Below are 56467 nucleotides of genomic sequence, written 5' to 3' on the forward strand. Positions count from 1 at the left end.
TGGGAGGCCGAACCGACCGAGGCCGAGGCAGCCTTTGCCGCCCGTCTTCTGGCCGAGCGCAGCCCCGAGACGATCGCGGCCGCCTGCCTGAGGCTCTACCGCGCCGGGCTTTCCGCGCCCGAGGAGCTGAACGCCCCCGCCGCGCCCGGTGCGCGCCCCGAGCGTCCGCCTTTCGGGCCCTCGGTCTGGTTCGAGCTGTCGGTCGGGCGCGACCGCCGGGCCGAGCCGCGCTGGCTGTTGCCGCTGGTCTGCCGGGCCGGAAATCTCGAACGGTCGCAGATCGGCCGCATTCAGCTCCAGGCCAGGACCTCGCTGGTCGAGATCGCCGAGGCCGCGGTGCCGGGTTTTGTCGCGCGGATCGGTCCGGACGGGCTGCTCGAGGACGATATCACCGCCAAACGCTTCGACGGCCCGGTCGAGGATACCCGCGGGTCCCGCCCGAAATCGGATCGTCCGAAATCCGACCGCCCGAAATCTGACCGTCCGCGTTCCGAGCGGCCCCGGCCGGAAGTCCGGTCCGAGCGCGCGCCGTGCCCGCAGCCTGCCGAATCAGCCGTGCCCGAAGCTTCGGCGCCCCGCCCCGAGGCTGCCGGGGCGCCCCGGGTCAAACCCGATTTCGAGGCCCGGCCGACGCCCCGCCCAGAGCGGCGTGAGGACCGTCCCGCCAAAGCGGATGCGCCGAAGCCCAAGGCGCCCCGGCGCGAAGCCGATGCCGCACCGGTCGAGCGGCCGCGCAAGCCGCGCCATGACGCCGAACGTTCCGCCCCACGCAGCGAGGCCAGCGGCCCGCGTGCGAAAGAGGGGCGGAAGGACGGCTGGAAGGATGCCCGCAAGGACGAGCGGAAGGATAATCGCAAGGACAGCCGCAAGGACGGACGGAAAGACGGCTGGAAGGACGGGCCCGCGCGCGGCCCGAAAACCGGTCCGAAAACCGGCCCGAAAGGCGCCTCGAGGGACTGGCCGAAGGACAAGCGTCCTGCGGCGGGCGATACGGCTCCGGCCGAGCGGCGCCGGCCCGATGCCTCCGACCCCTCGAAGCGGGTCGAGCGTCCGGGCGCGCCGAAGGGCAAGGGGGCGAGGCCCGCTGGCGGGGCCAAGCGCGGTGCTCCGAAGCCCGGTCGCGGCGGCAACGTGCCGCCCCGGCGTCCGCGCTGAGCCGATTGCGCTGAAAAACTCCGGCAGCGGCCGAGAGGTCGCCTGGGTTTGGAATGGCGTTCCTCACAGGGGCAAAACGGATCTGCTCATGAGGCAGGGGCGCGAAAAATCTGAACCATGTCCTGTGACCTGGTGCGCGGTGGCCCCGCAGGCGCGTTTTTCAACAGAAACAGCCGGGCCCGCTCTCAGGGCACGATAAGACGGCTGCCAGGCCGGATCCGGCCCGCGATCCAGTGCAGGTCGCGGCGGCGGAAGGCGATGCAGCCCGCTGTCGGATAGCGTGGCCGCCGCCATTGATGCAGGAAGATGGCCGAGCCCTTGCCGGGCCGGGCATCGGGCCAGTTCCAGTCGGTCAGCAGCACCAGATCGTAGAGCGGATCGGCCCGGCGCAGCCGCTCATGGCTGAAGCCATGCGGGGCGCGGACGAGCCGGTTATAGGCCGGATCGTCCGGATCGTCCGACCACAGATCGGCGGGCCCGATGGCGCGGGCCCAGGGCGCGGGCGGCAACAGCCGGTCGGGCCGGTAGAGCATGCCCACGATCCGGTGCAGGCCGCGCGGCGTCGCGCCATCGCCCTCCCGCTTGTCGGAGGTGAGCCCGCCCCGGCCGATACTGCAGGCAAAGCGGCGCCCGGCAAAGCGCAGATGGGTCGGGGTCAGGACAAGATCGTCGGTATGGGGCATCGGCCCAGACTGCCCCGGGCCGGGGCGCGGCAAAAGCCCTCTGACGCGGCGTCGCGCGATTCCGGCCGGAATGTGCTAGTCTGGCGACAGGCGCCCGCGACCCGGACGGCGTCGGTTGTAACGGAGGAGCAACAGATGGAAACGGCCAAGGTGATGGACTATGCCCGTTCGCTGCTTGCGGCACGCGGCGACAAGGCCCAGGCGGAGGCGGCGCAGAAGGCCGCCGCGCTCGAGAAGGATGGCAGGGCCGAGGATGCGCGGACCTGGCGCGCCATCGAATCCGCGCTGCGCGAAATGCGGGCACCGCATCAGGGCTGAGCCCTTCCTGCCTTACAGAAGATGCCCGGATTTCTGCGCCTTGACGGCCAGATAGCGGGCATTCTCGGGCGTGTGCCCCACCTTGAGGGGCACGCGCTCGGTGACCTCGACGCCCCGGGCGCGCATCATCTCGATCTTGGCCGGGTTGTTGGTCATCAGCCGCACCGCAGAGAAGCCCATCTCGCGCAGGATCGCCGCGCCGATGCGGAAATCGCGCTCGTCATCCTCGAAGCCCAGCCGGTGATTGGCCTCGACCGTGTCGAAGCCCTGATCCTGCAGCGAATAGGCCCGCATCTTGTTGGCCAGCCCGATGCCGCGCCCCTCCTGGTTGAGATAGAGCAGCACGCCTGCGCCCTCGGCCCCCATCTGGGTCAGCGCGGCCCGCAGCTGCGCGCCGCAATCGCATTTCAGGCTGCCGATCAGATCGCCGGTGAAACAGGCCGAATGCAGCCGGGCCAGAACCGGTTCGCCACGGGGCGGGCTGCCGATCTCGACGGCGTAATGCTCCTCGCTGCCATCGGCCGGGCGGAAGACATGCAGCCGCCCCGCCTTCGAGACCTCGAGCGGCACCCGTGCCGAGACCACCTCGGCCAGCGTCGTGCCCTCGGCCCGGGCCAGCGCCGCCTCCTTGAGGGTGACGCGGGTCAGCCCCTCGGCCCCGGCCAGCGCCTCGGGCGCGTCCGGCGCGAGGGCCAGGACCGCGGGCAGCAGCCGCGCCGACTTGGCCAGCGCGATGGCCGCGCGATGGGCCTCGGCCGCTCCGCCCCGGGCCGAGGTGAAGGGGCCGAGCAGCGGCTTGTCGAGATCGTCGGCCGGGTCGGCCACGGCGCGCACCCAGTCGGTGCCGACCTCGCCGGGCAGCAGAAGCCGCGCGATATCGCCGTCATAGGGCCGTGCCTTCAGGGTTTCGGCCCGCCTTGCGGTGATCGCCAGCACCGGCGTGCCCCCCAGCGCGCGCAGCGCCGCCAGCCGTTCGGGCGTCAGGGTCTCTGCCGCGACGACGACCAGCGGCCCCACCACCACGGGAACCCCCATCCTGAGATCGCCGCGGGCGCGGGCCAGTCTTTCGGTGCTGCCGGGGCCAAGACGCATGAGCCAATCCTCTTTCTTCGGGAGGGGTTAAGCCACAATTCCCGGATATTTGAAACAATTCCCTGTTCCGGCACACGCTTGCGTGAAGACCATGTCGCAAATCTTGAGCGCACCCTGCGGGGCGACATCTGAGCGGCAGAGATAAAGGAGGACGCCATGAGCACCCTGAAGAAGATCCTTCTGGTGGACGATGATACCGACCTGCGCGAAGCCCTGAGCGAGCAGCTGGTGATGACAGAGGATTTCGACGTGTTCGAGGCCGGAAGCGGCGTCGAGGCGATGGAGAAGGCGCGCTCGGCGATCTACGAGCTGGTGATTCTCGATGTGGGCCTGCCCGATACCGACGGGCGCGAGCTGTGCCGGCTGATGCGCAAGCAGGGGGTCAAATGCCCGATCCTGATGCTGACCGGGCATGACAGCGATGCCGATACCATCCTCGGGCTCGATTCGGGGGCCAATGACTATGTGGTGAAACCGTTCAAGTTTCCGGTGCTTCTGGCCCGGATCCGCGCCCAGCTGCGTCAGCATGAACAATCCGAGGATGCGGTGTTCCAGCTCGGACCTTACACCTTCAAGCCCGCGATGAAGATGCTGATCACCGAAGACGACCGCAAGATCCGGCTGACCGAGAAGGAAACCAACATCCTGAAGTTCCTCTATCGCGCCTCGGAAGGGGTGGTGGCGCGCGACGTGCTGCTGCACGAGGTCTGGGGCTATAATGCCGGGGTGACGACGCATACGCTCGAAACCCATATCTACCGGCTGCGCCAGAAGATCGAGCCCGATCCGTCCAATGCCCGGCTTCTGGTCACCGAATCCGGCGGCTACCGTCTGGTCGCCTGAGAGCGTCGGCGCAGGCGCGGCGTGTTGCATCCATGACGGTTGCTTTTGGCCTTGTAGCCGCGCTCCGGTTGCGCAATTCTTGCGTCATGTCGGGGCGATGGACCTGTTTTTTAGGCATTTTATGTGCCCTCTGCCAGATCGGTGCGGCCGCAAGGGCCGCGACCGACATTCCCGGCTATTGGTCGGTTCTTCCCGGCTGGCAGTCCTGGCAGATGACCAGCGCCTATCAGGTCGGGTTCGAGGGCTCTGCCGAACTGGCGGTGGCCTGCGGCCCTGACGGTCAGCCTGTGATGGGGGTTCTGACCGACGGGGCCGAGCCGCCCGATGGCGCTTTCGAACGTCCCGCCAAGATCGGCGCGCGGCATTTCCTGATTGCCTGGACGGGGCGCTCGGGCGTTGCGCTGGCCCGGCCGGATGCCGAGTTCCTGACCGCGATGCGCAGAGAGACGACACTTGTCCTTTACGACTATCTGGGCGCGCCGGTCGATTTCCGGCTGAGCGGCGCGGCCGAGGCGCTCGATGCCGCGCTGTCTGGATGCCCGCCGCCGCTGGCAGTGCGGCCCGACCCGGCCGAGATGCGACGCGCCTTCGACGAGACGCTGAAGGCGCGCACCGACCGCGAATGCCGGGCGCTGGGCCGCTCGGGGGCCGAGATCGGCGCGGGAGCGGTACGCGAACGTCTGCTGCCCGGCTCGGCCTATCCCGAGATCACGGTCGATTTCAGCCATGTTTCCTGCCGCACGGGGCCGCGGCTGCATCGCGATTTCTGTACCGGGGCGGGCTGCGCCCATCAGCGCTATCTGCCCGGTGCCTCGGCCTATGTCCTGATCGAGGATGGCGACCCGGAATAGGCGCAGGCTTCGGCTTGAGCCCCGGGGCGTCGCCGTCTAGGGTCGCGCGCAGCCGCCCGCCGGCGGCCCGGACAAGGAGACCCCGATGCCCTTCACCCTTGCCACCTGGAACATCAATTCGGTCCGCCTGCGTGCCCCGCTGGTCGCCCGTCTGATGGAGGAGGAGGCGCCCGACATCCTTTGTTTGCAGGAATGCAAATGCCCGGTCGACAAGCTGCCGCTCGAGGCCTTCGCGCCGCTCGGCTATACCCATGTCGTGGCGCGCGGGCAAAAGGGCTATAACGGCGTCGCGATCCTTTCGAAGCTGCCGCTCGAGGATGCCGGTTCGGTCGATTTCGCCGGGCTCGACCAGGCCCGGCATGTGGCCGCTCGGCTGGAAAACGGCGTGCTGCTGCACAATTTCTACGTTCCCGCGGGCGGCGATGTGCCCGACCGCGAGGTGAACGTCAAATTCGGCCAGAAGCTCGATTTTCTCTCAGAGATGCGCGATTTCTTCCGCGACAGCCGCCCCGAGCGCGCGATCCTGGTCGGCGATCTCAACATCGCGCCCGGCGAGGAGGATGTCTGGTCGCACAAGCAGCTTCTCAAGATCGTGAGCCATACGCCCGTCGAGGTCGATCACCTCGGCGCGGCGCAGGAGGCGGGCGGCTGGGTCGACGTGACCCGGGCGCATATTCCCGAAGGCAAGCTCTATTCCTGGTGGTCCTACCGCGCGCGCGACTGGGATGCCGCCGACAAGGGGCGCCGGCTCGACCATCTCTGGGCGACGCCCGACATTGCCGGGGCGGCTGCTGACAGCCGGATCCTGAGGCCGGTGCGCGGCTGGGACAAGCCCTCTGACCATGTGCCGGTTTTCGCGCGCTTCGACCTGTAGGACTCTATGGGCCTTCGCCCTTGGGTTTTGCCGCGAACGCCTCATATATTGCACAACTCCCTGACGGACGGAGATGGAGAACATGCTGGAACTGGGTGGCAAGACCACGGAGACGGGCGGGGCCGGGGAGGCCCTGATCAAGGAGGTCACCGAAGCGAGCTTCATGGCCGATGTGATCGAGGCCTCGCAGGAGGTGCCGGTGATCGTCGATTTCTGGGCGACCTGGTGCGGCCCCTGCAAGACGTTGGGCCCGATGCTGGAACAGGCGGTGACCGCGGCGGGCGGCAAGGTGCGGATGGCCAAGGTCGATGTCGACCGCAACCAGACCATCGCGGCGCAGCTCAGGATCCAGTCGATCCCGACGGTCTATGCCTTCTATCAGGGTCAGCCGGTCGACGGCTTCCAGGGCGCGCTGCCCGCCTCCGAGGTCCAGGCCTTTGTCGAGCGCGTGGCGGCGATGGGCGGCGATGGCGGGCTTGCCGAGGCGGTGGCCGCCGCCGAGGAGCTTCTGGCCGAGGGCGCCGCGGTCGAGGCCGCGCAGACCTTCGCCGCGATCCTCGGCGAGGATCCGAAGAATGCCGCCGCCTATGGCGGGCTCGCGCGCGCGCATCTGGCGCTGGGCGAAGTCGATCAGGCCGAACAATTCCTGGCGGCGGTGCTGCCCGAGATCGCCGGGGCACCCGAGGTCGAGGCGGCCCGGGCCCAGGTCGCGCTGGCGCGCCAGGCCGCCGAGGCCGGGCCCGTGGCCGAGCTGCGCGCCGCGGTCGATCACGATCCCGACGATCACGCGGCGCGCTTCGAGCTTGCCAAGGCGCTCCATGCCGGAGGTGAGGTCGAGGCCGCGGTCGACGAATTGCTGGAGCTGTTCCGCCGCGACCGCGAGTGGAATGACGGGGCCGCGAAAGCCCAGCTCTTCACCATTTTCGAGGCGCTCCGGCCGCAGGATCCCATCGTGCTGAAAGGCCGCCGGAAACTGTCCTCGATGATATTTGCCTGACGGATGGTCCGGCCTAGCTTCTCGGGCATGTTCTCAGCGGTCGACCTGCCCGATACCCTCCCCCTGTTCCCGCTGCCCGGGGCGCTGTTGCTGCCCCGTGCGCGGTTGCCCCTGCACATCTTCGAGCCGCGCTATCTGGCGATGCTCGACGACACCCTGAAGACCCCGCACCGGCTGATCGGCATGGTGCAGCCGCGCGAAGTGCCCGGCTCGGACGAGCAGAAGCTGCATGCGATCGGCTGTGCCGGCCGCGTGACGGCGTTTTCGGAAACCGAGGACGGGCGCTACATGCTGACGCTCTCGGGGATCTCGCGCTTCCGCATCACCCGCGATCAGGCCGGGTTCATGCCCTATATCCGGGCCGATGTCGTCTGGGACGGCTTCGACCGCGACCTCGGTCCGGGTGAGGACGATCATGGTTTCGACCGCGACGCCTTTCTCAGGCTGCTCGGGCGGTTCTTTGCAAGCCGGGGCCTGTCGACCGACTGGGACAGCCTGCGCGAGGCCGAGGATGAGCTTCTGATCAACTCGCTGTCGATGCTCTGCCCCTTTGCTCCCGAGGACAAACAGGCGCTTCTCGAGGCGCCCTCGCTGTCGACGCGGCGCGAAACGCTTGTGACCCTCATCGAATTTGCCCTACGAAGCGGCGATGATGAGGAGAAGATGCAATGACCGATGCCGTTCAGGCCGACCGCAAGATGCTCGAATCGCTGGTTTGTCCGATGACCCAGGGGCCCCTCGCCTATGATGCCGACCGCCAGGAGCTGGTCTCGAAGGCGGCCGGGCTGGCCTTCCCGATCCGCGGCGGCATTCCGATCATGCTGGTCGACGAGGCGCGGCGGCTCGATTGAGCGGCCGCGCCGGTCGCGGTCCCCGATTTTTCGTCGAAAAATCGTGCCCGGCCCCTAGGTTGGAAATCTCCATCCCGGCTTGCGCGGAACCTTGACCGCCAGCATCGGCTTGATCAGCGGACTGGCGAAGCGGTCGAGGTCGAGCGCTTCATGCACGCCCACGACCTCTTCGCCGAATATCCTGGTGCGGACCGCCGAGCGGCAGTAGAAGGGCGCATCCAGCATGTCATGCACCTGCCGTGGCCTGTAGCCGGGATCGGCCCGCGTTTCGCGCCGGACCAGCCATTTCGACCGGGAGAAACGCGTCCGCGGCGGAGCCTCCACCACCTCGGCCCGGCCGTCCGCGTCGAAATGCACGCCCACTGCCAGCTCCGAGCCGTCCCTCACCGAGGCATCGTAGAAGCACCAGGCGCCGTTCGCCTTGGTCGGGAAGCGCCCCCAGGTCCAGTAGCTGAAATCGTCCTCGAGCGCGGCGGTGCCGAAATTGGCGTCGAAATAGCCGTGGCCTTTCCATTGCCAGCCGGGCTGGTTCAGGTCGACCTCGATCTCCGAGGACGGTGCGAAGGGGCGCCAGACATGGCTGCCATCGGCCTTGAGCGGCAGTTCGACCCCGGTCACGGCCGAGGGTGTGACCGTCACCCGGCCCTTCAGCCGGCTCATATGCGGCCAGCTCATCTCGTCGATATCGAAAACCAGCTTGCCACCGGCCCAGGTCAGCTTGGAGGGCCCGACCTCGAACGTGTCGCGGGTCTGGCGCAGTGCGTCGCGACCGCGATCGGTCATCGTCCAGCGCCCGCCCGGCCCGTAGGTCGCGACGTTGATGCAGCAGTGGTTTTCCGGGCTCTTCCGGCCCGACCAGCGATACCAGGGCGAGAATACCGAGCCGATGAAGGAGATGATCGAGATCGACCGCTCGCCGTCATGGCTTATGCCGTCGATATACCACCAGGCATAGCCGTTCGCGGGGACATCGAGAGCGAAGCACGGTCCGTCAAGATCGCCTCGGCCGCGTGCCGTCCGGAGAGGGTTGCCATCGGGATGCCCGCGCCGGGATGCGTCCCGCCCCCCGCCAGATAGAGCCCCGCGACTTTCGTCCGTGCCGTCGGCCGCTTCAGCGCCGCCGTCAGCCCGTGCGGGCTCCGCCCGTAAAGGGATCCGTCCGAGGCCGGAAACAGTTTCGCGAACTGGCGTGGCGTCGTCAGCGCCTGACTCCCTGGCCGCGGATCGAAGGTCAGCCCGAACCGGGCCAGCGTCTGGAAGGTGCGTGTCCGGCACGTCTCTTGCTCCTCGTCGGTCGGGTCTGCCCCGTCATCGACGGGCGGCCCGTTCATGATGATCTCGAACCGTTCCAGCCCTTCGGGGCTGCGGCCCGTGCCGCGGTCCTGAGCGCAGATGTAAAGCGTCGGATCCTCGGGCATCTGCCCGGCCGCGATGGGGTCGAATTCCGTGTGAGCGTCCTCGCAGAAGAAGACATTGTGGTGAACCATCTCGGGGCCGTGCGGCACTGCGGCATAGGACCACACATAGGCCGAGAGGCTGCGCGGGCGGATCGCCTCGGGGGGCACCGTCTCGCGCAGGCCCTCGCCCAGCAGCCCGGCTGCCAGCGCAGCCGGGTCGCCGTTGAACACCACCGCATCGGCCGCCAGCCGGGCGCCGCTGTCGAGATGCACCGCCGCCGTCGCACCGCGCTGGATCTCGATCCGGGTGGCGCGGCTCCCGAAGGTGAAGCGCACGCCATTGTCATGGGCCAGCTGTTCCAGCGCGCGGGCCAGCCGGTGCATGCCGCCCTCGACCCGCCAGACGCCCTGTTCCTCGGCGTGCCAGATCAGCGACAGCAGCGCGGGCGAGCGGAAGGGCGAGCCGCCGACATAGGTCGCGTAGCGCCCGAAGAGCTGGGCCAGCCGCCGGTCGGAAAAGCCCTTGCCCAGGGCCTTTGCCAGGCTCCGGTGCGGCGCCATGTCAAGCGCCAGCCAGGGATGGGTCATAACATGCCGGGTCAGGGCCCCCTGCGAGGGTTCGGCCGCGCGCATCATCGGCGCGTCGAAGGCGCGGTAGAGCCGCTCGGCCCGGCGGCAGAAGGCGCGGAACTCCTTCTCGGCCCGCGCGCCCGCGAAGCGGCCCACCGCATCGGCGCTTTGCTCGCGCGAGGCGAAGAGATCAAGCGTCGAGCCGTCCGGCCACCAGTGCCGTGCCAGGACCTCCTCGCGGTGCAGGGTGACATAGTCGGACAGCCTGGCGCCGACGCTGTCGAACAGCTCCTCGAAGACCGGGCGCAGGGTCATCACCGTGGGGCCTGCATCGACCGGGCCTGCATCGCTGGCAAAGGTGCGCATCTTGCCGCCGGGCACCGGCGCGCGGTCGACGACCTCGACCTCGAACCCGCCATGGGCCAGCCGGATCGCGGCTGAAAGCCCGCCCATCCCGGCCCCGATCACGACGACTTTTCCCGCCGATCCGGCCATTTTTGATCCACCTCAAGGAATGTTGACTCGGGACCATAGACTGTCCACCCTGATTTACAATCTTGAATGTCTCGCCGTCCTGACAGCTGCGTGGAGGGGCGGCGGGCCGAGCATTGGGGAGCCGTTCATGGACATTTCGGCGCGAATCGAGGCCGCGATGCGGCAGGCGATTGCCGAGGGGCAGGCAGGGGCCGCGCCCGGCAAACTGGCATCGGCCTTCGAATATGCCATGACGCCCGGCGGCGCCCGGATCCGGCCGACGATCTGCCTAAATGTCGCGCGCGCCTGCGGCGACGACCGCCCGGCGCTGGCCGATGCCGCCGCGATCTCGATCGAGCTGATCCATTGCGCCAGCCTCGTGCATGACGACATGCCCTGTTTCGACGATGCCGATATCCGCCGCGGCAAGCCCGCCCTGCACAAGGCCTATGGCCAGCCGCTGGCGCTTCTGACCGGCGACAGCCTGATCGTCGCGGGCTTCGAGGTGATCGCGCGGGCCGCGCATCACGACTGTGCCCGCGCGGTCGAGCTGATCCGCATCCTGGGCCAGCGTACAGGCATGCCCTATGGCATCTGCGCGGGTCAGGGCTGGGAAAGCGAGGAAAAGATCGATCTCTCGGCCTATCACCGGGCCAAGACCGGCGCGCTGTTCATCGCCGCGACCAGCATGGGCGCGGTGGCGGCCGGCCAGCCGGCCGAGCCCTGGGAAGAGCTGGGCGACCGCATCGGCGAAGCCTTCCAGGTGGCCGACGATCTGAAGGACGCGCTGCTCGATGCCGAGGCGATGGGCAAGCCCGCGGGTCAGGACGCGGCCCATGGCCGCCCCAGCGCCGTGACCGAGCTGGGCGTCGAGGGCGCGGTGCAGCGTTTCCGCGATATCCTGTCGGGCGCCATCGCCTCGATTCCCTCCTGTCCGGGCGAGGCCGATCTGGCGCAGATGGTGCGTCACATGGCCGAGCGGCTGATCCCCGAACCCGCGCGTCAGCCCGCCGAATGACCGAGATCCTCTCCGGCCCCGGACCTGCGCCAAGGCGCGGGTCCGGCTGGCGCCGCTGGCGCAACCGCAAGATCGCAAGCCCGGGCTTTCAAAGCTGGGCCAGCCGGTTCTTTCTGACCCGCGGCCATGTCCGGCGCGAGGGCGAGCGGATGTTCGATCTGGTCTCGGGCTTTGTCTACAGTCAGGTGCTGCGCGCCGTGGTCGAGCTGGACCTTCTGGAGGCCACCTGCGATGCGCCGCAAAGCCTCGCGGCGCTGGCCCATCGCGCGTCCCTTCCGGTCGAACGGATGGAGGTGCTGATGCAGGCCGGCACCGCGCTCGGCCTGTTCGAGCGCGTGGGCGGCGGCTATCAGCTTTCCGCGCTGGGCGCAGCGCTGATGGGGGCGCCGGGCGTGGTCGGCATGATCCGCCATCACGATGTCTTCTATCGCGATCTCGAGGACCCGGTGGCGCTTTTGCGCGGCGAGACCGACACGGAGCTGGCGCGGTTCTGGCCCTATGTCTTCGGCGCCGGCGCGGCCGAGGATCCCGAGACCGCAAGGCGCTATTCGGCGCTGATGGCCGACAGTCAGGCGCTGGTCGCCGAAGAGACCCTGCGCAGCGGCGCGCTGGACGGAATCGCGCGGCTGATGGATGTGGGCGGCGGTACCGGTGCCTTTCTCGCCGCGGCGGGCGCGGCCTGTCCCGGGCTGAAGATGATGCTGTTCGACCTGCCCGCTGTCGTCCCCGCCGCCGAAGATCGGTTCCGGGCGCTGGGCCTGTCGGAGCGGGTGACGGTGACGGGCGGCAGCTTCCGTGACGATCCCCTGCCCGAAGGGGCCGATGCGGTCTCGCTGGTTCGGGTCTGCTACGATCACTCGGACGAGACCGTGCGGGCGCTGATGGGGAAGATCTTCGGCGCCCTGCCGCCGGGCGGGCGGTTGATCGTTTCCGAGCCGATGGCGGGCGGCGCCCGGCCCAACCGGGCGGGAGACGCTTATTTCGCCTTCTACTGCATGGCGATGCAGACCGGGCGGGCGCGGTCCCCCGAGCGTTTGGCCGAAATGATGAAAGAGGCGGGTTTCCAAGGGGTTGAGATGCCCCCGACGCGTCGTCCCTTCATCGCCTCGGTGGTCGTGGGGCACAAGCCCGGGGCGACATAATGGTCGGTGCGATCTGTCTAAAAAAGTTGACACTCGCACCTGTCCATTTAAACTGACAAAAGCCAATCACCAATGAGTGAGTCCCGTTCAAGCGGGCAAGCGTCAGGAAGGGAGATGTCCATGGAGACGACCGCTGTCATCCTCCGGGGGCCTCGGGAAATCGGTCTCGGCAAACTCGGCCTGTCGGAGCCCGGACCCAGGGATCTTGTGGTCGAGATTTCCCATTCCGGCATTTCCACCGGCACCGAGAAGCTTTTCTATACCGGCGAGATGCCGCCCTTTCCGGGGATGGGCTATCCGCTGGTGCCGGGCTACGAATCCGCGGGCGAGGTGATCGAGGCCGGGTCCGAGACCAATTTCAAGGTCGGCGAGCATATCTTCGTCCCCGGCGCCAATTGCTACGAGGGCGCGCGCGGCCTGTTCGGCGGCTCGGCCCGGCGGCTGGTCACCGATGCCAGCCGCGTGACCCGGATCGACCCGGGGCTCGGGCCGGAAGGCGCGCTGCTGGCGTTGGCCGCGACCGCGCGCCATGCGCTGGCCGGTGTCGACAAGAAGATGCCCGAACTGATCGTCGGCCATGGTGTCCTCGGCCGCCTGCTGGCCCGCCTGACCATCGCCGCCGGCGCCCCCGCGCCCACCGTCTGGGAAATCAATCCCGACCGGCAGGGCGGCGCCATGGGCTATGAGGTGCTGCACCCCGACGACGATCCGCGCCGCGACTACCGCACCATCTACGACGCCTCGGGCGTGGGCTCGCTGCTCGATACGCTGATCACCCGCATCGCCAAGGGCGGCGAGGTGGTTCTGGCCGGGTTCTATACCGACCCGATTTCCTTCGCCTTCCCGGCCGCCTTCATGAAGGAGGCCCGGCTGCGCATCGCTGCCGAATGGGAACGCGAGGACCTGATTGCAACGCGCCAGCTCGTCGAGTCGGGTGCGCTGTCGCTGGGGGGGCTGATCACCCACAGCGTTCCGGCGGAAAAGGCCGCAGAAGCCTATGACACCGCCTTCAACGATCCTGCCTGTCTGAAAATGATCCTGAACTGGGGAGCCGTTCATGACGCTTGACGTCCCGAATATCAAAGACATCGACCAGCGCCTTCGCGATGAGGCGAACGCGCCGCTGGACGACGAAATCCCCGTGTCCGAACCCACCAAGAAGACGCAGATCATCGCGATCTACGGCAAGGGCGGCATCGGCAAGTCCTTCACGCTGGCGAATCTGTCGAACATGATGGCCGAAATGGGCAAGCGCGTCCTGTTGATCGGCTGCGACCCGAAATCGGATACCACGTCTCTTCTGTTCGGCGGCAAGGCCTGTCCGACCATCATCGAGACCTCGACCAAGAAGAAGCTCGCGGGCGAAGAGGTCGCCATCGGCGATGTCTGCTTCAAGCGCAACGGCGTCTTCGCGATGGAGCTGGGCGGGCCCGAGGTCGGCCGCGGCTGCGGCGGACGCGGCATCATCCACGGCTTCGAGTTGCTGGAGAAACTCGGCTTCCACGACTGGGATTTCGACTATGTGCTGCTCGATTTCCTCGGCGACGTGGTCTGCGGCGGCTTCGGCCTGCCGATCGCCCGCGACATGGCGCAGAAGGTGATCCTGGTCGGCTCGAACGACCTGCAATCGCTTTACGTGGCCAACAATGTCTGCTCGGCGGTCGAGTATTTCCGCAAACTCGGCGGCAATGTCGGCGTCGCGGGGCTGGTCATCAACAAGGATGACGGCACCGGCGAGGCCCAGGCCTTCGCCAAGGCGGTGGATATCCCCGTGCTGGCGGCGATCCCGCAGGACGAGGATCTGCGCCGGAAATCGGCCAATTACCAGATCGTCGGCACCCATGAAGGCCCCTGGGGCGATCTCTTTGCCGGGCTCGCCTCGGCCGTGGCCGACGCGCCGCCGATCCGTCCGGCGCCGCTGACCAATGACGGTCTGCTGGGGCTGTTCGCGCCCGAGGATGTGGGCGCCGATTTCGAACTGACCCCGGCGACCGATGCCGACATGCGCGGCAAGAACGCCAAGCCGAAGAAATCTCTCGAAGTGGTCTATGACGATGTTTGATCTCAATCAGATGTCCCGCTGGGACAATGTGCTTGAGGCCCTCTCGTGTCACGACGAGGACCGCGACCCCGCTGAAATCGCAGAAATCCAGGAGGCGCCGGCCGCGGAGGCCGCCGCGCCTGCGCGCGAACTGGAGGACGCATGACCGAAGAGGTCAAATATGACGAGGCCCACACCGCTGAGGTGATCGAGGGCACGCCCCGGGAGGCCGGAAACCCTCCCGAAGGCGCCGATCCTCGTCTGGGCGACGGCATGGGCTGCCATGCCGGAGCGGCCGAGATGGAGAAGGCGGCCCGCGCGGCGGGCGCCTCGGATATTCTCGACCAATATGCAAAGGACTACCCGCAGGGCCCGCATGACCGGCCGCAAAGCATGTGCCCGGCCTTCGGCAGCCTTCGGGTGGGGCTTCGGATGCGCCGTGTGGCGACCGTGCTGTCGGGCTCGGCCTGCTGCGTCTACGGGCTGTCCTTCGTGTCCCATTTCTACGGGGCGCGGCGGTCCATCGGCTATGTGCCGTTCAGCTCGGAGACGCTCGTCACCGGCAAGCTCTTCGAGGATATCCGCGACGCGGTGCATGAGTTGGCCGATCCCGACCGCTATGACGCGGTGGTGGTGACCAACCTCTGCGTGCCGACCGCTTCGGGCGTGCCGCTCCGGCTTCTGCCCGACGAGATCAACGGCGTGCGAATCGTCGGCATCGACGTGCCGGGATTCGGCGTGCCGACCCATGCCGAGGCCAAGGACGTGCTGGCGGGCGCGATGCTCAACTACGCCCGCAAGGAAATCGAGGCCGGCCCCGTCGCGGCGCCCGAGGGCGGCGTGTCGGACCGCCCGACCGTGACCCTTCTGGGCGAGATGTTCCCGGCCGATCCCATCGTGATCGGGCAGATGCTCGACCCGCTGGGGCTGGCTTGCGGCCCGGTCGTCCCGGCCCGCGAATGGCGCGAGCTTTACGCCGCGCTCGATTGCGGCGCGGTGGCGGCGATCCATCCGTTCTACACTGCCGCCATGCGTGAATTCGACGCGGCAGGTCGCCCGATAGTTGGGTCGGCCCCGGTGGGACATGATGGCACAGCCGCCTGGCTGGCCGGAATCGGCGATGCCTTCGGGCTGTCGGCCGACAAGGTCGCCAAGGCCCAGAACATGTTCCTGCCCGCCATCAAGGGCGCGCTGGCCAGTGCCCCGGTGAAGGGCACGATCACGCTGTCGGGCTATGAGGGCTCGGAGCTTCTGGTGGCCCGTCTTCTGATCGAGTCCGGCGCGAATATTCCTTATGTTGGAACGGCTTGCCCCAGAACGAAGCAGGCCGAGGCCGACCGTGACTGGCTGGAAGCCAAGGGCGTCAAGGTCGTCTTCCGGGCCTCGCTCGAGGATGACAAGGCCGCGGTCGACGCGATCCGGCCCGATCTGGCCGTCGGCACCACGCCCGTGGTGCAGCATGCCAAGGAGCTGGGCATCCCGTCGCTCTACTTCACGAATCTCATCTCGGCCCGTCCGCTGATGGGGCCGGCAGGCGCTGGCAGCCTTGCGCAAGTGGTAAACGCGGCCATTGCGAACAAGGGACGCATGGCGTCGATGAAGGAATTCTTCGAAGGTGTCGGCGAGGGAGACACTGCGGGGGTGTGGGAAGGAGAACCGAATCTCCATCCCGAGTTCCGCGCTCTCCAGCAGAAGAAACTGGACAAGAAACGTCGCGCCGAGAAGGCGCAGGAGATGATCTGATGCTGGTCTTGGATCACGACAGGGCAGGGGGGTACTGGGGCGCAGTCTATGCGTTCTGTGCCGTCAAGGGCCTGCAGGTGGTGATCGACGGGCCGGTCGGCTGCGAAAACTTGCCGGTCACCTCCGTCCTTCACTATACCGACGCCCTGCCCCCGCATGAGCTGCCCATCGTCGTCACCGGTCTCGGTGAGGAAGAGCTGGGCCGCGAGGGCACCGAGGGCGCGATGAAACGCGCCTGGAAGACGCTCGATCCCGTGCTTCCCGCGGTGGTCGTCACCGGCTCCATCGCCGAGATGATCGGCGGCGGCGTCACGCCCCAGGGCACCAATATCCAGCGCTTCCTGCCGCGCACCATCGACGAGGATCAATGGGAAGCGGCGGACCGGGCGATGACCTGGATCTTCACCGAATTCGGCATGACCAAGGGCCGGATGCCGCCCGAGAAACCGCGCGAAGAAGGGGCGAAGCCCCGCGTGAACATCCTCGGGCCGATGTATGGCGTCTTCAACATGCCCTCGGACCTGGCCGAGATCCGGCGGCTGGTCGAGGGTATCGGGGCCGAGGTCAACATGGTGATGCCGCTGGGTGCCCATGTGGCCGAGATGCGGAACCTGGTGAATGCCGATGTGAACGTCGTGATGTATCGCGAATTCGGCCGGGGTCTCGCCGAGGTTCTGGGAAAGCCCTATCTGCAGGCGCCGATCGGCATCGATTCGACGACGAAGTTCCTGCGCAAGCTGGGCGAGATGCTGGGACTCGATCCCGAGCCCTTCATAGCGCGCGAAAAGCACTCGACGATCAAGCCGGTCTGGGACCTGTGGCGTTCGGTCACGCAGGACTTCTTTGCCACGGCAAGCTTCGCCATCGTCGCCAACGAGACCTATGCCCGCGGCGTGCGGCACTTCCTCGAGGCCGATCTGGGGCTGCCCTGCGCCTTTGCAGTGGCCCGCCAACGCGGCGCAAAGACCAACAATGCCGAGGTTCGCGCGCTGATGGGGCAGAAACGGCCGCTGGTCGTCTTCGGCTCGATCAACGAGAAGATCTACCTCGCCGAGCTGTCGGCCGGTCATGGCCCCAAACCCGCCTTCATCCCCGCGGGTTTCCCGGGTGCGGCGATCCGGCGCGCGACGGGCACCCCCTTTATGGGGTACGCCGGTGCCACGTATCTGGTTCAGGAAGTGTGCAATTCCTTGTTCGACGCGCTCTTCCATATCCTGCCGCTCGGGACCGAGATGGATTCGGCTTCTGCAACGCCGACCCGACTGCGGCGCGATTTTCCCTGGGATGAGGACGCCCAGGCACTGCTCGACAGGATCGTGGCCGAACACCCCGTCCTGACACGCATCTCTGCCGCGAAATCCCTGCGCGACGCCGCCGAGAAGGCCGCGCTCGAGCAAGGGGCAGAACGAGTGGTGCTTGAAACCATCGAGGCCCTGGCACCTTCAGGCTTCGCCCGCCCTTCTTCGAAAGGAGAGACGAAATGACTGACCAGACTTCCGACGTTCACCTGGTACGTGGCCACCGTCCGCCGAAGGCGGAGTTCATGGTCTATTTCACGATTATCTTCATCGCCGCGCTGCCGCTGGCCTTCATCGCCTCCTTCCTGGCGATGGTCCGGCAGGGCGACCTGAAGACCAAGGGGCCGATCGCCCGCGCCTGGAGCCAGGCACGGATCATCACCCCCATGATTTTCTCCGCCTGAGAAGGTGGAGTTCCGAAATTCGCCCACCCCCCGGTTGGGCGAATAGCCGGCAGGGATAAAACCTTGTCGGGACCCGGCCGCCGGGGTGCGCGGCATCAGTCTGACGATCCGGAGGAAAGTTAATGGCTGAATCTGACGTGTCGTTCACCGGTCTGACCGACGAGCAGGCGCAAGAAATTCACGCTGTCTACATGAGCGGGCTTTGGCTGTTCTCGGCCGTCGCCGTGCTGGCTCACCTGGCAGTGTACATCTGGCGCCCGTGGCTCTGAGAAGAGGACCTGAGAAATGGCTAAATTCTACAAGATCTGGATGATCTTCGACCCCCGTCGCGTGCTCGTTGCGCAGGGCGTCTTCCTGTTCCTGCTGGCTGTGATGATTCACCTCGTCCTGCTGAGCACGGACTACTTCAACTGGCTGACCATCGCCGCCGAGAAAGCCGCAGGCGCGTAAGCGTCCCCGTGGCTTCCGGATGTGAGCAGTCGGAAGTGACACCAAATGCTGCGGGCGGGAGCCCCGATCTCCCGCCCGCGGCAATCTCGAAGAACAAGGACGGCTGAGGCCCGGACGGACACGGCCGCCATTTGCGGAGACAGACGATGGCACTGCTCAGTTTTGAGAGAAAGTATCGCGTCCGTGGAGGGACGCTCATCGGTGGCGATCTGTTCGACTTTTGGGTGGGGCCTTTCTTTGTGGGCTTCTTCGGAGTGACGACGATCTTCTTCGCCACCCTCGGAACCGCCATGATCTTCTGGGGCGCCGCGCTTCAGGGGACATTCAACCCGCTGAAGATCCACATCGCGCCGCCGGATCTCAGCTATGGGCTCAGCATCGCGCCGCTCGCCGAGGGCGGGCTTTGGCAATTCATCACGCTCTGCGCTATCGGTGCGTTCGTGAGCTGGGCTCTGCGCGAAGTGGAGATCTGCCGCAAGCTTGGCATCGGGTATCATATTCCGATCGCCTTCAGCGTGGCGATCTTCGCCTATGTGACGCTGCAAGTGTTCCGCCCGATGCTGATGGGCGCCTGGGGGCACGCGTTCCCCTATGGCATCTTCACCCATCTCGACTGGGTGTCGAACACCGGCTACCACTATCTGCACTTCCACTATAACCCGTTCCACATGCTGGGCGTGTCGCTGTTCTTCGCCACCTGTCTGGCGCTCGCGCTGCATGGCGGTCTGATCCTGTCGGCCTGCAATCCGGAAAAGGGTGAAGAGGCGAAGACGCCGGATCACGAAGACAGCTTCTTCCGCGACCTTATCGGGTATTCGATCGGGACGCTCGGGATTCACCGCGCCGGCTGGCTTCTGGCCATCAATGCGGTCTTCTTCTCGGCGGTCTGCATCATCATCTCCGGTCCGCTCTGGACCGAGGGCTGGCCCGAATGGTGGACCTGGTGGAGCAACCTGCCGATCTGGCCTGAAGCCATTCCGGCTGTCCAGGGGAGCATGTAACCATGGCTGAATATCAGAACATCTTCACCCAGGTGCAGGTCCAGGGGCCCGGCGACTGGGGCATGGACAACGAGAACAACATGATGGAAGAGCGGGCCGCAGGCATCGGCCACTTCTCCATCCTCGGTTGGCTCGGCAACGCCCAGCTCGGCCCGATCTATCTGGGCTATACCGGCGTGATCTCGTTGATCGCGGGCGCCTTCGCGTTCCTCATCATCGGGCTCAACATGCTGGCCCAGGTCGACTGGTCGCTGGTGCAGCTGCTGCGGCAGGGCTTCTGGCTCGCGCTCGAACCGCCCTCGCCGGAATACGGCCTGCGCATTCCGCCGCTGAAGGATGGCGGCTGGTACATGATCGCCAGCTTCTTCCTGCTGATCTCGGTCTGGGCCTGGTGGGCACGTACCTACATGCTCGCCGTCGAGCACAAGATGGGCAAGCACATTGCCTGGGCGTTCCTGTCGGCGATCTGGCTGTTCATGGTGCTGGGCTTCTTCCGCCCGATCCTGATGGGCTCCTGGTCGGAAATGGTGCCCTACGGCATCTTCCCGCACCTCGACTGGACCACCGCCTTCTCGATCCGGTACGGCAACCTCTACTACAACCCGTTCCACGCGCTCTCGATCGCGTTCCTCTATGGCTCTGCCCTGCTGTTCGCGATGCATGGCGGCACCATCCTCGCCGTGACCCGCTTCGGCGGCGACCGCGAGCTGGAGCAGATCTACGACCGCGGGACCGCGTCCGAGCGTGCCGCCCTGTTCTGGCGCTGGACCATGGGCTTCAATGCCACCATGGAAGGCATTCACCGCTGGGCCTGGTGGTTCGCGGTTCTGACCCCGCTGACCGGCGGGATCGGCATCCTGCTCACGGGCACTGTCGTCGACAACTGGTATATCTGGGCCCAGGAGCACAACTTCGTCACGGAGTACACTCAGCCCTACGGCGTTGACGCCTATGTCGGGCAAGGAGGCTGATCATGATGCTTAAGTTCCCGAAATGGTTCTTCAAATGGAGTGAGGAGAACCCGACCGACCTGATGGGTCCGGCGATCCTCGTGGGGACTGTGGGCGGTGCAGTGGCGGTGGCTGCGATCATCGTGGCCTTCGGCAACCCCAATGCCACCATCGACCAGCAGACCGGCCCCCGCGGCATCGGGATGGCGGTGTCCAAATTCGTCAAGGACAACCCCCAATTCGATGTCTACGAGGCCGAGTATCAGGTCTTCGACCGGGTCGAGGCGCCGGAAGGCACCCCGACCGCGGCCGAGGCCTATGGCGACAGCGTCATCGCCTTCGGCGACATGGACCAGGCCAATTTCGACCAGCTCACCAAGGCGATGAGTGCCTGGGTCGGCACGGATGTGGTGCTTTATGACAATGGCGAGGTCGACGAGACCACGCTGGCGATCACCGAGAACTGCATCGAGGCGACCCAGTATCTCAACGACTCCTGGGACACGCACAACCTCGCCACCGAAGGCAAGGGCGTGAACTGCTACACCTGCCACCGGGGTCAGCCGACCCCTCCCGGCTCGTGGATGAAATCCGGCTACGTCAACAGTGCCATGGAAGGCTGGTCCGGCGTTCAGAACCGCCTGATCGTGGGCCGCAAATATACCGACAGCCAGTACACGTCGCTGCCGGTGGATGCGCTGGAAAAACTGCTGCTTGACGGCGAGACCATCAAGGTCACCGATACCGAAAGCCGCGTCGACCAGCAGAAGGGCGACCCGACCTGGCAGAATGCCGAACGCACCTTCAGCCTGATGAACCATCAGGCCAATGCGCTCAATGTCGGGTGCGTCTACTGCCACAACACCCGGGCCTTCTACGATCCGACCCAGGTGACGCCGCAATGGTCGGTCACGACGCTTGCGCAGCAGATGTCGATCGACATCAACCAGACCTTCTACGAGCCGCGCTCGGAGATCCTGGGGCATGAATCGGCCAAGGTTGACTGCATGACCTGCCACATGGGCGTCATCAGCCCGCTGAACGGCCATGACATGGTCGCCGAATGGCCGGAACTGGCCGCTCCGGCGGACTGATCTGAGACTTCGAAGGGGCGGCCGCAAGAGCCGCCCTTTCCCCTCATCGGGTCCCTGGCGGGGCCCGGTATTCGGGGCCTCCACACCCCGGTTCCCTTCCTGTCAGACACAGGACACTGGCGCCGTGTGGGGAACAGACCACACGGCGCTTTTTTCATAACGGAAACGCGCAGGAGACGACCCATGACAGTCAAGCCTCCGACCTCGACCCCGATCCTGGACCGTGTCGCCGGTCCTGCCGATCTCAAGGGCATGAGCCAGGCCGATCTGACGCTGCTGGCGCGCGACCTCCGCGAAGAGGTGATCTCGGTCGTCGCCCGGACCGGCGGGCATCTGGGCTCGTCGCTCGGTGTGGTCGAGCTGACCGTCGCGCTGCATGCCGTATTCAACACGCCCTTCGACAAGCTGGTCTGGGATGTCAGCCACCAGTGCTATCCGCACAAGATCCTGACCGGGCGCCGCGACCGGATGCATACGCTGCGTCAGGGCGGCGGGCTTGCCGGGTTCTGCAAACGCTCGGAAAGCGACTATGATGCCTTCGGCGCCGGCCACAGCTCGACCTCGATCTCGGCGGCGCTCGGCTTCGCTGTCGGCCGCGACATGGGCCAGCCGACGGGCGATGCCATCGCGGTGATCGGCGACGGCTCGATCAGCGCCGGCATGGCCTATGAGGCGCTGAACAATGCCGGGCATGAAAAGCGCCGCCTCTTCGTGATCCTGAACGACAACGAGATGTCCATCGCCCCGCCCGTGGGCGCGATGTCGAAATATCTCTCGGGGCTCTATCACGAGACGCCGCTGGGCAAGCTCAAGGACATGGCCGAGGATTTCGAGGCCGCGCTGCCCGGCCCGATCCGCGAGGGCGCGCGCCGCGCGCGTCAGCTCGTCACCGGCTTCCCGGGCGGCGGGACGCTCTTCGAGGAACTGGGCTTCGATTATATCGGTCCGATCGACGGCCATGACATGAGCCAGCTGCTGACGGTGCTGCGCGCCGCCCGCGCGCGGGCCTCGGGACCGGTCCTGATCCATGTCTGCACCGTCAAGGGCAAGGGCTACCGGCCCGCCGAGACCTCGGCCGATCGCGGCCATGGCGTGTCGAAGTTCGATGTCGCCTCGGGCACACAGAAGAAAAGCGCGCCCAATGCGCCCTCCTATACCTCGGTCTTCGGCCGGACCCTGACCGACGAGGCCGCGCGCGACGCTAAGATCGTCGGCATCACCGCCGCGATGCCCTCGGGCACCGGGCTCGACATCCTGCAGGACCGTTTCCCGAAACGGGTCTTCGATGTCGGCATCGCCGAACAGCACGCGGTGACCTTCGCGGGCGGCATGGCGGCCTCGGGGCTGAAGCCCTTCGTCGCCATCTACTCGACCTTCCTGCAGCGCGGCTATGACCAGATCGTCCATGACGTGGTGCTGCAGAAACTGCCGGTCCGCTTCTGCATCGACCGCGCGGGGCTGGTCGGCGCCGACGGTTCGACCCATGCCGGCGCCTTCGACGTGGCCTTCCTGTCGAACCTGCCGGGCATGGTGGTGATGGGGGCGGGCGACGAGGCCGAGCTTCGCCACATGGTCGCCACCGCCGCCGCCTATGACGAGGGCCCGATCTCGTTCCGCTATCCGCGCGGCGAAGGCATGGGCGTCGAGATGCCCGAGCGCGGACAGGTGCTGGAAATCGGCAAGGGCCGTGTCATGCGCGAGGGCAGCAAGGTCGCGCTTCTGTCCTTCGGGGCGCCTCTGGTCGACTGCCTCGCGGCCGCCGATGCGCTCGAGGCGCGGGGCGTCTCGGTCACCGTCGCCGATGCCCGCTTCGCCAAGCCACTCGATACCGATCTGATCGCGCGGCTGGTCAGGGAGCATGAGGCGCTGGTCACCGTCGAGCATGGCGCCGAGGGCGGTTTCGGTGCGCTGGTCCTGCACTGGCTGGCCCGGACCGGGCGGCTCGATGGCGGGATCTCGGTGCGCACCATGACCCTGCCCGATGCTTTCATCGAGCAGGCGAGCCCGGCCGAGATGTATGCCGAGGCAAAGCTGACCGCGCAGGACATCGCCGCGACCGCGCTGCAGGCCCTGGGGGTCGCCCCCGGACAATTCGGTCAGGTCAGCGCCTGAGCCCGGAGCCGGGACCAAAGCTCTCCGCGACGGGGCCTCGTCCGGGAAACCGGGCGGTGCCCTGCCGCCTTCGCGAGGTCTCAGCGGCCGCGGGCCAGTTTCAGTGCCTCGATCAGGGTCTCGCGGTCGCCGACATGGTTGGCGAGGATCAGGATCAGCCGCGCGTTCAGCGCCTGGCTTTCGGTTTCCGACAGCCCGCGATGGGCGGCCAGCAATTCGGCGTAGAACCCGTCGGGATCGGGCAGGTTCGGATCGGTGATCAGCTTCATTCCCGTCCCTCCCACATCGCCCGCAGCGCGGCCGTGATCTCGCGGGGCCCGGCCGTCACCCAGCGCGCGGCCACCACCCGGTCGGGTCGGATCAGGTAGATCGCCCGCTCGGCATCGCCCAGATAGCGCGCCCGGAGCGTGGGGTCGGCCCGCAGCACCAGAGCCGGAACCGGCAGGCCCTCGGGTGCGGCGCAGTTGATCGCCAGCACCATCGCTCCGGTCCCGGGCTCGTCCAGCAGCCAGCCGGTGCCGATCCGCGCCTCGGGGGCGGCCGCACCGGGCCGGGCCCCGACGGGCAGCAGCGGGTCGTCGGGCGCGCCGGTCCGATAGATGCAGGGCAGGGCCAGCCGCCCGGCATTGACCCATTCGCGGGCGAAGGCGGTCTCGCGCGCCAGCGCCAGCACCTGGTCCCGGAACAGGCGTTCGATCCCGGGAGCGGGCGAGATGAAATCGGCAGCCCGGACGGAATCGCGCAGGTTCTCGTCGGCGGCCTGCACCCGCTCGCGGTTGTAGCTCTCCAGAAGCCGCTCATCGGCGCGGCCCTCCAGCACGGCGGCCAGCTTCCAGCCCAGATTCTCGACATCCCGAAGCCCGCCATTAGCGCCCCGGGCCGAGAAGGGCGGCACCAGATGCGCGGCATCGCCGAGGAAGATCACCCGGCCATGCACGAACTCGGCCAGCCTGCGGCTCTGGAAGGTGTAGACCGACACCCATTCGAGGTCGAAATCGGGGCCGACTACGGCCTGGATCCGCGGGATCACCCGTTCCGGCCGGACCTCTTCGGCGGCATTTGCATCGCGGCCGAGCTGCAGGTCGATGCGGTAGATATTGTCGGCCTGCGGCATCAGCATCGCCGACTGGCCGGAATGGAAGGAGGGGTCGAACCAGAACCAGCGCTCGGCCGGGAAATCGGCCTCCATCTCGATATCGGCGACCAGAAAGCGCTCTTCGTGCGAGGCGCCGCCCTCGAAATCCAGATCCAGCAGCGCGCGGGTCAGCGAGCGGGCGCCGTCGCAGGCCAGCAGATAATCGGCGCTCAGCCGGTAGGAGCCGTCCGGCGTTCTGATCGTCAGCTCGACCCCGTCCCCGGTCTGATCGACGCCGGTCAGGCGGTTGCGGAAGCGCAGATCGATCAAGGGCTCGGCCAGGGCGCGCTCGATCAGGATGTCCTCGACATGGTATTGCTGCAGATTGGCGAAGGGCGGGAAGCGTTCGGCGCCGGTTTCGGCCATGTCGAAGCTGAAGATCTCTTCGTCGCCATGGCTGATTCGCCCGATGCTCCAGGGCACGGCCCGCGCCATGATCTTCTCGAAGATGCCGAGGCGCGCGAAGAATTGCAGGCTGCGCTGCGACCAGACAATGGCGCGCGAGCCGACCGCGAGCGAGGATTTGTCCTCGAGCACCACCGAGGCGATGCCGAGCCGCGCAAGATCCAGCGCCATCGCCAGCCCGACCGGTCCCGCGCCCACCACGACGACGCGGTGATGCGGCTCCGGCCCGCTCAGGCCGGGCGGAGCGGAATAGGGAAGCTGCTTGCTGTCATAGGCCATCACGCATCCTCCAGAGGCGGCGCGTTGCCGGGCAGGCCCGGGGCGGCGCGTCGGCGGATCCGGAGGCACGAAAGCGCGATGATTCCGATGCGACCCGCAGGTCGCCGCGGACGGCCCCTCTCCTCATCGCAGTCTCCCACACCGGTTCTTGTTCTTATCCGCTGTTCGGGGGGTAACCTCTGCTACTCTACAGGGCTCTGCAACCGGTTTTTTCAGACTGGATTTACAGCCCCGCCACGGTCAGGCTGACGCTTGTGGAGCGCCGGGAAGCCGGGCGGGTGGCCGGGGAGGCGGCCCGTCGGCGGATCATGTGGGAGGAGCTTGAAGATGAGCGGAATAGTGATCCTTGGAGCGGCACGGACCGCGATCGGCACATTCGGGGGCAGCCTTGCGGGCGTGCCGCCGATCGCGCTTGGCGCGACGGTGGCGAAGGCCGCGCTGGCGCGGGCCAGGCTTCCGGCCGACCGGGTCGGGCACGTGGTCTTCGGCCATGTCATCAATACCGAGCCGCGCGACATGTATCTCGGCCGGGTCGCGGCGCTGGAGGCCGGCGTGCCCGACACCGTGCCCGCGATGAATGTCAACCGGCTCTGCGGGTCGGGGGCGCAGGCCATCGTCTCGGTGATGCAGGCGCTGATGCTGAACGAGGCCGATTTCGGGCTGGCCGGCGGTGCCGAATGCATGAGCCGCTCGCCGCATATCCTGACGGATGCGCGCTGGGGCCGGAAGATGGGCGACAGCGCGGCCGGTGACATGATGCTGGGCGCGCTGAGCTGTCCGTTCGGGTCGGGCCATATGGGCGTGACCGCCGAGAATGTGGCCGAGGCCCATGGCGTGTCGCGGGCAGATCAGGACGCCTTCGCGATGCAGAGCCAGGAGCGCGCCGCCTGGGCCATCGCCGAGGGGCGGTTCGATGATCAGATCGTGCCCATCGAGGTACAGCAGCGGCGCGAGACCGTGGCCTTCCGGGTCGACGAGCATCCCAAGGCCACGAGCCTCGACGGTCTGGCGGGGCTCCGTCCTGCCTTCCGCAAGGACGGCACGGTCACGGCGGGAAATGCCAGCGGCATCAATGATGGCGCGGCTGCCGTGGTTCTGGCCCGTGAGGAGGCGGCCGGGGCGGCCGATCTGGTGCCGCTGGCCCGGATCGTCGGCTATGCCCATGCCGGGGTGGCGCCCGAGGTGATGGGGATCGGGCCGGTGCCCGCGGTCGAGGCGCTTTGCGCGCGGACCGGGCTGAAGGTCGGGGATTTCGACGTGATCGAAAGCAACGAGGCTTTTGCCGCGCAGGCGCTGGCGGTCAGCCGGATGCTTGGGCTCGACCCGGCGAAGGTGAACCCCAATGGCGGAGCCATCGCGCTGGGCCATCCGGTCGGGGCGACCGGCGCGATCCTGACGGTGAAGGCGCTGTACGAGCTGGACCGGAGCGGTGGGCGCCTGGCGCTGGTGACTATGTGCATCGGTGGCGGTCAGGGGATCGCGCTGGCGCTGGAACGGATCTGATCCGGCGGAGGCTCCTTTCGGGGCCAGTCTCTCACTGGGGCGCGCCCCTGCCGGGCGCGCCGTTTCGGGTATTTTCGCCAAGAAGAAGACCGGGATTGTCAGTCGGTCAGGTGCAGGCGCGCGCGGACGGCGTGCCCGGCGGCGTCGATGGCCGAGAGGATGACGAAGCCCGGGCCCGGCGCAGGCAGGGCGGCGGTTCGGTGTCTGAGGCCGGTGGCGAGGGGGCGGCCATCGGCCAGCAGGGTGAAGGGAGGCGTGCCGCCCTCGATCTTGACCGTCAGGGGCGCGCCGTCGAGCGCGAGATCGGCGCCGTCGGGCGGGAAGGCTAGGCGCAGCATGTCGGCGCCGGGCCTCTCGCCCGGCCGGGCGAAGTGGCGGAGCGGTGCGGGCAGGGCGCTGTTTGCAGCGATCAGCGTGCCGGGCGGGGGCGGCGGCAGCGCCTTAGGCGGCCCGAGCCGGGCAAAGGCGTCGAACAGGAGCGGTGCCGCACGGTCGGCGCCGAAGGCGCCCGGCACCGGGGTGCCGTCGGGGCGGCCGATCCAGACCGCCACCACATGGCGCCCGTCGAAGCCCACCGCCCAGGCATCGCGATGGCCGTAGGAGGTGCCGGTCTTGAATGCGATCCGGCCCTGGGGGGCGCTGGCGGGGGCGGGCACCCCGCGCAGGATGTCGCCGACCTGCCAGGCGGCTTCGGGGGTCAGGACCGGCGGGCCATCTGTTGCGGGCACAGCCCCCATGCGCCAGTGCAGAGGCACCGGGCGCCCGCCCTCGGCCAGCGCGGCATAGAGCCGGGCGAGATCTTCGAGCGTGAGGCCGAGCCCGCCCAGCGCGATGGCGAGCCCGGGTGCACCGTCCGGCAGGGCGGGCCTTGCGCCCGCGCGTTTCAGCCGGGCCAGCAGCCGGGCCGGGCCGAGTGCCTCGGTCAGGGCCACGGCGGGAATGTTGAGCGAGGCCTGAAGTGCCGCACGGACCGGCAGGGTGCCGCGGTAGCGGCCGTCGAAATTCGACGGGCGGTAGCTGCCGAAGGCGGTCGGGCGGTCCTCGATCAGGGTTTCGGGATGGGCCAGCCCCTCGGCAAAGGCCAGGCCGTAGACCAGCGGTTTCAGGGTCGATCCGGGCGAGCGCGGCGCCAGCGCCATGTCGACGAAGCCGTCGCGGGCGGTGTCGGTGTAATCGGGGCTGCCGATCTCGGCCAGGATCTCGCCGCTGCGGTGATCGGCGACGATCAGGGCCGCCGAGAGCCGGGCACCCATCGGGCGGACGGTGTCGCGGACAAGCGTTTCCAGCCGCGCCTGCAGGCCCGCATCGAGGGTCAGGCGATGGAGGCGCGCCCCCGGCTCGGCGGCGCGGGCGCGGTCGGCCAGATGGGGCGCAAGCTCTGGGAAGGGGCGGCGGGTTACAGGAACCGGGCTTCGGGCGGCGCGGGCGGCGGTCTCGGCGTCCAGAACGCCCGCTTCTGCCATCCGCGAAAGCACCCGGTCGCGGGCGCTCCGGGCGGCGTCGGCCGCGCGGTCGGGGCGGCGGGTCTCGGGCGATTGCGGCAGCGCGACCAGAAGCGCCGCCTCGGCCGGGCTCAGGCGTGCGGGCGGTTTGCCGAACCAGGCGAGGCTGCCCGCCGCGATGCCTTCGAGATTGCCGCCGAAGGGGGCGCGGGCGAGGTAAAGCGCGAGGATGCCGTCCTTGCCGATCCGCCGCTCCAGCGCCAGCGCCACCCGCATCTGCCGGAACTTGCCCGCCCAGCGCCCGGTGCCGCTGTCTTCCAGAAGCCGCGCGGTCTGCATCGACAGGGTCGAGCCGCCCGAGACGATCCGGCCATGGGTCAGCGCCTGGCCCGCCGCGCGCGCGAGTGCCAGCGCGTCGATGCCGGGATGGGAGCGGAACCGGCGGTCCTCATAGGCGACGAGCATCCTGACATAGAGCGGGTCGACTTGGTCGGGACTGGCCGCGAGCCGCCAGCGCCCGTCCTCGACCGTATAGGCGCGCATAAGCCTGCCCTTCCGGTCGAGCACCTCGACCGAGGTCTCGGCGGTCAGCGGCGGCAGCATCGTCGCGTCGATCCAGGCGTCGGTTGCATCGCGTGCGGCGGCGCCGAGAAACAGCACCGCCGCCAGCGCGGGCAGGAGTGCCCTCATGGCGTGACGCTGGCACGACCCGCATCACTCCAGGCGCGGCGGTCGGGGCGATACATGTCCTCGACGCTGGCCGCAGGGGCGCGATAGCGGCCGGGGGCGGTCGCGCGCAGGATATAGGCCAGCCGGACCGCGTCGGTCGACCCCCAGTCGAGCGCGGCAAGGAAGCGGTCCTGCCGTGCCTCGCTGTGGCGCACCTCGGCGGTGGTGCCAAGCCAGTCGAGTGCCCGGATGTCGCCCGCCCGAAGCAGGTTCGGATTGTCGATCTCGAAGCCCGCCGGGATCGGGTCGGCGATCATCAGCCTCGCCCGGTCGGAGGAGAAGGGCGTGACCTCCAGCACCGTCACGATCCGGGTGCCCTGCGCCACGGCATCGAGCGTGACCGGATCGCCCTCTAGCGTATAGTGCTGCCGCGAGATGTCATAGCCGTTGCCGCCTGCGGGCTCGGGCACCTCGGGCACGCCGAAGCTGGTGACGGTCAGCGTCTCGGGGCGGCCGCTTTCATTGCCCAGCACCACCGGGCCGTCGCCCTGCCTCAGCGGCCGGACCAGAGGCCCCGTCAGGGGCGCGCCGTTCAGGGTGAAGCCCTCGGCGCCGGGACGGTCGATCAGTTCATGGGTGGCCAGCAGCATCCAGCTCGCTTCCTGGGTCGAGAGCGGCCGGTCGGTCGCTGCCAGATAGCCGGTCAGCGCATCGCGGTCGACGGCGCTGCTGCCCGCCGCGAGGGCCAGCGTCAGAAGCCCCGCCGCGTCGCGCAGATCGGTGCCGTAATCGGCGCGCCAGACCGGGGGCTCGTCCCGGCCCATCCGCCCGGCCATCATCCGGGCGGCGCGGGCGAACATCAGATCGGCCCGCGTCGGATCGCCATAGGCGGCCAGCGCCGCGCCAAGCTGCCCGGCGGCCAGAGGTGTCGCGAAGGCTTCTGCCCTCGTATCGGCATAGTAGCGCAGATCGGCCATCGCCGCCTTGCCCTCGCGGGCCAGAACCATCAGCGCATAGGCGATATCCTCGCCGCCATGGTCGAAATCGGACGCGTAACTGACCCGGTTCTGCAGGTTGTCGAGCGCCATTCCGAAGGCCCGGTCCGGCACCGCGACACCCTGCGCGCGGGCGCGTGACAGGAAATCGGTGACATAGGCGTCGAGCCAGAAATCGCCCGCACCCGGGGCCCAGAGCCCGAACCCGCCCGAGGGCGACTGGTTCGCCAGCACCTCGGTCACGGCCTTGTCCAGCCGGTCGGCCAGAGGCTCGCCGCTGCCAAGCCCCAGCACCTCGGCCAGCTGGTCGAGGTAAAGCAGCGGCAGTGCCTTCGACGTCACCTGCTCGGTGCAGCCATAGGGATAGCGGTCGAGGCCGGCCAGCAGCCCCGCCGCATCGAGCCGCGCGATCGGGCCAAGCGCCAGAGTCGCGCGCCCGGTGCCGGGCAGCATGCCGGCGAAAAGCGCGTCATCGGCGGTGAAGCTCTGCCCGTCGGCAAGGGTGAAGCGCGATTTCCGCACGATCTCGGGATCGGTGACCTCGACCGGCAGGGTCAGGATCCGGTTCAGCACCTTGCCATCGGGCGTGCTCAGCGCGACCTTTACATGCTGCAGCCCCGGCGTGCCCGCGGCGATCGGGATCGAGAGCGCGGTCTTGCCGCCCTCGGCCAGTTCGACCGCCTCGGGGATCGCGGCCGGATCGAGGGTGACACCCTCTCCGGTGACACTCAGCGGCATGCGGCCGGCCGGGCCCTCGGCATGGACCAGCTCCAGCAGCAGGCGGCTTTCATCGCCGGGCGCGAGGAAACGCGGCAGGCTGGCCGTCACCACCACCGGATCGCGGATCAGGATATCGGCCTCGGCCTGGCCGACCCCGGTCGGCGACCAGGCGACCGCCATCAGCCGGAGCGTGCCGTTGAAGGCGGGGATGTCGAGGCGGGCATGGGCGACACCGTCTTCGTCCACCGTCACCGGCCCCGAGAACAGCGCGACCAGTTCCTCGGTCGGGGGCGGCGCCTGACGGCGCATCCCGGCCGTGCCGTCGCCGCCCGAGCGCACCGTGCCCATGGCGCCGTTCAGCCCGTCGATGAGCCGCCCGTAGACGTCGCGCAGCCCCATCCCGAGCTTTCGCTGCCCGAAATAGTGATTGTCCGGGTCGGGGCTGGCAAAGCCCGTGACATTCAGGATGCCCAGATCGACGGCCGCGATGGTGGCATATGCGGTTTCGCCCGGGGCGATGCCCTCGACCTTCAGCGCGATGTCGAGCGGCTGGCGCGGTTCGGCCTTGGCCGGGACCTCGAAGGCGGCCGCCAGACGGTGCGGGCCGGGGTCGACCGCGGCATGGGCCAGCCCCAGCGCCCGGGTCGGGTTATGGCCCGCAGGCAGGTCCATCGGCCGGATCAGGGTCGCGGCGACATAGGCCCCCGACCCCCAGTCGTCGGTCACGGGCAGCCGGACGACGTTCTCGCCCTCGGTCAGCTCGACCGGCACCATGTCTATCAGCCGGTTCGACATCACCGTCACCAGCCCCTTGCCCGGCTGGCGCGGCACGATCCTCAGCGTCGCGGTCTCGCCGGGGCGATAGGCGGGCTTGTCCAGGGACAGCTCCAGCATGTCGGGCGTGGTGCTGGCATCGGCGGGCGCGTACCAGCCGGCATCGAAGGCCACCGCGGCCTCGGCCCAGGCGCCCTCGCGGCGCTCGGCCACCAGCTCGTAGCGCCCCCAGCGCACCGGCACCGCGACCGAGGCGCGGCCGTCCTCGGGCCGGGTCTCGCCTTCGGAGATGCGCTCGCGGGTGGTGATCGGCTCCCACCGCCAGTCGCCATCGACGCGGTACCACTGATAGCGGGTCTCGACCCGGTTCAGCGCCCAGTGGAGCGGCGTGTTCTCGGGACGGCCGTCGGCGCCGAGCGCGATCAGATCGAACCCGGCCTCGGCGCCCTCGGGCAGGTCGCCCTCGAAGCGCGGCCTGATCCCGACCATCGGACCCGAAGGCGCGACGGGGCGGGTGAGGCTGCGCTCGACCGGGCGGCCCGATCCTTCGGAGAGGCGCAGGGTGATCCGGGCCTCGACCGGCTTGCCCTCGGTCCTGAGGGTCGGCAGGGACAGCCCGATCCGGGCATGGCCCGCCGCATCGGTACGGCCGGTGTCTTCGATCGCGGCCATCGCGGGCGCGACCGAGGCGTCGTAGCGGCCGAAGACGAAGCCCGGATATGCGGGCAGAGCGGAGACGGCGGCCAGTTGCACCTCGCCCTCGATGGGCAGATCGGCGCCGGGTGCCCCGAACAGATAGCGCGCCTCGACCGACAGCAGAGGCGGGGCGGCCGGGTCGATGGGCGCCTCGGGCAGGCCGAGCTCGAAATCGATCCGTTCGGGCAGGAAATCTTCGACCAGGATCTTGGACGAGGCCAGCGCGGGCGCCTCGGGATCGGCATAGAGATCGAGTTTCCAGGTGCCGCGCGGTGCGGTCCCGGCGATGTCCAGATCGAAGACATGGCCCCCCGCGATGCCGCCCTGCGACAGCTGGCGGGCATGTTCCAGTCCGTCGGGGCGCGACAGGATCGCGGTCAGCGGCAGATCGGCGATGGCATAGGCCCGGTCGTCGCGGGCCAGTGCGGTCGCATGAACGGTCTCGCCGGTGCGGTAGGCGCCGCGATCGGTGGTCAGGAAGACATCGATGGGCGGCGCGGGCTCGCGGCCCTCGACGCCCCGGTCCGAGAGGTCGAATTCGGCATCGGTCAGCGACAGGAAGGCGATATCGGCGTCATCGTCCCCGGCGGTCAGCATGGCGGGTGCGGCGCCCGCGCGTCCGCGCGTGAGCCCCGGTTCGAACCGCGCATAGCCTTTCGCGTCTGTGGTGGCCCTGCCCAGCACCTCATTGGCGCGGGACAGCAGCGAGACCTCGACCCCGGCCTTCGGCTCGGCACTGCCGAGGCTGCGCACGAAGACATGCAGCCCGTCGGTGCCGCTCATGCTGGCAAGGCCCAGATCGGACAGCACGAACCACTGGGTTGCGGCGGGCATCTCATAGGGATCCTCGCCCGGGATCGCGGCGCTCAGCGCGTAGACCCCGGCGGGCTGGCCCGCCAGCGCGGCATCGAGCGGCAGCCGGGTGGTCACGTCGCGGTTCAGATCGCTTCCGACCTCGGCGCGGCCCGACCAGACCTTTTCGGCCAGATCGGTCGAGACGGTGTCTTCCTGCCAGGGCGAGATCGCCTGGCCGAAATAGCCGTCCTGAACGGCGCGCAGCAGGTTGCGATCCGACATCCGGTAAAGTGTCAGATCGAGACTGCCGGAATTGACGGTGACGACGGGCAGAGCGGCGTCGCCCGTCTTCGGCAGGACATAGGCGCGGCCCGGGAACCGGACCGAAGGGCTGCGGTCGCGGACATACTGGGTCAGCGTCACAGGCTTTGCCAGCGTCTCGCCGCTTGCGGCGGGCAGACCGGCGCGGAAGGTCAGCCGGTAGCGTTCGCCATGCTTCACCCCCTCGACGCAAAGCCGGCGGTCCTCGGCGGTGACGGCCAGTCCCGGGTCGGGCAGTTGCACGAAGGGGGCGTAGTCGATCCGGGCCTTGACAAGATCCTCGGAGAACTCGGCGCAGATCCGGGGCCGGGCGGCATCGCTTTCGACCACGGTATCGGTGATCCGGAAGCCGTATTTGCCGATGGCCTCGTCGAGGCGGGCCTGCCGCTCGTCCCGCGGCGCGAGCGCCTCGGCCAGCCGCAGCGCCGGGATCATGTCGCGTCCGCGCCCCAGATCCTCGAGCGCACCGGCCATCACGTCCAGAGCCCGCGCGCGGAGCGCCGGGACGCTGCCGCGCAGATAGGCGTTGACCGATGCCGAAAGGGCGTCCTGGCGGACCCGGCGCCGGGCGGAGCGGTCCTCGGGCGAGAGCGCGGCCGTGGCGGCGGCATAATCCGTCCAGGCGGCGGCATCGTCGCGCAGCGCGACCGCGGCGCCCAGCAGCCGGCGCGCCTCGCCCGGGCGGTTCGCGGCACGGGCAGAAGCTGCCGCGCGGCGCAGCTCGTCCAGCGTGGCGCCGTCGACGGGATGGTCCTGCGGCAGTTTTTCGGCCTGACGGCGGGCCTCGGCCAGATCGCCGCTCTGCAAGAAGCTCAACTCGGCGGCACGGGCCGGGGCGGCAGCGAGGGTCGCCGGGTCGGTCGCCACGATCCGCGCCGAGACCGCGCCCGCATAGGGGGTGGGCTGACCGGTCCGGGCCTTGGGAAAGCAGGCATCCGAGCGGGCATTGAAGGTGAAGGCCGCGCAGCGCGCATCGCTCAGGCAGGCCCGAAGGCAGGCGGGCAGATCGGTGTCGAGCAGTGTCCTGAGATCGCTGCCCGGGAAATCCATGTCGCGCCAGAGCACCGCGCGCCGGTCGGGCAGCGGATTGTCGGAGGACGGGGCCGAGGATTGCGCCGCGGCGCCGGTCGCGAGGCTCGCAAATGCGCTGAGGGCAAGCGCCAGAAGGGCAGCAGAACGGGCCATCGCGGCCTCCCGATCAGTCTGAAATCGTCCGGATGCTGACACGTCGCGCGCGTAATTTGCAAGGATTCCCATCCGCGTTAATCGGCTGTTCATGCCGGCGCGGCCAATACCTGAGAAACGGGACCAGGAGGTCCGGCATGGATCTTCACGACAAGCTGGCCAGGGAGCGGCGCGCCCGTCTGGCGGCAGAGCGTCTGCTGGAACAGAAAAGCCGCGAGCTGTTCGACGCGAACCGCAGGCTCGCGCTGCGCGCCGATGCGCTGACCGAAGAGGTCGCCCAGACCCGCCAGGCCGCCGACGAGCTGCGCGGGCGCACGCATGAGGTGATGAATGAGCTGGCCGAGGTCTCGAAGGATTTCACCGTCGCCAGGCAACGGCTCTGGGATTCGCTCGAAACCGTCAAGGACGGCTTTTCGCTGTTCGGGCCCGACGATCGGCTGGTGATCGGCAACAGTGCCTTCTTCGGTCTGTTCGAGGGGCTCGAGGCGGTCAGTCCCGGTATCCGCTATGACGAGATCATCCGGCTGGCGGTCGCGGAGGGGCTTTTCGACATCGGCGATGAACGGCCGCAGGACTATGTCGAAAGCCTGTTGTCGCGCTGGCATCTCGATCCGGTGCCGCCGCGCGTGGTCCGGCTCTGGACCGGCGAATATCTCAAGCTGACCGACCGCCGCACGCCCTCGGGCGACATGGTCTGCCTTGCGATCAACATCACCGACATGATGCGGATGTGGGCCGCGGTCGAGGCGATCCCCGACGCCTTCGTGCTCTATGATGCCGAGGATCGTCTGGTGATGTGCAACGACCGCTACCGCGAGTTCTATGCCGAAAGCGCCCCGGCCATGGTGCCGGGCGCGCGGTTCGAGGACATCCTGCGCCACGGGCTGGCGCATGGCCAGTACACAGATGCGGTGGGCCGCGAGGAAGAGTGGCTGGCCGAACGCCTGGCCAAGCACCGGGAGGCCAAGGCGCCGGTCGAGCAGCGCCTTGCCGACGGGCGCTGGCTGCGCATCCTGGAACAGCGCACGCCCGATGGCGGTATCGTCGGGCTCCGGGTCGACATCTCGGAACAGAAGCGTCAGCAGGAGGCGCTCGAACATGCCCGTGTCGCCGCCGAGGCCGCGAACCGCGCCAAGTCGGCCTTCCTGGCCAATATGAGCCACGAGCTGCGCACGCCGATGAACGGGGTCGTCGGCATGGCCGAGCTTCTGTGCGAGACCGAGATGTCGGAGGACCAGCGGCTTTACGCCCATACCATCCGCGAATCGGGCGAGGCGCTGCTGGGGCTTCTCAACGATGTGCTCGACTATTCGAAGATCGAGGCCGACAAGCTCACGCTGCATCCCGCCCCCTTCGATCTGGAGCGGATCATCCATGAGGTGGCCACGCTGTTGCAGGCGCCGGCGCGGGACAAGCGGCTCGACATGCTGATCGATTACGACATCTTCCTGCCGACCCGCTTCGTCGGCGACGGGGCGCGGGTGCGTCAGGTCCTGACCAATCTCGTCGGCAATGCGGTCAAGTTCACCGAAGCGGGCCATGTGCTGGTGCGGGTCGTCGGTTTCGAGGATGCGCCGGGCAGCTACCAGGTCCATCTGATCGTCGAGGATACCGGGATCGGCATCGCGCCCGAGCTGCAGGAGCATATCTTCGGCGAGTTCAACCAGGTCGACGACCAGGAGAATCGCCAGTTCGAGGGGACGGGGCTGGGGCTGGCCATCACCCAGCGGCTGATCGGGATGATGGGGGGCGAGATCTGGCTGGTGTCGGGCAAGGGCACGGGCGCCTGTTTCGGCATCCGTCTGACGCTGCCGGTCTGCGAGGGGGCCGACGAGCTTCCGGCCGCGCCCGCGACCTGCGCCCGGCGGGTGCTGGTCGTCGACGATCAGGAAGTCAACCGGACCATTCTCGAACGTCAGCTTGGCCAGCTCGGGCTGGAGGTCGTCAGCCATGTCTGCGGCGAGCTGGCGCTGCAGGAGACAGGGCGCTTCGATCTCGTGCTCACCGATCACCGCATGCCCGGCATGGACGGCATGTCCCTGGCCCGGGCCCTGCGCGATCGCGGCTATGGCGGCCCGATCCTGATGCTGTCCTCGAACCCGACCCGGATGCGGGCGAGCGACGATCCGGTCGCCTGCGGGGTCGATCTCGTGCTGCAAAAGCCGCTTCTGCGTCGGGCGCTCTACGAGGCGGTGGCACAACTCGCGCCGCCTGCGGCCGGGAAACCGGTCCGCCTGCCGATCCCGCCGGCCCCGCTCGCGGCGCCGGTTGCCCATGGCGCGACCCCGATGCGGGTTCTGGCGGCAGAGGATAACCGCACCAACCGGCTGGTCCTTGAAAAGATGCTGGACGGGCTCGCGCTCGACATCCGCTTCGTGAAGGACGGCCACGAAGCGGTGGCGGCCTTCGCCGAAGCCCGGCCCGACCTGATCCTGATGGATATCTCGATGCCCGGCTGCGACGGCAAGGAGGCGACCCGCCGGATCCGCGCGCTTGAGGCCGGATCGGACGCCGCCCCGGTGCCGGTGGTGGCGCTGACCGCGCATGCGCTGATCGGCGATGTCGATGCCATCCTCGAGGCCGGGCTGAACGGTTGCCTGACCAAGCCGCTGCGCAAGTCCGAGATCGTCGAGACGCTCGAGGCCTACCGCCCCGAGGGTTGCCTGCCGATCCGGGGGCAGGCCGCGGGTTGAGCGTGCCCGGCGTTCAGTCCGCGTCGCCGTCGCGCAGGAAGACCAGGGTGCTGTCGTCCGAGACCTCGGGTCGGAACCGGTAGCCGCCCGTGTCGAACTCCTTCAGCGCCTCGGGGTCGGTCAGGCCGCGTTCGACGATGAAACGCGCCATCGCGCCACGTGCCTTCTTGGCGTAGAAGCTCACGATCTTCGGGCCCGAGGGCCGTTCCTCGAAGAAGACCGGGGTCACGACCTTCGGTTTCAGCGCGGCCCGGTCGGCGGCGGTGAAATATTCCTTGCTGGCGCAGTTGACCAGAACATCCGTGCCTGCCGCCTCTGCCGCCCGGTTCAGCGCCTCGGCGACGCGGTCGCCCCAGAAATCGTAAAGGCAGGCGCCCTTCTCGGTCGCCAGCCGGCTGCCCATTTCCAGCCGGTGTGGCTGGATCGTATCGAGCGGGCGCAAGAGCCCGTAAAGCCCCGACAGGATGCGCAGATGGCTTTGGGCAAAGCGCAGCGCATCGGCATCGAGAGAGGCGGCATCGAGCCCGGCATAGGTGTCGCCGTCGAAAAGATGGACGGCCGGTTTCACCGCCTCGGGGGCGGGGTCGGCCTGAAACCCCGCGAAGCGGGCGGCATTGAGGCTGGCGAGACTGTCGCTGATATGCATCAGCCGTTTCAGTTCATCGGGCGAAAGCTGCGCCGCGACCCCGGCCAGATGGGTGGCCTCGGCCTGAAATTCGGGCCGTGTCGTCCCGGCCAGCTCGGGGCCGGGTTTTTCGTCAAGCCGTTTGGCGGGCGAAATCACCACAAGCATCGGATACCTCCTGCAGGTTCGGGCGAGTGATAGCAGCCCTGCGGCCGGGGTAAAGGCCCGGGCAGGCGCCTCAGCCCTCGGCCAGCACGTCGAGGAAGGCCGCGCCGAAGCGGTCGGCCCGGCGCTCGCCCAGAAGCCGGGTCAGCGTGCCCATGTCCGAGGGCCGGATCTCGGCCAGCTTGGCGACCTGCGAGGCGGTGCAGCTCAGCGGCTTTTCGCAGCCATCCTCGCCCCGTGCCAGCCGCGACTGGGTTTCCATCAGCCGGTCGTAAAGATCGCCGGCCCCGCCCCCCGCCAGCTTGCGCCGAGCGGGATGGGGCAGCTCGGCCTCGGTGCCGGTGATGACCGCCAGGAACTCGGCGCCATGGCGTTCGAGCTTGGTGGCGCCGACGCCCGAGATCCGCGCCATGGCGTCAAGGGTCTCGGGCCGGGTCTCGGCCATCTCGATCAGGGTGCGGTCGGTGAAGATGATATAGGCGGGCACGCCCGCGGCCTCGGCCAGTGCCCGGCGCTTGGCCTTCAGCGCCGACAGGAGCGGCGCATCCTCTTCGCTGACCAGCATCTTGACGGCGGGCCGCGCGGCGGCGGCCGCGGCGATGGTGTCGCGGCGCAGCTCGATCGTCGCCTCGCCCTTCAGGATCGGGCGCGCGGCCTCCATCATCCGAAGCGCGCCGTGGCGCTCGGGATCGGGGCGGACCAGATCGCGGCCCATCATCTGACGGAACACCGCCTGCCAGCCGCGCTTGTCGAATTCGCGCCCGACGCCGAAGGTCGGCAGCTTGTCATGGCCGCGCTCGCGGATCTTGGCGGTGTCTGCCCCGGTGAGAATGTCGACCAGATGGCCGGTGCCGAAATACTCGCCCGTGCGCAGCATCGCGGACAGTGCCTTGCGCACCGCCTCGGTGGCGTCGAACCGCTCGGGCGGGTTGTCGCAGAGATCGCAATACCCGCAGGGCGCGGCCTCTTCGCCGAAATAGCCCAAAAGCGTCTGGCGCCGGCAGTCCATCGCCTCGGCCAGCCCCAGAAGCGCGTTCAGCCTTGCATGATCGGCGGCCCGGCGTTCGGGCGGGGCAGCGCTTTCGTCGATCTGGCTGCGGCGCAGGCGAATATCCTCGGGGCCGTAAAGGGTCAGCGTCTCGGCCGGCGCCCCGTCGCGGCCCGCGCGGCCGATCTCCTGGTAATAGGCCTCGATGGATTTCGGCAGGTCGGCATGGGCGACCCAGCGGATATCGGGCTTGTCGATGCCCATGCCGAAGGCGACGGTCGCGACCACGATCAGCCCGTCCTCGGTCTGGAACCGCGCCTCGACCGCGCGGCGGTCCTGGGCCTCCATCCCGCCGTGATAGGCACAGGCGCTGTGGCCGGCCTGTTCGAGGGCCCTGGCGAGGCTTTCGGTCTTGGCGCGGGTGCCGCAATAGACGATGCCCGACTGGCCCTTGCGGGCGGCGGCATAGGCCAGGATCTGGCGGCGGGGCTGGTCCTTCGGACTGAAGGCGAGCCGGATATTCGGGCGGTCGAACCCCCTCAGGAAGGTCTCGGGCGCCTCGCCGTCGAACAGCCGGGTGACGATCTCGGCCCGGGTCTCGGCATCGGCGGTGGCGGTGAAGGCCGCCAGCGGCACGTTCAGCGCCCGGCGCAGCTCGCCGATGCGCAGGTAGTCGGGGCGGAAATCATGGCCCCACTGGCTGACGCAATGGGCCTCGTCGACCGCGATCAGCCCGACGCCGATCCGGCGCAGCATGGCCGCGGTGCCGCCCGAGGCCAGCCGTTCGGGCGCCATGTAGAGAAGCTTCAGCCGCCCGGCCTCGAGCGCCTCGAACACCGCGCGGGTTTCCTCGTCGGTATTGCCCGAGGTCAGCGCGCCTGCGGGCACGCCCGCCTCGGTCAGTCCGCGCACCTGGTCGCGCATCAGCGCGATCAGCGGAGAGATCACCACGGTCACGCCGTCGCGCAGCAAGGCGGGCAGCTGGAAGCACAGCGACTTGCCGCCGCCGGTGGGCATGATGGCAAGGGTGTTGCGGCCCGAGGCCACGGCCTCGACGATGTCCTGCTGACCGGGACGGAACGCGTCGAAGCCGAAGATCGACTGCAAAAGGGCGTGGGTACGGTCCATGGGCTCCATGGCCTTCCTGAAGGGCGGCTCGGCGGCACGGACCATCCCACAGCGGCTGTGCGGGAACAACCCCCGGTCCCAACGCCCTGGCCCCGCCGCCGGAGCGCGGGACGCCGTCGGCCCGGGGGAGCCGTCAGCAGGTCAGGCGAAGACCATCATGTTGTTGGCGATGATGATCCGGAGCGCATAGATTGCGATCAGCACGATCAGCGGCGCGAGATCGAGCCCGCCGGTATCGGGCAGGATGCGGCGCACCGGCGAATAGAGCGGCTCGAGCAGCCGGTTCAGGCCCGACCAGATCTGGCGCACCAGCGGTTGGTAGACGTTGAGAACGTTGAAGCTGATCAGCCAGGACATGATGATCTGGATGATGATGATGAACCAGACGATGTCGAGGATCAGCAGGAGGATCTGGAACAGAGACAGCATGGGCAGGCCTTTCCTGGGGCGGTTGCCCCAGAGGTAGGCGGACAGGCGCCGGCGCGCAACGGGCTTTCCGTCACGCTTTCCGCAGCGAGTCCCTTGACCGCGGGGCCGTCCCGGGCGAGGCAGGGTGGCCCCAAGCGCGACGGAACCCGCCGATGTATCCCTTCTTCCGCCTGTTCAAGGAACTCTACCTGCACCGCAAGGCCGAGCCGCTGCCGCTGACCGGCATCCATGTCTCGCGCCATGTCTGCTGGCCCTGGGATCTCGACATGTGGATGGAGCTGAACAACGGGCGCACGCTGACCCTGCTGGATCTGGGGCGGCTGCCGCTGGCGCAACGGGTCGGGCTGATCGGCGTGCTCAGGCGCGAGCGCTGGGCGCTGACCATGGCCGGCGTCTCGGTGCGCTACCGCCGCCGGGTGAAGATGTTCGACAGCTTCGAGATCCGGAGCCGCTGCGTCGGCTGGGATGACAAATTCCTTTATATCGAGCAGGGCATGTGGCGGCACGGCAATTGTGCCAATCATGCGCTCTACCGCGCGGCGGTGACCGACCGGAACGGCATCGTGCCGACGGCGCGGCTGATGGCGGCGATGGGGCAGGAGACGGCCTCGCCGCCGCTGCCCGGCTGGGTGCAGGCCTGGATCGCGGCCGAGGCCGAGCGACCCTGGCCGCCGATGACCGACTGAGCCGGGCGGGCCGCCAGAGTCTGGTGCAGGCCGGCGAAGACCGATTGCGGCGACGGCGGAAAGCCTGTCAGATGAGCGGGTTGCGGTATGGCGCGGACGGAGAGGCGATGACAGGGGTGACAGAGGCTGCGGCCCGGCGGCGGATCTGGGGCTGGTGGTTCTATGACTGGGCAAGCCAGCCCTATGCGACGCTTCTGCTGACCTTCATCTTCGCGCCCTATGTCAAGGACCTGCTGGGCGACGGCTCTGCCGCGCAGGCGGCCTGGGGCTATGGCGTGGGCGCGGCGGGTCTGGTGGTCGCGCTGCTGGCGCCGGTGCTGGGCGCCGTCGCCGATCGCAGCGGCTACCGGATGCGCTGGATCGCCCTGTTCTCGGCGCTTTACGTGATCGGCGCGGCCGGGCTCTGGTGTGCCGATCCGACCGGCTTCAGCCTGCCTCTGGTCCTTTGCTTCTTCGGGCTCGGGCTCGTTGGCATGGAATTCTCGGCGATCTTCGTCAATGCGATGATGCCCGAGCTCGGGCCGCGCGCCGAGCTGGGGCGGATCTCGGGCTCGGGCTGGGCCTTCGGCTATGTCGGCGGGCTGATCGCGCTGGTGATCACGCTGGCCTTCCTGGCCGAGAACGAGACCGGGCGCACGCTGATCGGCCTGCCGCCGGTCTTCGGGCTCGACCCCGCCACCCGCGAGGGCACCCGCGCGGTCGGGCCCTTCGTGGCCCTGTGGTACGCGGTCTCGATGATCCCCTTCTTCCTCTGGCTGAAGCTGCCGCGCCGTCCCGGAACCGGAACCCGAACCGCGACCGTGACCCGGGCGCTGGCCGAGGCCTTGCCCGAGCTTGGCCGGACCCTGAGGCGGCTGCCGCGCACGCCCAGCCTGTCGGCCTATCTTCTGTCCTCGATGTTCTACCGCGATGCGCTGAACGGCATGTATGTGTTCGGCGGCATCTATGCTGCGGGGGTGCTGGGCTGGTCGGTGGTCGATGTCGGCGTCTTCGGCATCCTCGCGGTGATCGCTGCGGCCCTTTTCGCCTGGCTCGGCGGTCGCGCCGACCGTCGCTTCGGGCCCAAGCCGGTGATCGTGGTCTGCCTGGTCACGCTGATCGCCGCGGCGGTTCTGGCGATCTCGATCTCGCGCGAGGCGGTGCTGTGGCTGCCGGTCGCCCCGGGCTCGGCTTTGCCCGACATCGCCTATTACGCGGTCGGCGCGGTGATCGGCGCGGCCGGCGGCGCGATGCAGAGCGCGAGCCGCACGATGATGGTGCGCCAGGCCAACCCGGCGCGGATGACAGAAAGCTTCGGGCTTTACGCGCTGTCGGGCAAGGCCACCGCCTTCATCGCGCCGATGTCGATCGGGATCGTGACCGATCTGAGCGGCTCGCAGCCTGCGGGCATTGTGCCTCTGGTTGTGCTTTTCCTGCTGGGGCTCGGTCTGCTAGGCTTCGTCCGGGCAGAGGGAGAACGGACGGAAAGATGGCACGCATCCTGATCGGAACCGGCCTGGCGGTCCTGCTGGCCCTGTCCATGGCGGCCCCGGCGCTTGCGGCGCCGACGGCGGCCTCGCTGTTCGGGGCCGAAAAGCGGGCCTCGCGGCAGGCGCCCCAGCCCATCGGAAGCTATGCCAGGGGTTGCGCCGCCGGGCTGGTGCAGCTGCCCGAGACCGGCCCGACCTGGCAGGCGATGCGGCTGTCGCGGAACCGCAACTGGGGCCAGCCCGAGATGATCGCCTTCATCCAGAGGTTGGGCGCCAGCGCCGCCGCCATCGGCTGGAAGGGCATCTATGTCGGCGATATCAGCCAGCCGCGGGGCGGGCCGATGACCAGCGGCCATGCCTCGCATCAGATCGGGCTCGATGCCGATATCTGGATGCTGCCGCCCGGGCGGCTGACCCTCAGCCGGGCCGATCGCGAGTCGATCTCGTCGATTTCGGTGCGTTCGGCCGATCAGCGCCGGGTGAACGGCAATTATACCGCGGCCCATGCCGCCCTGCTGCGCGCCGCGGCGATGGACCCTGCGGTCGACCGGATCTTCGTCACTGCCCCGGTCAAGATCGAGATGTGCCGGCATGCGACCCGGGCCGATCGCGACTGGCTGCAGAAGATCCGCCCCTATTACGGCCATCATTATCACTTCCATGTGCGTCTGAAATGCCCGGGCGGCGCGCGCAATTGCGTGACGCAGCGGCCGACGGTGGCCGAGCTGTCGAAGGGCGGCGACGGCTGCGACGAGACGCTGACCTGGTGGGTGACCGATTATCTCGACCCGCCGAAAAAGGCGGCCCGTCCGAAGCCGCCGGCCAAGCCCGCGCCGAAGAAGCGCGGCGCCCGCGACTACACCATGGATGACCTGCCGCGCGAATGCCGCAGGGTGCTGGCGGCCGACTGAGCGCTCAATCGGGACTTGTCAGGCCGGGGGCGGGGCAGTAGGAAGCCGCGTCCCGCGGGTGCACCCCCGTGCGGGCCAAGTCTCCGCGACCTTGCCAAAACGGAACCCGCAGCATGACCCGTCTTCTTCCCGGCATCCTTGCCATGGCCGCCATTGTCGTGGCCTCGAATATCCTCGTCCAGATCCTGTTCGGCCAGTGGCTGACCCTGGGCGCCTTCACCTATCCGCTGGCCTTTCTCGTGACCGATGTGATGAACCGCGTCTACGGTGTGGCCGCCGCCCGCCGCGTGGTTCTGGCGGGCTTCGTGATGGGTGTGATCTGTTCCTTCATCGGCACCCAGATCCAGGGCGAGTTCGGCCCGCTTGTCACCCTGCGCATCGCGCTGGCCTCGGGGCTGGCCTTCCTCAGCGCGCAACTGCTGGACGTTGCTGTCTTCGACCGGCTGCGCGCCGGACGCTGGTGGCGGGCGCCGCTGGCCTCGACCCTGATCGGATCGAGCGTCGATACCGCGATCTTCTTCACCGTCGCCTTTTCCGGCGCGCTGAGCTTTCTCGAGCCCGCAAACGACGTCTCTTGGGCCGGCGAGACGCTGCCGCTGCTGGGCGTCGGGCCGCAGGTGCCGCTTTGGGTGTCGCTCGCGATGGCGGACTGGAGTGTGAAACTTGCCCTCGCCTTGATCGCCCTTGTGCCGTTTCGCCTAATCGTAAGGCGCCTCACCGCACAGCTTGCGTAAATTAACTTTACATATACCAAATCTGTGGCAGGCTGAGCTCAACGGCAACAGCAGAAAGGAGGTGGTCCAGTGTCTAGAGTGATATTGGAGAAGGGTCTTGGAACAGTCAGGGGGGCCGTGGTCTGAGGGCAACCCCAAGGACTGTAAACCTTTGATTGGGCCCATGCTCTAACCGGGCCATCTCCGTAGCTCTCGGGGCCGTTCGCAAGAACGGCCCTTTCCATTCCGACCCCTCCATCCCGGAACCTCTTCCGCCCTGGCCTGCCCGCCTTACACCGGGTCTTCTTCCCGCGCCTTAACCATGCTGCGCCGTTCCGCTGTCGCGGGCCCTTGCACCCGGCGTCCGCCGCGATAGTCTCCGCCCCATGCTGCGCATCACCGATACGCTCGTCCTCGAGGACTGGGAGCTTACCGAGGTCTTCTCGCGCTCGTCTGGGCCCGGCGGGCAGAATGTAAACAAGGTCTCGACCGCGGTCGACCTGCGCTTCGAGGCCGAACGGTCGCCGAACCTGCCCGGCCCGGTCAAGACGCGGCTGAAGCGGCTGGCGGGGCGGCGCTGGACCCAGGAGGGCGCTGTGCTGATCCGGGTCGAGGAGACCCGCAGCCAGGCCCGCAACCGCGAGATCGCGCGCGAGCGGCTGGCCGAACTGATCCGGAAGGCGCTGGAAAAACCCAAGCGGCGGGTGCCGACCCGGCCGACGCTGGGCTCTCAGCGCAGGCGGCTCGCCGCCAAGAAGGAACGCGGCGCGGTCAAGGCGCTGCGCGGGTCGGTCGACGAGACCGACTAGGCCTCGACGAAATCGGGCTGGGCGTAGCCCTGCAGATACAGCAGCGCGGTCAGATCGCCGTGATTGACCCGCAGCTCGCATTGGGCCGCGACCGAGGGCTTGGCATGCAACGCAACACCCGCCCCGGCCAGCCCCAGCATGCCCAGATCGTTCGCGCCGTCGCCGACCGCCAGCGCGTCCTCAAGCCCGATGCCCAGCCGCGCCGTCACCTCGCGCAGCGCCTCGACCTTGGCCTCGCGGCCCAGGATCGGCTCGGCCACGGTGCCGGTCAGGCGCCCGTCCTCGATCAGAAGCGTGTTGGCGCGGTAGTCGTCAAAGCCGAGCGCGGCCCCGACCTTCGCCGCGAAATTGGTGAAGCCGCCCGAGACCAGCAGCGCATGGGCACCATTGGCCTTCATCGTCGCAACGAGCGTGCGGCCGCCCGGCATGAAGCTGATCCGCTCGGCCAGGACCTTGTCGATCACGCCGGCATCAAGCCCCCTGAGCAGCCCGACCCGCTCGCGCAGCGCGCCGTGGAAATCGAGTTCGCCATTCATCGCCCGTGCGGTAATCTCGGCCACGCGCGGACCGACCCCCGCCTCGGCGGCCAGCTCGTCGATGCATTCCTGTCGGATCATGGTCGAATCCATGTCGGCGATCAGCAGCTGCTTGCGGCGGTTCCGGGCGGGCTGCGCGGCAAGGTCGATCCCGAGCTTCTGCAGATCGGCCCAGACCTCGGGGAAATTGTCGGGCAGGTCGGCCAGCGGAAACTCGGCGGCGATGCCGGGCGCCAGCCACACCGCCTCGCCGCCGCCCCAGGCGTTCCGAAGCGATTCGACGGTGCCGCGCTCCAGCGCGGGCTGCGCGGGGTTGGTGAGCAGGGTGACGACAAACATGGGGCAGGTCCGATCGGCTACAGAGATGGCCGCAAGAGGCCGGTCATGCGTCGCAATAGCCGAGCTTTCGCTATTGCGCCAGAGCGGGCGCCGACGCATCCGCCGCGGCCGGAGGCCCCTTGCGGCCAACCGAGAGGATCACGCCGTGGCCTTCGGTTGCTGCAGAGGCTTGTGCTGCTCCGGCCCGAACCGGCCCGGTATCGGAAAAGCCGGCCGGGCGCAGTCGGGTTCTCCCGGGCCGCCAATTGCATGGATCGACCTGGATGCGCGGGGCCGTCTCGGCTCCTTTGCGCCACTGCCGCCCGGTCCTGCTTCTCATCTCTGACCCGATCCTAGATATTCGCGGGGCGCGTGTTGCCATGACCGGGGGCCTGCGCCGGGCCATGGCGAGCCAGGCGTTCCGGAGCCGCCCCTTGCCGCCACCCGGGCAAGCGGGCTGAGGGGCGGGCCTGGGCCTCCCAGCGCGGGTTTGGGCCGCCGGTCTCCGGGGTGCTGCGCACTGGCAGGGCCGGGCCGAACGGTTTCCGAATTCCCGATCCCGGCAGCCATGTCCTTCGGTTCCGGGAAGGTTTGGCTGTTTGCCTCTGCGTCGTATTTCTGTATGCGGAGGGCGTCCCGCCCCGGGCCCGGCCGCCTGCCGGGTGCTGGCCGTTCAGCGCCAATCTTCCGGACCCCCCAACACCCCGGACCGCCGCGCCCCTTGCCGGAGCGTCGACGGCCCGCCACAGGAGTGACCATGAACGCACTCTACGCCTATCGCGATCAGTGGATCGGAAACATCCGCGGCGATATCCTCGCCGGGCTGGTCGTTGCGCTGGCCCTGATCCCCGAGGCCATCGCGTTCTCGATCATCGCCGGTGTCGACCCGAAGATCGGGCTTTACGCCTCCTTCTCGATCGCGGTGATCGTGGCCATCACCGGCGGACGGCCCGGCATGATCTCGGCCGCGACAGCGGCGACGGCCGTTCTGATGGTGACCCTCGTAAAGGAGCACGGGCTGCAATACCTGCTGGCGGCCACCGTGCTGGCGGGGCTGATCCAGATCGGGGCGGGGCTGGCGAAGCTGGGCCATCTGATGCGCTTCGTCTCGCGTTCGGTCATCACGGGCTTCGTCAATGCGCTGGCGATCCTGATCTTCATCGCACAGGTGCCCGAGCTGATCGGCGTGAGCTGGGTGACCTATGTGATGGTCGCGGCGGGGCTTGCGATCATCTATCTCTTTCCGCTCCTGACGACCTCGGTGCCCTCGCCCCTGATCACGATCATCGTTCTGACGGCGGTGACGATGGCGCTCGGGATCGATGTGCGTACCGTGTCGGATATGGGAGATCTGCCCGATACGCTGCCGGTCTTCCTGATTCCCGACATCCCGCTGACGCTTGAGACGCTGCAGATCATCCTGCCCTATTCGATCGGGGTGGCCGCGGTGGGCCTGCTGGAAAGCCTGATGACGCAGACCATCGTGGACGATCTGACCGACACGCCCAGCGACCGGAACCAGGAATGCATCGGGCAGGGCATCGCCAATACCTGCACCGGTTTCATCGGCGGCATGGCGGGCTGCGCGATGATCGGCCAGTCGATGATCAACGTGAAATCGGGTGGGCGCGGGCGGCTGTCGACCTTCACCGCGGGGGCGATGCTTCTGTTCCTGATCGTCGTTCTGGGCGATCTGGTGGGGCAGATCCCGATGCCGGCGCTGGTGGCGATCATGATCATGGTCTCGATCGGGACATTCTCGTGGTCGTCGATCCGGAACCTGCGCGATCATCCGCGCTCGTCCTCCATCGTGATGCTGGCGACGGTGTTCTTCGTGGTCTACACCCACAACCTCGCGATCGGCGTTCTGGTCGGCGTGCTGCTGTCGGGCATCTTCTTCTCGGCCAAGATCGCGCAGCTGTTCAAGGTCCGCTCCGAGATCTCGCCCGACGGGCGCGAACGTACCTATGTGATCGAGGGCCAGCTGTTCTTCGCCTCGACCGAGCGCTTCATGCGGGCCTTCGATTTCAAGGAGGCGCTGGAGCGGGTCACCATCGATGTCAGCCGCGCGCATATCTGGGACGTCTCGTCCGTTGCGGCGCTGGACATGGCCGTGCTCAAGTTCCGCCGCGAGGGCGCCGAGGTCGAGATCGAGGGCATGAACGCCGCTTCGGAAACCATCGTCGACAGGCTTGCCGTCCATGACAAGCCCGGCGCGATGGACGATCTGTTGGGCCACTGAAGGGGAGATGTGACGATGACAGCCATGCTGATGGCCCTGGTCGATGGCTCGGCCTATTCCGAAAGCGTCTGCCGCCACGCGGCCTGGATCGCGAAACGCACCGGGGCGCAGGTCAAGCTCTACCATGTGCTCGATCCGCGCCGGGCGCAGGGGCGGCGCGATTTGTCCGGCTCGATCCGGCTGGGCGCGCGGACCCGGCTGATGGAACAGCTCAGCGATCTGGACGAACAGCACGCCAAGCTTTCGCAGGCCCAGGGGCGGGCGATCCTCGAGGATGCCAGGGCTCTGATCGAGCGTGAAGGCGTCGCCGATGTCATCACCCGGCTGCGCCAGGACGACATCGTCAACACCGTCGAGCAGAAAGAGGCGGCGGCCGAGATGATCGTGATCGGGAAGCGGGGCGAGGCCGCAGGGTTGGAGAGCCCGCATCTCGGCTCGAATTTCGAGCGGATCGTGCGCGCCAGTCAGAAGCCCGTCTTCGTCTCGAACCGCAGCTTCTCGCCGATAGACCGGGTACTGATCGCCTATGATGGCGGCGTCTCCTCGATGAAGGCGGTCGATTATGTCGCCCGTGACCCGATGTTTGCCGGACTCAAGGTGATCGTGGCCACCGCCGGTCAGGAAACGGCCGATCTGCGCCGTGCGCTGGAGAATGCGCGTGCCACGCTGAATGCGGGCGGTCACGAAGCCGAGGCGAAGATCCTGAAAGGCGCGCCGGACAAGGCCCTGGCCGATCTGGTCGAAACGGATGGCATCGACCTTCTGGTCATGGGCGCCTACGGGCATTCCCGCATACGGACCCTTGTCATCGGCTCGACCACCACCGAGATGATCCGGTCCTGCAAGGTTCCGGTCGTCCTCATGCGCTAGGTCGCGAGGGGCGGGCAGGCGGTCCGGACATGCTCGGTTCCGGTCCGCATCGTGACGTCTCCCGCGGCCCGTTCTTTTCCCTCGGCAGGGCCTCTCTTCGTTGCGATGGCCCGCGATGCCGCGCCCGGTGCCGATATGACCCGGGGGGCGGCAGTGGGCGTGCGCCGCCGACAGGTACGGCTGACGGCTTTTGCCGCCTTCAGCCGCAAGGTCATCCGGGCCGGGCGCCTGTCGGGGCCGGGGCTCGGGGCGGGCTTTCCGGCGGGCCGCTGCCGGATGTCGAATGCCATGCGAAAGCGACTCGACCCCATGGATTTCCGGGTCTTGGTCGCGAGGCAATGGCAAGCAATCCTGACCCCACTGCCACGCATTTCTGACCCAAACCGAACCTTCGACGCGCCCCGCGAGCGTGCCTGCTATACGGGACGAAGCTGCCGTTCTCGCTGCAAATAGTCATGTCCGCTTCCGGCCGAGGCTTTGTGGAAGCCCCAAGATGCGGTATGTTTTCTGCGTTACAGGAGTGCATGTATGTCGGGTTTATTGAAGGTGTTGATCGCGACCAGGTGACGCTGTTTCCGGACCGTCTTGAGGACTGGATCGATGAGGATCATCTGGTTCGGGTGGTGGATCTGTTTGTTGAACAGCTTGATCTGGCGGGCCTTGGTTTCGTGCGCGCGGCGCATGCGCGGACAGGGCGGCCCGGCTACCATCCCGCCGTTCTGCTGAAGCTATTCATCTATGGCTATCTCAACCGGATCCCATCCAGCCGCAGGCTGGAGCGCGAGGCCGGGCGCAATGTCGAGGTGATGTGGCTGCTTGGGCGCCTGGTGCCGGATCACAAGACCATTGCGGATTTCCGGCGTGAGAACGGATCGCCCATCCGCAAGACCTGCGCGCAATTCGTGGAGCTGTGCCGGCGGATCGGCACGCTGAAAGGCGATTGCGTGGCCATCGACGGAAGCAAATTCAAGGCGGTAAACAACCGCAACAAGAACTTCACCAAGGGCAAGATCGCCAGCCGTCTTGCGCATCTGGAGGCCGATGTCGAACGCTATATCACCGAGATGGTGCGCATCGACCGGCAGGAAACAGGCGAAGCGCGGTTGGAGAAGGTCACGCATCTGGCGCATCGATACGGGCGGCTCAAGCGGGAAATCGAGAAACTGATGGCCATGGACAAGGCTCTGGCCGATGCGCCGGACGGCCAGATCTCCCTGACTGATCCCGATGCCCGCGCTATGGCCACGAGCGCGCGCAACAGCGGGCTGGTGGGCTGCAATGTGTTAACTTAACCTTCTTGGCTAACGAATGACATTACGGTTTCGATGGGACGTCGCCCCATGTTTCGGTAACCCAGATGCGGGCGCTCGGTGTTGTAGTGGACACTCAAGATGAAACGGGCCCGGTCTTGTTCCGGGCCCGTGTCCTGCCTGCCGTCCCCATGCCGGGGTGTCGGGGGGACGTGTTACTGCGCCGCGATGGCGTCGTTCATGATCCGGGTGGCTTCCTCGACCCAGTCGGCACCGCCGATGCCATCGGCGAAACCGGGCCAGAGCGCTTTCGCCGCTTCCTGCCATTTCTCCTCGTCCTCGGGCGCACCGGTAAGGGTCATACCCAGCTCGACGAGCTTCTTCTTGGCGGCTTCGGTTTCCTCGGCCGAGACCTGACGCTCATATTGCGCGGCCTCTTCGCCGGCCCGGTCGAGCGCCTGTTGCAGATCCGCGGGCAGCCCCTGATAGAACCGCTCGGAGACGATGATCGGCCCCGACCAGATCAGATAGTGGATCTCGGTGATGTATTTCTGGACCTCGTAGAATTTCGACGAGATCGCCGTGGTATAGGGGTTCTCCTGGCCGTCGATCACGCCCTGTTGCAGCGCCGGGAACACTTCGGCCCAGGCCATCGGGATCGGGTCGAGCCCCCAGGACTTGAAGGTGTCGATGGCGATGTTGTTCTTCGAGACCCGGATCTTGAGCCCCTGCAGATCGTCCAGCGTCTTCACCTCGCGCCGGTCATTGGTCAGCACGCGGAAGCCCTTTTCGAAATAGCCCAGAACGCGCACCCCGGCCTCTTTCGGCAGGCGTTCGTTCAGCGGGCCCTTCAGCGCATCCATGGCGGCATGCGCCTCCTCGTTCGAGGTGAAGGCATAGGGCAGCATCATCACGCCGACCGAGGGCGCCAGCGGCACGAGGTTGCCGGTATAGAGGATCTCGGATTCGATCGAGCCCATGCGCAGCGCCTGGGCCACTTCCTGTTCAGAGCCAAGCTGGTTCGACGGGAAGATCTGCACCTTGATCCGGCCGTCGGAATATTGCTCGACCAGCTCCTGGAACTTGAGTGCGCCCTTGTGGGTCGGGTTGTTCTCGTTGTCGCCATGGCTGAGGCGCATGGTGTAGTCGGCGGCGGCTGCGGGCAGCGCGACGCACAGGGCCAGCGCGGCGGTGGCAAGGGTTCTGATGAACGGTTTCAAGATGGTCTCCTCCGGTTGAAACTCAGTTTATGAAGCCCAGCAAGCCGGGCAGCCACAGTGTCAGCTGGGGCACGAAGGCCACCAGCGCCATCACGGCGATCTCGGCGAACAGGAACGGGATCGAGGCCTTCGAGACCTTCTCGACCGTGGTTTCCCCGATCTCGGAGGCGACGAAGAGATTCACCCCGAGCGGTGGCGTCGAATAGCCGATCTCGCAGGCGATCACGAAGATGATGCCGAACTGGATCGGATCGATCCCCACATTGGCCACCACCGGCAGCAGCAGCGGGGTCAGGATGATGATCTGGGTCAGCGTCTCCATCCACATGCCGATGAAGACCAGCAGCACCAGGACGAGGACGATCAGCATGATCGGGTCGGAGACCGTATCGATCAGGAAGCCCGAGACCAGCTGCGGCACCTGGAACATCGACAGCATCCGGCCGATGATCCGCCCGGTGACCAGCACCAGCATCACGGTGCCGGTGATCCGCACGGCATAGACCACCGCGTCGACGAAGACCGGTATCCGGATCTCGCGATAGACGAAGATGCCGACGAAGAGCGCATAAAGCACCGCCACGACCGAGGCCTCGGTGACGGTGAAGGCGCCGGTATAGATGCCGCCGAGGATCAGGACCGGTGCGGCCAGCGCCCATTTCGCCTCGAGCGCCGCGCGGCCGATATTGCGCAGGCTGCGCGCCTCGACATCGCCCGAGCTGTAGCCGCGCCGGACCGAGATGAACCGGCTGGTGAGCCACAGCACCACCGCCAGCAGCAGCCCCGGCACCACGCCCGCGACGAAGAGCGCGCTGATCGAGGTCTCGGAGGTGATGCCGTAGATGATCATCGGGATCGAGGGCGGGATGACCACGCCGATGCCGCCTGCCGAAGAGGTGATCGCGGCGCCGAAGCCCCTGTCATAGCCATCGCGGATCATCGCCGGGATCATGATCGAGCCGATCGCCGCGGTGGTTGCGGGGCCCGAGCCCGAGATCGCGGCGAAGAAGGTGCAGGCGACGATGGTCACGGTGGCCAGCCCGCCCGGCGACGGCCCGACAATGGCCCGCGAGAAGCCGATCAGCCGCTGGGTCAGCCCGCCTTTCTCCATCAGGGTGCCGGCCAGGATGAACATCGGCACGGCGATGATGGTGAACTCGTCGACCGCCGAATAGGCCGTCTGCACGAGATAGGACATCGGCATGTTGGCACTGGTCATCGCCAGCACCGCGGCAAGCCCCATCGAGATGCCGACCGGCACGCCGATCAGCAGCAGAAGGACGAAGGACAACGCCATCAGAAGGGTCGGATCCATGGCCTCAGTCCCCGATACGGGCGTCGGCCGGGCCTTCGCCGGTCTGCCAGCGGCGGACCATCACCTGAAGGATGCGGATCGACATGAAGGCAAATCCGAGCGGCACGATCATCTGCACCCAGACCAGGTTGATACCCGTGGTCTGCGAGATGTAGGGAAATTCGAACATCGAGACGGTGAACTGGTAGCCGTACCAGATGACGACGGCGTTGAAGCCGAGCCAGAGCAGATCTGCCAGCGTCAGCATGACAAGCCGCAGCTTCGTCGGCAGCAGCCCGAGATGCAGCGAGACGCGGATATGCCGGTCGCCCTCGGCCGCGATGACAAAGCCGAAATAGACCGCCCAGACGAAGGCGAAGCGGCTGACTTCCTCGAGCCAGCTGAAGGACCGCCCCATGCCGAAGCGTGCGACGACCTGAAAGCCCAAAAGGGCCACCACGGCCGTCATCAGGATCGCCCCCAGCCATTCTTCCGGCGTGCGGCCTCCGAGGAATTTACGCATGCGCCCTCTCCCTTGCGAAATCGTCGATCTGCGCCCGGCGCTGCCGGGGATCGCCCTGCGCGAAGGCACGCAGCCACCGCGCCATGTCGGCGACAAAGCCTTCATCCTGCCCCAGCCGGGCGGGCCAGAGCGGCAGCGCCAGCACCTCGCGCGCGAAACCGGCCGCATCGCCGGCCGCCGCGCGGCGGCGCGCCATCTCGTCGCCCATCGGGTCCCGGGTCGGGATGCCGGTGCTGTCGGGCCTCGTGTCGCCCGCCTGCAGCGCCCATCCCGCCAGCACCATGGCCTGGATCTCGGCCGGGGCCCCGCGCTCCAACCGTTCGGCGGCCGGGGCCGCGATGCGCTGCGGCAGCTTGAAGCTCGCATCGCTCGCGATCTGGTTCAGCGGGTGGTGGATGGTCGGGTTCTGCAGCCGCGCGAGGCTGGTGCGGCCATAGGCCGTGAGGTCCTCGCCTTCGGGGCAGGCTAGCGTCTCGGCCTGCGCCTGCAGGAAAAGACCGGCCCAGTCCGACAGCACCGGATCGGTCGCCGCGTCATGGCTGCTTTCGTGTCCGCAAAGGCGTCCGAGCTCGGCATAGGCCGATTGCAGCCCGTTCAGAAGCCGGTGCTTCATGTGCTCATACGGCGCCAGATCGTCCACGATCTGGACCCCGGCCCGTTCCAGCGCTGGGCGCGGCCCGGCGAAGCGGTTCTCGATCACCCATTGGCGGAAGGGCTCGGCGACCACGCCCAGAGCATCCGGCCCGCCGCAGGCCGTCTCGAGCCGGGCGCGGCTGGAGGCCGACATCGCGGGCACGATCCGGTCGACCATCGAGGTCGGGAAGGCGACGTTCCGGTCCAGCCAGTCTGGCAGGCCGGGGAAGGCGCGCGCCGCATAGTCGCGCAGGACCGCGCCCAGAAGCGTGCCGTTATCGGCGACATTGTCGCAACTGGCGAGCGTGATCGGCCCGCCTCCGGCCCGGCGGCGGCGCTCGAGCATCCAGGCGAGATAGCCGATCGCGGTGACCGGCGCCTCGGGAGCGGCAAGGTCGTCCGCCACCGCCGCCGGATCGAGCCCGAAGCTGCCCGAGCGGTGGCAATAGCCCTTCTCGGTAATGGTCAGCGTGGCGAAATCGATCCCGGACCAGTCGACATCCGGCGCGGTGCGGGCGTCATGCAGGCCGAGCAGGGTGCCGATCTCGCGGCAGGCGCGGGTCTGGCCGTCATCGGTCAGCACCGCATAGATCCCGTTCTGCGCCGCATGGCGCGCGGCAAGATCGGGCGGGGTCAGGTTGATGCCGACAACGCCCCAGTCGCCGCCCGCGCGGGCCAGATCGTCGTAATAGCTTTGCTGATGGGCCCGGTGGAACGCTCCCACCCCGAGATGCGCCGCCCGCGGGCGCAGCGCCCCGGGCCTGTAGGTCAGGGCCGACATCATGGGAAATGCACCATCACCTTCAGAGCCGCGGTCTTGTCGAGCGCCCGGGCGAAGGCCTCTTCGGGGCGGTCGAGCGGCATGTCGGCCGAAATCATCGGGCGCAGGTCGACCTCGCCCCCGACGATCTGGCGCACGGCTTCGGCGAATTCGTCAATGAAGCGATAGGTGCCGACCAGCCGGATCTCGCGGGTCAGCAGCTTTGCCAGATCGACCGGTGCCTTCGGCGGCAGGAAGCCCACCTGCACCACGGTGCCCCGGGGCTTCGCGGCCGCGATGGCGGTGCCAAGCGCCGCGGCCGCGCCCGAGGCCTCGAAGACCGCGTCGCAGCGGGGGCTGTCGGTCAGGGCGGCCATCGCGGCCGGATCGCCCGCGTCGAAGACCTCGTCGACCCCCAGGTCGCGGGCCCGCGCCAGCGCGGCCGGGGCGATGTCGCTCATCAATATGCGGGCGGCCCCGGCGGCCCGGGCTGCGGTCGCGCACATCTGGCCGATGACGCCCGCACCGGTGACAAGCACCGTCGCGCCGGTCAGATCGCCCGCCATCGCCGCGGCATGCAGCGCCACCGCATAGGGTTCGGCCATGGCGACATGGCGCAGATCGGCCTCCTGCGGCAGGCCGATGCATTGCCGGGCCTCGACCACCAGCTCGCTGGCAAAGCCGCCATCGCAATGCGGAAACCGTGCGGCGCTGCCCATGAAGGCCATGTCGGTGCAGAGATTGGTGAGACCGCGGCGGCACTGATCGCAGCTCAGGCAGGGCCGGGCCGGTGTCACCGCCACCTTGTCGCCGGGCGCGAAGCCCTCGACGCCCTCGCCCGGCAGATCGACCACGGCCGAGAATTCATGGCCCAGCACCATCGGGCCGCGCAGGATCGAATCGCCGACCCGCCCATGCTGGAAATAATGGATGTCGGACCCGCAGATGCCGCCGAAGGCGAAGCGCAGGCGGATCTGTCCGCGGGCAGGATCCGGGCGCGGCGCCTCTTCGATGAGCACCCGCTCGGCACCATGGATGACACAAGCTTTCACGTTCCCCTCCTCCCTGAGGCGCAAGAAGTTTGCACTTGATGCGGAAAAATTTAGAACATACCATTCACGCAGCAGTCAAGATGGAATATTAATTCTAAAAATGCTGTCGAGCGGGGGGGAGACCGTGTCGCAAACAGATGGACGGGGAGCGCAGGCCATGAGCACCGACAGCGAGAATCCGGCGCCTGCGGCCGATTTCGACAGTTTGCGCGAAGCCATTGCGGACGCCCATGGCGATCTGAGCAAACGCCTGAAACTCATCGCGGATTTTGTCCTTCGCGATCCCTCTTCGGTGGCGTTTCGCACCGCTGCCACGCTGGCCGAGGATATCGGCGTCGCGCCCTCGGCCATCGTCCGCTTCGCCCAGCATTTCGGCTATTCGGGCTTTTCCGAGATGCAGGCCGTGTTCCGGGCGCAGCTGCAGGCCAGTTCCACACCCTATCAGGACCGCATCCGCGATCTGGCCAAAAGCGGCGCCGCACGCGACACCGCCGAGATGACCGACCGCTTCGTCGAGGCGGGCATCGCCTCGCTGCGTGCGCTGCGGCAGGCCGCTCCGGTCGAGCGGGTCGAGGCCGCCGCCCGGATGCTGGCCGAGGCGCGGATCGTCCATGTGATGGCGCACAAGCGCACCTTCACCGCCGCGACCTATCTTGCCTACAACCTCTCGCGGCTGGAGGTGCCGACCAATCTGCTCGACGGCAGCGGCGGCACGCTCGATCAGCAGATGGTGATGATCTCGCCCGAGGACACATTCGTCGCCTTTTCGTTCAGCCCCAGCGCCGAAGAGACCGTGGGGGCCTTCGAACGGGCCCGGGCCGCCGGCGCGCGCACCATCGCCATCACCGATCTGACCCGCGCCCCCTTCATTCACGC

49 protein-coding genes and 1 pseudogene (2 of these 50 running past the window's edge) are annotated in these 56467 nt (G+C 68.0%); 33 read left to right on the plus strand and 17 right to left on the minus strand.

Going from position 1 to position 56467, the window contains the following annotated elements:
* A protein-coding gene (locus ACK8CO_RS10100; RefSeq protein WP_414896545.1) for a DEAD/DEAH box helicase crosses the window boundary here: on the plus strand, positions 1–1155 show its 3' end. It extends 1155 nt beyond the left edge of the window; the window shows 1155 of its 2310 coding nt (coding positions 1156–2310); its start codon lies off the left edge, out of view; its stop codon occupies positions 1153–1155.
* Between the two features lie 185 nt (positions 1156–1340).
* Here ACK8CO_RS10100 and ACK8CO_RS10105 read toward each other — a convergent pair whose 3' ends face one another.
* Complete coding sequence (locus tag ACK8CO_RS10105) at positions 1341–1838, minus strand: L,D-transpeptidase family protein (RefSeq protein WP_414896546.1); 498 nt, start codon at positions 1836–1838, stop codon at positions 1341–1343.
* A 135-nt stretch (positions 1839–1973) separates the two neighbouring features.
* On the opposite strand from ACK8CO_RS10105, the gene ACK8CO_RS10110 reads away from it, so the two are divergent.
* Positions 1974–2156 carry a hypothetical protein gene (locus tag ACK8CO_RS10110; RefSeq protein ID WP_042458346.1) on the plus strand — a complete coding sequence of 61 codons (183 nt, stop codon included), beginning with the start codon at positions 1974–1976 and terminating at the stop codon, positions 2154–2156.
* Between the two features lie 12 nt (positions 2157–2168).
* On the opposite strand, the gene ribA is transcribed toward ACK8CO_RS10110, so the two are convergent.
* Positions 2169–3248, minus strand: a complete 1080-nt coding sequence (ribA, locus tag ACK8CO_RS10115; protein ID WP_414896547.1) for a GTP cyclohydrolase II — start codon at positions 3246–3248, stop codon at positions 2169–2171.
* A gap of 156 nt (positions 3249–3404) precedes the next feature.
* Here ribA and ACK8CO_RS10120 point away from each other — a divergent pair, with 156 nt between their 5' ends.
* The 6 genes from ACK8CO_RS10120 (at position 3405) to ACK8CO_RS10145 (ending at position 7664) form a co-directional block, all read left to right on the plus strand.
* On the plus strand, positions 3405–4091 hold the full coding sequence (locus ACK8CO_RS10120; protein WP_080617784.1) for a response regulator transcription factor: 687 nt from the start codon (positions 3405–3407) through the stop codon (positions 4089–4091).
* Between the two features lie 212 nt (positions 4092–4303).
* A complete protein-coding gene (locus ACK8CO_RS10125; RefSeq protein ID WP_414896548.1) occupies positions 4304–4942 on the plus strand; it encodes a hypothetical protein in 639 nt (212 codons plus the stop codon).
* Positions 4943–5027: 85 nt separating this feature from the next.
* Positions 5028–5816: an exodeoxyribonuclease III gene (locus ACK8CO_RS10130; RefSeq protein WP_080617782.1), complete on the plus strand. Its 789-nt coding sequence runs from the start codon at positions 5028–5030 to the stop codon at positions 5814–5816.
* 82 nt (positions 5817–5898) lie between these two features.
* Entirely contained in the window at positions 5899–6813 is a 915-nt protein-coding gene (gene trxA / locus ACK8CO_RS10135) for a thioredoxin (RefSeq protein ID WP_414896549.1), read from the plus strand.
* 27 nt (positions 6814–6840) lie between these two features.
* Entirely contained in the window at positions 6841–7485 is a 645-nt protein-coding gene (locus ACK8CO_RS10140; RefSeq protein WP_080617781.1) for an LON peptidase substrate-binding domain-containing protein, read from the plus strand.
* Positions 7482–7664 (plus strand): Trm112 family protein, encoded by a 183-nt coding sequence (locus ACK8CO_RS10145; RefSeq protein ID WP_080617780.1) that lies wholly within the window; start codon positions 7482–7484, stop codon positions 7662–7664. The genes ACK8CO_RS10140 and ACK8CO_RS10145 overlap by 4 nt, the downstream gene beginning before the upstream one ends.
* 54 nt (positions 7665–7718) lie before the next feature.
* On the opposite strand, the gene crtC is transcribed toward ACK8CO_RS10145, so the two are convergent.
* Positions 7719–8594 (minus strand): carotenoid 1,2-hydratase, encoded by an 876-nt coding sequence (gene crtC / locus ACK8CO_RS10150; protein ID WP_414899014.1) that lies wholly within the window; start codon positions 8592–8594, stop codon positions 7719–7721.
* Entirely contained in the window at positions 8591–10126 is a 1536-nt protein-coding gene (gene crtD / locus ACK8CO_RS10155; RefSeq protein ID WP_414896550.1) for a 1-hydroxycarotenoid 3,4-desaturase CrtD, read from the minus strand. Before crtD ends, crtC begins: the two co-directional genes overlap by 4 nt.
* A gap of 127 nt (positions 10127–10253) precedes the next feature.
* Between crtD and ACK8CO_RS10160 the strand changes: the two genes are divergently transcribed.
* The 14 genes from ACK8CO_RS10160 to dxs all read left to right on the plus strand — a co-directional run bounded on the left by ACK8CO_RS10160 (position 10254) and on the right by dxs (position 23358).
* Positions 10254–11123 carry a polyprenyl synthetase family protein gene (locus ACK8CO_RS10160; protein WP_414896551.1) on the plus strand — a complete coding sequence of 290 codons (870 nt, stop codon included), beginning with the start codon at positions 10254–10256 and terminating at the stop codon, positions 11121–11123.
* Complete coding sequence (locus tag ACK8CO_RS10165; protein ID WP_414896552.1) at positions 11120–12265, plus strand: methyltransferase; 1146 nt, start codon at positions 11120–11122, stop codon at positions 12263–12265. The genes ACK8CO_RS10160 and ACK8CO_RS10165 overlap by 4 nt, the downstream gene beginning before the upstream one ends.
* A gap of 120 nt (positions 12266–12385) precedes the next feature.
* A complete protein-coding gene (bchC, locus tag ACK8CO_RS10170; protein ID WP_414896553.1) occupies positions 12386–13333 on the plus strand; it encodes a chlorophyll synthesis pathway protein BchC in 948 nt (315 codons plus the stop codon).
* Positions 13323–14327, plus strand: coding sequence for a chlorophyllide a reductase iron protein subunit X (locus ACK8CO_RS10175; protein WP_080617775.1), 1005 nt, complete (start codon positions 13323–13325; stop codon positions 14325–14327). Before bchC ends, ACK8CO_RS10175 begins: the two co-directional genes overlap by 11 nt.
* Positions 14314–14472 carry a hypothetical protein gene (locus ACK8CO_RS10180; protein ID WP_414896554.1) on the plus strand — a complete coding sequence of 53 codons (159 nt, stop codon included), beginning with the start codon at positions 14314–14316 and terminating at the stop codon, positions 14470–14472. Before ACK8CO_RS10175 ends, ACK8CO_RS10180 begins: the two co-directional genes overlap by 14 nt.
* A complete protein-coding gene (gene bchY, locus ACK8CO_RS10185; RefSeq protein ID WP_414896555.1) occupies positions 14469–16049 on the plus strand; it encodes a chlorophyllide a reductase subunit Y in 1581 nt (526 codons plus the stop codon). The genes ACK8CO_RS10180 and bchY overlap by 4 nt, the downstream gene beginning before the upstream one ends.
* Positions 16049–17533 (plus strand): chlorophyllide a reductase subunit Z, encoded by a 1485-nt coding sequence (gene bchZ / locus ACK8CO_RS10190; protein WP_080617773.1) that lies wholly within the window; start codon positions 16049–16051, stop codon positions 17531–17533. Before bchY ends, bchZ begins: the two co-directional genes overlap by 1 nt.
* Positions 17530–17751 carry a cytochrome PufQ gene (pufQ, locus tag ACK8CO_RS10195; RefSeq protein ID WP_080617772.1) on the plus strand — a complete coding sequence of 74 codons (222 nt, stop codon included), beginning with the start codon at positions 17530–17532 and terminating at the stop codon, positions 17749–17751. The genes bchZ and pufQ overlap by 4 nt, the downstream gene beginning before the upstream one ends.
* 122 nt (positions 17752–17873) lie before the next feature.
* Entirely contained in the window at positions 17874–18020 is a 147-nt protein-coding gene (pufB, locus tag ACK8CO_RS10200; protein WP_042458389.1) for a light-harvesting antenna LH1, beta subunit, read from the plus strand.
* A gap of 16 nt (positions 18021–18036) precedes the next feature.
* Positions 18037–18201, plus strand: a complete 165-nt coding sequence (pufA, locus tag ACK8CO_RS10205) for a light-harvesting antenna LH1, alpha subunit (protein ID WP_042458393.1) — start codon at positions 18037–18039, stop codon at positions 18199–18201.
* 146 nt (positions 18202–18347) lie between these two features.
* Positions 18348–19202, plus strand: a complete 855-nt coding sequence (gene pufL / locus ACK8CO_RS10210; protein ID WP_075783879.1) for a photosynthetic reaction center subunit L — start codon at positions 18348–18350, stop codon at positions 19200–19202.
* 2 nt (positions 19203–19204) lie between these two features.
* Positions 19205–20173 (plus strand): photosynthetic reaction center subunit M, encoded by a 969-nt coding sequence (gene pufM, locus ACK8CO_RS10215; protein ID WP_080617771.1) that lies wholly within the window; start codon positions 19205–19207, stop codon positions 20171–20173.
* A 2-nt stretch (positions 20174–20175) separates the two neighbouring features.
* Entirely contained in the window at positions 20176–21246 is a 1071-nt protein-coding gene (gene pufC, locus ACK8CO_RS10220) for a photosynthetic reaction center cytochrome PufC (RefSeq protein ID WP_080617770.1), read from the plus strand.
* A 183-nt stretch (positions 21247–21429) separates the two neighbouring features.
* The gene (gene dxs / locus ACK8CO_RS10225; protein WP_414896556.1) at positions 21430–23358 is read left to right on the plus strand and encodes a 1-deoxy-D-xylulose-5-phosphate synthase; all 1929 of its coding nucleotides are present in this window, start codon (positions 21430–21432) and stop codon (positions 23356–23358) included.
* 80 nt (positions 23359–23438) lie between these two features.
* Here dxs and ACK8CO_RS10230 read toward each other — a convergent pair whose 3' ends face one another.
* Together ACK8CO_RS10230 and ACK8CO_RS10235 are read right to left on the minus strand one after the other, a co-directional pair.
* The gene (locus ACK8CO_RS10230; RefSeq protein ID WP_414896557.1) at positions 23439–23627 is read right to left on the minus strand and encodes a DUF2783 domain-containing protein; all 189 of its coding nucleotides are present in this window, start codon (positions 23625–23627) and stop codon (positions 23439–23441) included.
* Positions 23624–25177 carry an FAD-dependent monooxygenase gene (locus ACK8CO_RS10235; RefSeq protein WP_414896558.1) on the minus strand — a complete coding sequence of 518 codons (1554 nt, stop codon included), beginning with the start codon at positions 25175–25177 and terminating at the stop codon, positions 23624–23626. Before ACK8CO_RS10235 ends, ACK8CO_RS10230 begins: the two co-directional genes overlap by 4 nt.
* A 327-nt stretch (positions 25178–25504) precedes the next feature.
* Here ACK8CO_RS10235 and bktB point away from each other — a divergent pair, with 327 nt between their 5' ends.
* Positions 25505–26680: a beta-ketothiolase BktB gene (bktB, locus tag ACK8CO_RS10240; RefSeq protein WP_080617766.1), complete on the plus strand. Its 1176-nt coding sequence runs from the start codon at positions 25505–25507 to the stop codon at positions 26678–26680.
* A gap of 98 nt (positions 26681–26778) precedes the next feature.
* Here bktB and pbpC read toward each other — a convergent pair whose 3' ends face one another.
* Both pbpC and ACK8CO_RS10250 read right to left on the minus strand, forming a co-directional pair.
* Entirely contained in the window at positions 26779–28812 is a 2034-nt protein-coding gene (gene pbpC, locus ACK8CO_RS10245; RefSeq protein WP_414896559.1) for a penicillin-binding protein 1C, read from the minus strand.
* Entirely contained in the window at positions 28809–34277 is a 5469-nt protein-coding gene (locus ACK8CO_RS10250; protein WP_414896560.1) for an alpha-2-macroglobulin family protein, read from the minus strand. The genes pbpC and ACK8CO_RS10250 overlap by 4 nt, the downstream gene beginning before the upstream one ends.
* 137 nt (positions 34278–34414) lie before the next feature.
* On the opposite strand from ACK8CO_RS10250, the gene ACK8CO_RS10255 reads away from it, so the two are divergent.
* Positions 34415–36970 carry a response regulator gene (locus ACK8CO_RS10255; protein ID WP_080617763.1) on the plus strand — a complete coding sequence of 852 codons (2556 nt, stop codon included), beginning with the start codon at positions 34415–34417 and terminating at the stop codon, positions 36968–36970.
* Positions 36971–36983: 13 nt separating this feature from the next.
* On the opposite strand, the gene yaaA is transcribed toward ACK8CO_RS10255, so the two are convergent.
* The 3 genes from yaaA to ACK8CO_RS10270 form a co-directional block, all read right to left on the minus strand.
* Positions 36984–37763 carry a peroxide stress protein YaaA gene (yaaA, locus tag ACK8CO_RS10260; protein WP_080617762.1) on the minus strand — a complete coding sequence of 260 codons (780 nt, stop codon included), beginning with the start codon at positions 37761–37763 and terminating at the stop codon, positions 36984–36986.
* 70 nt (positions 37764–37833) lie between these two features.
* Positions 37834–39876: a DNA helicase RecQ gene (gene recQ / locus ACK8CO_RS10265; protein WP_080618099.1), complete on the minus strand. Its 2043-nt coding sequence runs from the start codon at positions 39874–39876 to the stop codon at positions 37834–37836.
* 141 nt (positions 39877–40017) lie between these two features.
* A complete protein-coding gene (locus tag ACK8CO_RS10270; protein ID WP_080617761.1) occupies positions 40018–40305 on the minus strand; it encodes a YggT family protein in 288 nt (95 codons plus the stop codon).
* A 152-nt stretch (positions 40306–40457) separates the two neighbouring features.
* On the opposite strand from ACK8CO_RS10270, the gene ACK8CO_RS10275 reads away from it, so the two are divergent.
* From ACK8CO_RS10275 to arfB, 5 genes are all read left to right on the plus strand, one after another.
* Complete coding sequence (locus ACK8CO_RS10275) at positions 40458–40991, plus strand: acyl-CoA thioesterase (protein WP_080617760.1); 534 nt, start codon at positions 40458–40460, stop codon at positions 40989–40991.
* A 107-nt stretch (positions 40992–41098) separates the two neighbouring features.
* A complete protein-coding gene (locus ACK8CO_RS10280) occupies positions 41099–42475 on the plus strand; it encodes an MFS transporter (protein ID WP_414896561.1) in 1377 nt (458 codons plus the stop codon).
* Complete coding sequence (gene mepA, locus ACK8CO_RS10285; protein ID WP_080617758.1) at positions 42460–43371, plus strand: penicillin-insensitive murein endopeptidase; 912 nt, start codon at positions 42460–42462, stop codon at positions 43369–43371. The genes ACK8CO_RS10280 and mepA overlap by 16 nt, the downstream gene beginning before the upstream one ends.
* Positions 43372–43484: 113 nt before the next feature.
* The gene (locus tag ACK8CO_RS10290; protein ID WP_080617757.1) at positions 43485–44105 is read left to right on the plus strand and encodes a queuosine precursor transporter; all 621 of its coding nucleotides are present in this window, start codon (positions 43485–43487) and stop codon (positions 44103–44105) included.
* 365 nt (positions 44106–44470) lie between these two features.
* Entirely contained in the window at positions 44471–44893 is a 423-nt protein-coding gene (arfB, locus tag ACK8CO_RS10295) for an alternative ribosome rescue aminoacyl-tRNA hydrolase ArfB (protein WP_080617756.1), read from the plus strand.
* Here the strand turns inward: arfB and serB are convergent.
* Positions 44890–45768 carry a phosphoserine phosphatase SerB gene (serB, locus tag ACK8CO_RS10300; protein WP_414896562.1) on the minus strand — a complete coding sequence of 293 codons (879 nt, stop codon included), beginning with the start codon at positions 45766–45768 and terminating at the stop codon, positions 44890–44892. The two genes, arfB and serB, sit on opposite strands and share 4 nt — an antisense overlap.
* Before the next feature lie 736 nt (positions 45769–46504).
* Between serB and ACK8CO_RS10305 the strand changes: the two genes are divergently transcribed.
* From ACK8CO_RS10305 to ACK8CO_RS10315, 3 genes and pseudogenes are all read left to right on the plus strand, one after another.
* Positions 46505–47989 (plus strand): SulP family inorganic anion transporter, encoded by a 1485-nt coding sequence (locus ACK8CO_RS10305; RefSeq protein ID WP_080617754.1) that lies wholly within the window; start codon positions 46505–46507, stop codon positions 47987–47989.
* Between the two features lie 15 nt (positions 47990–48004).
* Positions 48005–48859 carry a universal stress protein gene (locus ACK8CO_RS10310; RefSeq protein WP_414896563.1) on the plus strand — a complete coding sequence of 285 codons (855 nt, stop codon included), beginning with the start codon at positions 48005–48007 and terminating at the stop codon, positions 48857–48859.
* Positions 48860–49383: 524 nt separating this feature from the next.
* Positions 49384–50148: pseudogene (locus ACK8CO_RS10315) on the plus strand (transposase); the annotation flags it as partial.
* A gap of 176 nt (positions 50149–50324) precedes the next feature.
* Here ACK8CO_RS10315 and ACK8CO_RS10320 read toward each other — a convergent pair.
* Genes ACK8CO_RS10320 through ACK8CO_RS10340 form a run of 5 tightly spaced genes read right to left on the minus strand, consistent with a single transcriptional unit; the run spans position 50325 to position 55591 of the window.
* The gene (locus ACK8CO_RS10320) at positions 50325–51329 is read right to left on the minus strand and encodes a TRAP transporter substrate-binding protein (RefSeq protein ID WP_231119170.1); all 1005 of its coding nucleotides are present in this window, start codon (positions 51327–51329) and stop codon (positions 50325–50327) included.
* 22 nt (positions 51330–51351) lie between these two features.
* Positions 51352–52644, minus strand: coding sequence for a TRAP transporter large permease (locus tag ACK8CO_RS10325; RefSeq protein WP_080617751.1), 1293 nt, complete (start codon positions 52642–52644; stop codon positions 51352–51354).
* Between the two features lie 4 nt (positions 52645–52648).
* Positions 52649–53146 carry a TRAP transporter small permease gene (locus tag ACK8CO_RS10330; RefSeq protein ID WP_414896564.1) on the minus strand — a complete coding sequence of 166 codons (498 nt, stop codon included), beginning with the start codon at positions 53144–53146 and terminating at the stop codon, positions 52649–52651.
* The gene (locus ACK8CO_RS10335; RefSeq protein ID WP_414896565.1) at positions 53139–54563 is read right to left on the minus strand and encodes a mannitol dehydrogenase family protein; all 1425 of its coding nucleotides are present in this window, start codon (positions 54561–54563) and stop codon (positions 53139–53141) included. Before ACK8CO_RS10335 ends, ACK8CO_RS10330 begins: the two co-directional genes overlap by 8 nt.
* Positions 54560–55591, minus strand: a complete 1032-nt coding sequence (locus ACK8CO_RS10340) for an L-idonate 5-dehydrogenase (RefSeq protein ID WP_414896566.1) — start codon at positions 55589–55591, stop codon at positions 54560–54562. Before ACK8CO_RS10340 ends, ACK8CO_RS10335 begins: the two co-directional genes overlap by 4 nt.
* A gap of 157 nt (positions 55592–55748) precedes the next feature.
* On the opposite strand from ACK8CO_RS10340, the gene ACK8CO_RS10345 reads away from it, so the two are divergent.
* Positions 55749–56467, plus strand: partial view of a MurR/RpiR family transcriptional regulator gene (locus tag ACK8CO_RS10345; RefSeq protein WP_414896567.1) — the 5' portion only. The gene runs 136 nt beyond the window's last position; the window shows 719 of its 855 coding nt (coding positions 1–719); it begins with the start codon at positions 55749–55751; its stop codon lies beyond the right edge, outside the window.

The organism is Rhodovulum sp. HP10, from assembly GCF_047553435.1.
Classification (GTDB): domain Bacteria; phylum Pseudomonadota; class Alphaproteobacteria; order Rhodobacterales; family Rhodobacteraceae; genus Rhodovulum.

Coding starts and splice junctions, on each gene's coding strand:
- ACK8CO_RS10105 (WP_414896546.1), bottom strand. CDS start 1,838: ATGCCCCATACCGACGATCTTGTCCTGACCCCGACCCATCTGCGCTTT.
- ACK8CO_RS10110 (WP_042458346.1), top strand. CDS start 1,974: ATGGAAACGGCCAAGGTGATGGACTATGCCCGTTCGCTGCTTGCGGCA.
- ribA (WP_414896547.1), bottom strand. CDS start 3,248: ATGCGTCTTGGCCCCGGCAGCACCGAAAGACTGGCCCGCGCCCGCGGC.
- ACK8CO_RS10120 (WP_080617784.1), top strand. CDS start 3,405: ATGAGCACCCTGAAGAAGATCCTTCTGGTGGACGATGATACCGACCTG.
- ACK8CO_RS10125 (WP_414896548.1), top strand. CDS start 4,304: ATGACCAGCGCCTATCAGGTCGGGTTCGAGGGCTCTGCCGAACTGGCG.
- ACK8CO_RS10130 (WP_080617782.1), top strand. CDS start 5,028: ATGCCCTTCACCCTTGCCACCTGGAACATCAATTCGGTCCGCCTGCGT.
- trxA (WP_414896549.1), top strand. CDS start 5,899: ATGCTGGAACTGGGTGGCAAGACCACGGAGACGGGCGGGGCCGGGGAG.
- ACK8CO_RS10140 (WP_080617781.1), top strand. CDS start 6,841: ATGTTCTCAGCGGTCGACCTGCCCGATACCCTCCCCCTGTTCCCGCTG.
- ACK8CO_RS10145 (WP_080617780.1), top strand. CDS start 7,482: ATGACCGATGCCGTTCAGGCCGACCGCAAGATGCTCGAATCGCTGGTT.
- crtD (WP_414896550.1), bottom strand. CDS start 10,126: ATGGCCGGATCGGCGGGAAAAGTCGTCGTGATCGGGGCCGGGATGGGC.
- ACK8CO_RS10160 (WP_414896551.1), top strand. CDS start 10,254: ATGGACATTTCGGCGCGAATCGAGGCCGCGATGCGGCAGGCGATTGCC.
- ACK8CO_RS10165 (WP_414896552.1), top strand. CDS start 11,120: ATGACCGAGATCCTCTCCGGCCCCGGACCTGCGCCAAGGCGCGGGTCC.
- bchC (WP_414896553.1), top strand. CDS start 12,386: ATGGAGACGACCGCTGTCATCCTCCGGGGGCCTCGGGAAATCGGTCTC.
- ACK8CO_RS10175 (WP_080617775.1), top strand. CDS start 13,323: ATGACGCTTGACGTCCCGAATATCAAAGACATCGACCAGCGCCTTCGC.
- ACK8CO_RS10180 (WP_414896554.1), top strand. CDS start 14,314: ATGACGATGTTTGATCTCAATCAGATGTCCCGCTGGGACAATGTGCTT.
- bchY (WP_414896555.1), top strand. CDS start 14,469: ATGACCGAAGAGGTCAAATATGACGAGGCCCACACCGCTGAGGTGATC.
- bchZ (WP_080617773.1), top strand. CDS start 16,049: ATGCTGGTCTTGGATCACGACAGGGCAGGGGGGTACTGGGGCGCAGTC.
- pufQ (WP_080617772.1), top strand. CDS start 17,530: ATGACTGACCAGACTTCCGACGTTCACCTGGTACGTGGCCACCGTCCG.
- pufB (WP_042458389.1), top strand. CDS start 17,874: ATGGCTGAATCTGACGTGTCGTTCACCGGTCTGACCGACGAGCAGGCG.
- pufA (WP_042458393.1), top strand. CDS start 18,037: ATGGCTAAATTCTACAAGATCTGGATGATCTTCGACCCCCGTCGCGTG.
- pufL (WP_075783879.1), top strand. CDS start 18,348: ATGGCACTGCTCAGTTTTGAGAGAAAGTATCGCGTCCGTGGAGGGACG.
- pufM (WP_080617771.1), top strand. CDS start 19,205: ATGGCTGAATATCAGAACATCTTCACCCAGGTGCAGGTCCAGGGGCCC.
- pufC (WP_080617770.1), top strand. CDS start 20,176: ATGATGCTTAAGTTCCCGAAATGGTTCTTCAAATGGAGTGAGGAGAAC.
- dxs (WP_414896556.1), top strand. CDS start 21,430: ATGACAGTCAAGCCTCCGACCTCGACCCCGATCCTGGACCGTGTCGCC.
- ACK8CO_RS10230 (WP_414896557.1), bottom strand. CDS start 23,627: ATGAAGCTGATCACCGATCCGAACCTGCCCGATCCCGACGGGTTCTAC.
- ACK8CO_RS10235 (WP_414896558.1), bottom strand. CDS start 25,177: ATGGCCTATGACAGCAAGCAGCTTCCCTATTCCGCTCCGCCCGGCCTG.
- bktB (WP_080617766.1), top strand. CDS start 25,505: ATGAGCGGAATAGTGATCCTTGGAGCGGCACGGACCGCGATCGGCACA.
- pbpC (WP_414896559.1), bottom strand. CDS start 28,812: ATGAGGGCACTCCTGCCCGCGCTGGCGGCGGTGCTGTTTCTCGGCGCC.
- ACK8CO_RS10250 (WP_414896560.1), bottom strand. CDS start 34,277: ATGGCCCGTTCTGCTGCCCTTCTGGCGCTTGCCCTCAGCGCATTTGCG.
- ACK8CO_RS10255 (WP_080617763.1), top strand. CDS start 34,415: ATGGATCTTCACGACAAGCTGGCCAGGGAGCGGCGCGCCCGTCTGGCG.
- yaaA (WP_080617762.1), bottom strand. CDS start 37,763: ATGCTTGTGGTGATTTCGCCCGCCAAACGGCTTGACGAAAAACCCGGC.
- recQ (WP_080618099.1), bottom strand. CDS start 39,876: ATGGACCGTACCCACGCCCTTTTGCAGTCGATCTTCGGCTTCGACGCG.
- ACK8CO_RS10270 (WP_080617761.1), bottom strand. CDS start 40,305: ATGCTGTCTCTGTTCCAGATCCTCCTGCTGATCCTCGACATCGTCTGG.
- ACK8CO_RS10275 (WP_080617760.1), top strand. CDS start 40,458: ATGTATCCCTTCTTCCGCCTGTTCAAGGAACTCTACCTGCACCGCAAG.
- ACK8CO_RS10280 (WP_414896561.1), top strand. CDS start 41,099: ATGACAGGGGTGACAGAGGCTGCGGCCCGGCGGCGGATCTGGGGCTGG.
- mepA (WP_080617758.1), top strand. CDS start 42,460: ATGGCACGCATCCTGATCGGAACCGGCCTGGCGGTCCTGCTGGCCCTG.
- ACK8CO_RS10290 (WP_080617757.1), top strand. CDS start 43,485: ATGACCCGTCTTCTTCCCGGCATCCTTGCCATGGCCGCCATTGTCGTG.
- arfB (WP_080617756.1), top strand. CDS start 44,471: ATGCTGCGCATCACCGATACGCTCGTCCTCGAGGACTGGGAGCTTACC.
- serB (WP_414896562.1), bottom strand. CDS start 45,768: ATGTTTGTCGTCACCCTGCTCACCAACCCCGCGCAGCCCGCGCTGGAG.
- ACK8CO_RS10305 (WP_080617754.1), top strand. CDS start 46,505: ATGAACGCACTCTACGCCTATCGCGATCAGTGGATCGGAAACATCCGC.
- ACK8CO_RS10310 (WP_414896563.1), top strand. CDS start 48,005: ATGACAGCCATGCTGATGGCCCTGGTCGATGGCTCGGCCTATTCCGAA.
- ACK8CO_RS10325 (WP_080617751.1), bottom strand. CDS start 52,644: ATGGATCCGACCCTTCTGATGGCGTTGTCCTTCGTCCTTCTGCTGCTG.
- ACK8CO_RS10330 (WP_414896564.1), bottom strand. CDS start 53,146: ATGCGTAAATTCCTCGGAGGCCGCACGCCGGAAGAATGGCTGGGGGCG.
- ACK8CO_RS10335 (WP_414896565.1), bottom strand. CDS start 54,563: ATGATGTCGGCCCTGACCTACAGGCCCGGGGCGCTGCGCCCGCGGGCG.